The sequence below is a fragment of the Mesorhizobium sp. WSM3224 genome, assembly GCF_000427725.1.
Classification (GTDB): Bacteria; Pseudomonadota; Alphaproteobacteria; order Rhizobiales; family Rhizobiaceae; genus Mesorhizobium.
Window position 1 is genome coordinate 1 of record NZ_ATYO01000019.1, and the last position, 55532, is coordinate 55532.

The 55532-nt window shown below is 63.6% G+C and carries 55 protein-coding genes and 1 other RNA gene (1 of these 56 running past the window's edge); 35 read left to right on the top strand and 21 right to left on the bottom strand.

Annotated elements, in window-relative coordinates; translation table 11 throughout:
- Window positions 1-13 precede the first annotated feature (13 nt).
- Complete coding sequence (locus YU3_RS0124290) at window positions 14-940, bottom strand: IS110 family transposase (protein ID WP_027167584.1); 927 nt, start codon at window positions 938-940, stop codon at window positions 14-16.
- A gap of 293 nt (window positions 941-1233) precedes the next feature.
- On the bottom strand, window positions 1234-1863 hold the full coding sequence (locus YU3_RS0124295; RefSeq protein WP_027168660.1) for a TetR family transcriptional regulator C-terminal domain-containing protein: 630 nt from the start codon (window positions 1861-1863) through the stop codon (window positions 1234-1236).
- A 238-nt stretch (window positions 1864-2101) separates the two neighbouring features.
- Here YU3_RS0124295 and YU3_RS0124300 point away from each other — a divergent pair, with 238 nt between their 5' ends.
- On the top strand, window positions 2102-3430 hold the full coding sequence (locus YU3_RS0124300; protein WP_027168661.1) for an aspartate aminotransferase family protein: 1329 nt from the start codon (window positions 2102-2104) through the stop codon (window positions 3428-3430).
- A 100-nt stretch (window positions 3431-3530) separates the two neighbouring features.
- Here YU3_RS0124300 and YU3_RS0124305 read toward each other — a convergent pair whose 3' ends face one another.
- The gene (locus tag YU3_RS0124305; RefSeq protein WP_027168662.1) at window positions 3531-4169 is read right to left on the bottom strand and encodes a TetR/AcrR family transcriptional regulator; all 639 of its coding nucleotides are present in this window, start codon (window positions 4167-4169) and stop codon (window positions 3531-3533) included.
- Window positions 4170-4290: 121 nt separating this feature from the next.
- On the opposite strand from YU3_RS0124305, the gene YU3_RS0124310 reads away from it, so the two are divergent.
- The 3 genes from YU3_RS0124310 (at window position 4291) to YU3_RS0124320 (ending at window position 7436) form a co-directional block, all read left to right on the top strand.
- Window positions 4291-5541, top strand: a complete 1251-nt coding sequence (locus YU3_RS0124310; protein ID WP_027168663.1) for a Zn-dependent hydrolase — start codon at window positions 4291-4293, stop codon at window positions 5539-5541.
- Between the two features lie 63 nt (window positions 5542-5604).
- Window positions 5605-7056, top strand: a complete 1452-nt coding sequence (hydA, locus tag YU3_RS0124315; RefSeq protein WP_027168664.1) for a dihydropyrimidinase — start codon at window positions 5605-5607, stop codon at window positions 7054-7056.
- A 38-nt stretch (window positions 7057-7094) separates the two neighbouring features.
- On the top strand, window positions 7095-7436 hold the full coding sequence (locus YU3_RS0124320; protein ID WP_245273647.1) for a hypothetical protein: 342 nt from the start codon (window positions 7095-7097) through the stop codon (window positions 7434-7436).
- A 23-nt stretch (window positions 7437-7459) separates the two neighbouring features.
- On the opposite strand, the gene YU3_RS0124325 is transcribed toward YU3_RS0124320, so the two are convergent.
- Window positions 7460-7870 (bottom strand): cupin domain-containing protein, encoded by a 411-nt coding sequence (locus tag YU3_RS0124325; RefSeq protein WP_027168666.1) that lies wholly within the window; start codon window positions 7868-7870, stop codon window positions 7460-7462.
- Between the two features lie 110 nt (window positions 7871-7980).
- Here YU3_RS0124325 and YU3_RS0124330 point away from each other — a divergent pair, with 110 nt between their 5' ends.
- From YU3_RS0124330 to YU3_RS0124350, 5 genes are all read left to right on the top strand, one after another.
- Window positions 7981-8772, top strand: a complete 792-nt coding sequence (locus tag YU3_RS0124330) for an ABC transporter ATP-binding protein (protein WP_027168667.1) — start codon at window positions 7981-7983, stop codon at window positions 8770-8772.
- A gap of 327 nt (window positions 8773-9099) precedes the next feature.
- Window positions 9100-9978, top strand: a complete 879-nt coding sequence (locus tag YU3_RS0124335; RefSeq protein WP_027168668.1) for an ABC transporter permease — start codon at window positions 9100-9102, stop codon at window positions 9976-9978.
- Window positions 9975-11129 (top strand): ABC transporter permease, encoded by a 1155-nt coding sequence (locus tag YU3_RS0124340; RefSeq protein WP_027168669.1) that lies wholly within the window; start codon window positions 9975-9977, stop codon window positions 11127-11129. The genes YU3_RS0124335 and YU3_RS0124340 overlap by 4 nt, the downstream gene beginning before the upstream one ends.
- A 39-nt stretch (window positions 11130-11168) precedes the next feature.
- A complete protein-coding gene (locus tag YU3_RS0124345) occupies window positions 11169-12140 on the top strand; it encodes an ABC transporter substrate-binding protein (protein ID WP_027168670.1) in 972 nt (323 codons plus the stop codon).
- A 165-nt stretch (window positions 12141-12305) separates the two neighbouring features.
- The gene (locus tag YU3_RS0124350) at window positions 12306-12752 is read left to right on the top strand and encodes a CHRD domain-containing protein (RefSeq protein WP_027168671.1); all 447 of its coding nucleotides are present in this window, start codon (window positions 12306-12308) and stop codon (window positions 12750-12752) included.
- Between the two features lie 50 nt (window positions 12753-12802).
- Here the strand turns inward: YU3_RS0124350 and YU3_RS0124355 are convergent, their stop codons facing one another.
- The 3 genes from YU3_RS0124355 to YU3_RS0124365 form a co-directional block, all read right to left on the bottom strand.
- Window positions 12803-14452: a thiamine pyrophosphate-binding protein gene (locus YU3_RS0124355; protein ID WP_027168672.1), complete on the bottom strand. Its 1650-nt coding sequence runs from the start codon at window positions 14450-14452 to the stop codon at window positions 12803-12805.
- Complete coding sequence (locus tag YU3_RS0124360; protein ID WP_027168673.1) at window positions 14449-15624, bottom strand: CaiB/BaiF CoA-transferase family protein; 1176 nt, start codon at window positions 15622-15624, stop codon at window positions 14449-14451. The genes YU3_RS0124355 and YU3_RS0124360 overlap by 4 nt, the downstream gene beginning before the upstream one ends.
- A gap of 80 nt (window positions 15625-15704) precedes the next feature.
- The gene (locus YU3_RS0124365; protein WP_027168674.1) at window positions 15705-16637 is read right to left on the bottom strand and encodes an alpha/beta hydrolase; all 933 of its coding nucleotides are present in this window, start codon (window positions 16635-16637) and stop codon (window positions 15705-15707) included.
- A gap of 125 nt (window positions 16638-16762) precedes the next feature.
- Here YU3_RS0124365 and YU3_RS37420 point away from each other — a divergent pair, with 125 nt between their 5' ends.
- The 8 genes from YU3_RS37420 (at window position 16763) to YU3_RS0124405 (ending at window position 23524) form a co-directional block, all read left to right on the top strand.
- Entirely contained in the window at window positions 16763-17548 is a 786-nt protein-coding gene (locus YU3_RS37420) for an alpha/beta hydrolase (RefSeq protein WP_051334074.1), read from the top strand.
- Window positions 17545-17994 (top strand): MarR family transcriptional regulator, encoded by a 450-nt coding sequence (locus YU3_RS0124375; RefSeq protein ID WP_027168675.1) that lies wholly within the window; start codon window positions 17545-17547, stop codon window positions 17992-17994. Before YU3_RS37420 ends, YU3_RS0124375 begins: the two co-directional genes overlap by 4 nt.
- A 128-nt stretch (window positions 17995-18122) precedes the next feature.
- Complete coding sequence (locus YU3_RS0124380; protein ID WP_027168676.1) at window positions 18123-19133, top strand: ribonuclease; 1011 nt, start codon at window positions 18123-18125, stop codon at window positions 19131-19133.
- Between the two features lie 153 nt (window positions 19134-19286).
- On the top strand, window positions 19287-20936 hold the full coding sequence (gene ettA / locus YU3_RS0124385) for an energy-dependent translational throttle protein EttA (RefSeq protein ID WP_027168677.1): 1650 nt from the start codon (window positions 19287-19289) through the stop codon (window positions 20934-20936).
- Window positions 20937-20998: 62 nt separating this feature from the next.
- Window positions 20999-21247 (top strand): DUF6290 family protein, encoded by a 249-nt coding sequence (locus YU3_RS37425; RefSeq protein WP_036259449.1) that lies wholly within the window; start codon window positions 20999-21001, stop codon window positions 21245-21247.
- Window positions 21244-21510 (top strand): type II toxin-antitoxin system RelE/ParE family toxin, encoded by a 267-nt coding sequence (locus YU3_RS0124395; protein ID WP_027168678.1) that lies wholly within the window; start codon window positions 21244-21246, stop codon window positions 21508-21510. Before YU3_RS37425 ends, YU3_RS0124395 begins: the two co-directional genes overlap by 4 nt.
- 24 nt (window positions 21511-21534) lie before the next feature.
- Window positions 21535-22302, top strand: a complete 768-nt coding sequence (gene tam / locus YU3_RS0124400; RefSeq protein ID WP_027168679.1) for a trans-aconitate 2-methyltransferase — start codon at window positions 21535-21537, stop codon at window positions 22300-22302.
- Between the two features lie 100 nt (window positions 22303-22402).
- On the top strand, window positions 22403-23524 hold the full coding sequence (locus tag YU3_RS0124405) for a beta-ketoacyl-ACP synthase III (RefSeq protein WP_027168680.1): 1122 nt from the start codon (window positions 22403-22405) through the stop codon (window positions 23522-23524).
- 4 nt (window positions 23525-23528) lie between these two features.
- Here the strand turns inward: YU3_RS0124405 and YU3_RS0124410 are convergent, their stop codons facing one another.
- The 3 genes from YU3_RS0124410 to YU3_RS0124420 form a co-directional block, all read right to left on the bottom strand.
- Entirely contained in the window at window positions 23529-24095 is a 567-nt protein-coding gene (locus YU3_RS0124410; protein WP_027168681.1) for an isoprenylcysteine carboxylmethyltransferase family protein, read from the bottom strand.
- A gap of 105 nt (window positions 24096-24200) precedes the next feature.
- Complete coding sequence (locus tag YU3_RS0124415; RefSeq protein WP_027168682.1) at window positions 24201-24599, bottom strand: glyoxalase/bleomycin resistance/extradiol dioxygenase family protein; 399 nt, start codon at window positions 24597-24599, stop codon at window positions 24201-24203.
- 19 nt (window positions 24600-24618) lie between these two features.
- Entirely contained in the window at window positions 24619-25038 is a 420-nt protein-coding gene (locus tag YU3_RS0124420; protein ID WP_027168683.1) for a hypothetical protein, read from the bottom strand.
- A 124-nt stretch (window positions 25039-25162) separates the two neighbouring features.
- On the opposite strand from YU3_RS0124420, the gene YU3_RS0124425 reads away from it, so the two are divergent.
- Together YU3_RS0124425 and YU3_RS0124430 are read left to right on the top strand one after the other, a co-directional pair.
- The gene (locus tag YU3_RS0124425) at window positions 25163-25804 is read left to right on the top strand and encodes a TetR/AcrR family transcriptional regulator (protein WP_027168684.1); all 642 of its coding nucleotides are present in this window, start codon (window positions 25163-25165) and stop codon (window positions 25802-25804) included.
- Window positions 25805-25808: 4 nt separating this feature from the next.
- Window positions 25809-26426 carry an MOSC domain-containing protein gene (locus YU3_RS0124430; RefSeq protein ID WP_027168685.1) on the top strand — a complete coding sequence of 206 codons (618 nt, stop codon included), beginning with the start codon at window positions 25809-25811 and terminating at the stop codon, window positions 26424-26426.
- Between the two features lie 39 nt (window positions 26427-26465).
- On the opposite strand, the gene YU3_RS0124435 is transcribed toward YU3_RS0124430, so the two are convergent.
- The 4 genes from YU3_RS0124435 to tsaA all read right to left on the bottom strand — a co-directional run bounded on the left by YU3_RS0124435 (window position 26466) and on the right by tsaA (window position 29448).
- On the bottom strand, window positions 26466-27305 hold the full coding sequence (locus YU3_RS0124435; protein WP_027168686.1) for an SDR family oxidoreductase: 840 nt from the start codon (window positions 27303-27305) through the stop codon (window positions 26466-26468).
- 252 nt (window positions 27306-27557) lie between these two features.
- A complete protein-coding gene (locus YU3_RS0124440; RefSeq protein WP_027168687.1) occupies window positions 27558-28517 on the bottom strand; it encodes a D-amino acid aminotransferase in 960 nt (319 codons plus the stop codon).
- 113 nt (window positions 28518-28630) lie between these two features.
- Window positions 28631-28945 (bottom strand): DUF2293 domain-containing protein, encoded by a 315-nt coding sequence (locus YU3_RS0124445; protein WP_027168688.1) that lies wholly within the window; start codon window positions 28943-28945, stop codon window positions 28631-28633.
- Entirely contained in the window at window positions 28942-29448 is a 507-nt protein-coding gene (gene tsaA, locus YU3_RS0124450) for a tRNA (N6-threonylcarbamoyladenosine(37)-N6)-methyltransferase TrmO (RefSeq protein ID WP_027168689.1), read from the bottom strand. Before tsaA ends, YU3_RS0124445 begins: the two co-directional genes overlap by 4 nt.
- 140 nt (window positions 29449-29588) lie before the next feature.
- On the opposite strand from tsaA, the gene YU3_RS0124455 reads away from it, so the two are divergent.
- Window positions 29589-30611 carry a metalloregulator ArsR/SmtB family transcription factor gene (locus YU3_RS0124455; protein WP_027168690.1) on the top strand — a complete coding sequence of 341 codons (1023 nt, stop codon included), beginning with the start codon at window positions 29589-29591 and terminating at the stop codon, window positions 30609-30611.
- Complete coding sequence (gene metF / locus YU3_RS0124460) at window positions 30611-31528, top strand: methylenetetrahydrofolate reductase [NAD(P)H] (RefSeq protein ID WP_027168691.1); 918 nt, start codon at window positions 30611-30613, stop codon at window positions 31526-31528. The genes YU3_RS0124455 and metF overlap by 1 nt, the downstream gene beginning before the upstream one ends.
- A 387-nt stretch (window positions 31529-31915) precedes the next feature.
- Here metF and YU3_RS0124465 read toward each other — a convergent pair whose 3' ends face one another.
- Window positions 31916-32836: a DMT family transporter gene (locus YU3_RS0124465; protein WP_027168692.1), complete on the bottom strand. Its 921-nt coding sequence runs from the start codon at window positions 32834-32836 to the stop codon at window positions 31916-31918.
- 214 nt (window positions 32837-33050) lie between these two features.
- On the opposite strand from YU3_RS0124465, the gene YU3_RS0124470 reads away from it, so the two are divergent.
- Complete coding sequence (locus tag YU3_RS0124470; protein ID WP_027168693.1) at window positions 33051-34271, top strand: alanine racemase; 1221 nt, start codon at window positions 33051-33053, stop codon at window positions 34269-34271.
- A 162-nt stretch (window positions 34272-34433) separates the two neighbouring features.
- Here the strand turns inward: YU3_RS0124470 and YU3_RS0124475 are convergent, their stop codons facing one another.
- Entirely contained in the window at window positions 34434-35612 is a 1179-nt protein-coding gene (locus YU3_RS0124475; protein ID WP_027168694.1) for a lytic murein transglycosylase, read from the bottom strand.
- 183 nt (window positions 35613-35795) lie between these two features.
- A complete protein-coding gene (locus YU3_RS0124480) occupies window positions 35796-36581 on the bottom strand; it encodes a GH25 family lysozyme (RefSeq protein WP_027168695.1) in 786 nt (261 codons plus the stop codon).
- Between the two features lie 232 nt (window positions 36582-36813).
- Here YU3_RS0124480 and YU3_RS0124485 point away from each other — a divergent pair, with 232 nt between their 5' ends.
- Window positions 36814-38196, top strand: coding sequence for a serine hydrolase (locus tag YU3_RS0124485; protein WP_027168696.1), 1383 nt, complete (start codon window positions 36814-36816; stop codon window positions 38194-38196).
- Between the two features lie 9 nt (window positions 38197-38205).
- Here the strand turns inward: YU3_RS0124485 and YU3_RS0124490 are convergent, their stop codons facing one another.
- From YU3_RS0124490 to YU3_RS0124500, 3 genes are all read right to left on the bottom strand, one after another.
- A complete protein-coding gene (locus YU3_RS0124490; RefSeq protein WP_027168697.1) occupies window positions 38206-38871 on the bottom strand; it encodes a class I SAM-dependent methyltransferase in 666 nt (221 codons plus the stop codon).
- Window positions 38868-40115, bottom strand: a complete 1248-nt coding sequence (locus tag YU3_RS0124495) for a DUF3419 family protein (RefSeq protein ID WP_245273649.1) — start codon at window positions 40113-40115, stop codon at window positions 38868-38870. Before YU3_RS0124495 ends, YU3_RS0124490 begins: the two co-directional genes overlap by 4 nt.
- An 84-nt stretch (window positions 40116-40199) precedes the next feature.
- Window positions 40200-43832: a hydantoinase B/oxoprolinase family protein gene (locus YU3_RS0124500; RefSeq protein ID WP_027168699.1), complete on the bottom strand. Its 3633-nt coding sequence runs from the start codon at window positions 43830-43832 to the stop codon at window positions 40200-40202.
- 177 nt (window positions 43833-44009) lie between these two features.
- Here YU3_RS0124500 and YU3_RS0124505 point away from each other — a divergent pair, with 177 nt between their 5' ends.
- The 6 genes from YU3_RS0124505 to YU3_RS0124525 all read left to right on the top strand — a co-directional run bounded on the left by YU3_RS0124505 (window position 44010) and on the right by YU3_RS0124525 (window position 47743).
- A complete protein-coding gene (locus tag YU3_RS0124505) occupies window positions 44010-44222 on the top strand; it encodes a hypothetical protein (protein ID WP_027168700.1) in 213 nt (70 codons plus the stop codon).
- A 134-nt stretch (window positions 44223-44356) separates the two neighbouring features.
- Window positions 44357-45076, top strand: coding sequence for a DnaJ family molecular chaperone (locus YU3_RS0124510; RefSeq protein WP_027168701.1), 720 nt, complete (start codon window positions 44357-44359; stop codon window positions 45074-45076).
- Complete coding sequence (locus YU3_RS0124515; protein ID WP_027168702.1) at window positions 45073-45840, top strand: N-acetylmuramoyl-L-alanine amidase; 768 nt, start codon at window positions 45073-45075, stop codon at window positions 45838-45840. Before YU3_RS0124510 ends, YU3_RS0124515 begins: the two co-directional genes overlap by 4 nt.
- A gap of 186 nt (window positions 45841-46026) precedes the next feature.
- Entirely contained in the window at window positions 46027-46731 is a 705-nt protein-coding gene (locus tag YU3_RS0124520) for a lytic transglycosylase domain-containing protein (protein WP_027168703.1), read from the top strand.
- A 161-nt stretch (window positions 46732-46892) separates the two neighbouring features.
- An RNA gene (rnpB, locus tag YU3_RS38800) (RNase P RNA component class A) lies at window positions 46893-47289 on the top strand.
- A 160-nt stretch (window positions 47290-47449) separates the two neighbouring features.
- The gene (locus YU3_RS0124525; RefSeq protein ID WP_027168704.1) at window positions 47450-47743 is read left to right on the top strand and encodes a type II toxin-antitoxin system ParD family antitoxin; all 294 of its coding nucleotides are present in this window, start codon (window positions 47450-47452) and stop codon (window positions 47741-47743) included.
- Window positions 47744-47760: 17 nt separating this feature from the next.
- On the opposite strand, the gene YU3_RS0124530 is transcribed toward YU3_RS0124525, so the two are convergent.
- Window positions 47761-48873 carry a cystathionine gamma-lyase gene (locus YU3_RS0124530; RefSeq protein WP_027168705.1) on the bottom strand — a complete coding sequence of 371 codons (1113 nt, stop codon included), beginning with the start codon at window positions 48871-48873 and terminating at the stop codon, window positions 47761-47763.
- Between the two features lie 397 nt (window positions 48874-49270).
- On the opposite strand from YU3_RS0124530, the gene mraZ reads away from it, so the two are divergent.
- The 6 genes in view from mraZ to YU3_RS0124560 are tightly spaced (at most 54 nt apart) and all read left to right on the top strand, a layout consistent with a single transcriptional unit that may run on beyond the window.
- Entirely contained in the window at window positions 49271-49729 is a 459-nt protein-coding gene (mraZ, locus tag YU3_RS0124535) for a division/cell wall cluster transcriptional repressor MraZ (protein ID WP_027168706.1), read from the top strand.
- Entirely contained in the window at window positions 49726-50742 is a 1017-nt protein-coding gene (gene rsmH / locus YU3_RS0124540; RefSeq protein WP_027168707.1) for a 16S rRNA (cytosine(1402)-N(4))-methyltransferase RsmH, read from the top strand. The genes mraZ and rsmH overlap by 4 nt, the downstream gene beginning before the upstream one ends.
- A gap of 4 nt (window positions 50743-50746) precedes the next feature.
- Complete coding sequence (locus YU3_RS0124545; protein ID WP_027168708.1) at window positions 50747-51142, top strand: hypothetical protein; 396 nt, start codon at window positions 50747-50749, stop codon at window positions 51140-51142.
- Complete coding sequence (locus YU3_RS0124550) at window positions 51139-52866, top strand: penicillin-binding protein 2 (protein WP_027168709.1); 1728 nt, start codon at window positions 51139-51141, stop codon at window positions 52864-52866. Before YU3_RS0124545 ends, YU3_RS0124550 begins: the two co-directional genes overlap by 4 nt.
- 54 nt (window positions 52867-52920) lie before the next feature.
- Complete coding sequence (locus YU3_RS0124555) at window positions 52921-54375, top strand: UDP-N-acetylmuramoyl-L-alanyl-D-glutamate--2,6-diaminopimelate ligase (RefSeq protein WP_027168710.1); 1455 nt, start codon at window positions 52921-52923, stop codon at window positions 54373-54375.
- A protein-coding gene (locus YU3_RS0124560; RefSeq protein WP_027168711.1) for a UDP-N-acetylmuramoylalanyl-D-glutamyl-2,6-diaminopimelate--D-alanyl-D-alanine ligase crosses the window boundary here: on the top strand, window positions 54372-55532 show its 5' portion. The gene runs 273 nt beyond the window's last position; 1161 of the gene's 1434 nt are visible here — the first part of the coding sequence; it begins with the start codon at window positions 54372-54374; its stop codon lies beyond the right edge, outside the window. Before YU3_RS0124555 ends, YU3_RS0124560 begins: the two co-directional genes overlap by 4 nt.

Sequence of the window (55532 nt, forward strand, 5' to 3'; positions counted from 1 at the left end):
ATGGCAACTGTGTTCATGCGAATGCGATTTTATCCCGGATGACAGCGTTGAGGACGACGAGGAGCTTCCTTGCGACGGCGATGATAGCGAGTTTCTTGGACCCTGAGCGGGCGGCAAGTGCGCTGTAGAAGGACTTGAACCGGCCACAGGTTCTGATGGCCGTGAGGGCTGCCATGTAGAGGGCACGGCGCACGCGTGATCGCCCGCCCTGGATCTGGCTCCTGCGGTTGAGCTTGCCGCTCTTGTTGTCGAACGGGGCAAGGCCGGCGAGCGCGGCGATCGCCTTGGGCGAACGCTGGCCGAGCTCGGGCAGGAGCGCCAGCAGGCAGAGCGCGGTGGTCTTGGAGACACCGGGCACGGAGACCATCAGCGCGTGGTCGCGGGCGGTGTCCTGGTTTTGGCGAATGACTTCGGCAATCAGGCTCTCGAGCGCTTTGATGCGGCTGTCGAGGTAGGCGATCGTTTCTTCAAGGTCCGCAATGACGATCGCCTCGAAAGCCTCGGCGAGGTGCTTCTTCAGCGTTGCCCGCGTATCGACCAGGTGATCGCGGTGGCGGGCAAGCGATTGAAGCTGCTCGACTTCTTCGCTCGGCGCCGGCTCGGCTTCAGGCTGATAGCGACGGCCGTAGCCGCTCAGCATCCTGGCGTCGAGAGGATCGGTCTTGGCCCGCCGTCTCGTCGACTTCGCATAGTGGTGGGTATGGGCCGGGTTGTGGCGCGAGAACGGCACGCCGGCCTTGGCCAGCGCATGGCGCAGCAGCCGGTCATGCACCCCGGTCGCCTCCATGACGACAAAATCCCGACTGGGATCAAGGCCCGCCACATAGGCTGCTATCGCATCGGCCTGGTTGTCGATGCGCTGGCACCGACTGCTTGTCTCATCAAAAAAATCGAGCCACTGCTTGGAGATGTCGCAGCCGACATAGTTCTGTACTATCATGTCCACGCCTCTTCCTGTGGTGCGGGGTCTGCTTGGTACAGCCCCGTGCAACTGTTCAGGTTGATGGTTCACCGGTGGGAAGGGACCGGGCCATGCCACGGCCTGTCCGAAAGGACGACCAGGATCCACTCGGTCTCCTTCCCACTTCAACCATACACCGAAACCAACACACAGGATCCTATGGTCTGCGCCGCGTCGCTTCGCTCCTTGCTCCGCCCGTGGATGACGAAGCGATGAGTGCCTCGGCCAATCCTCATGGTCGGCAACAGCTAAATGGCTAGTAGGACCAGACGCTAACCTTTCGGCTTCAGCCCATCGAGAAACAGCTGCTCCAGGAACCTTGCCGCATCCTCGAAGCGGCCGTCGCCGCCGCGGTCGGCGCCGAGCACGGCGCGGACTTGGACGTCGAAATCGGCATAGTGCTGCGTCGTCGCCCAAATCGAGAAGATCAGGTGCCAGGGGTCGGTGCGGACGATCTTGCCGGCGCGCATCCAGCCCTTGATGACGGCGGCCTTCTCGTCGACCAGGGTCTTCAGCTCGCCTTCCAGCATCGGCTTGATGCGCGGCGCGCCCTGCAGGATCTCGTTTGCGAACAGCCGGCTTTCGCGCGGGAAGTCGCGCGCCATTTCGAGCTTTCTGCGGATGTAGCTTCTGAGCTCCGTCAGCGGATCGCCGATGTCGTCAAGCTCGCGCAATGGCGCCAGCCAGGTGTCGAGCAGCCGCTGCATCAACGTCTCGTGAATGTCTTCCTTGCGGCGGAAGTAATAGAGAAGGTTCGGCTTCGACATGCCGGCGGCTTCGGCGATCTGGTCGATGGTCGAGCCGCGAAAACCGTTGGTGGAGAAGACTTCGAGCGCGGCTTCGAGGATGAGCTCGCGCTTTTCCTGCTGGATGCGGGTGCGGCGGGGAGCTGAACCGTCCATCGCCGCCGTCATCCTTGCCGGCGGTCTTGGTTCGGACTCTCTGGACCAATTCTCTGGACCAGTTTTTCGTCAGGCTGTGGAGCGCGCTTTTTATGCCGCATTTCCGCTAGTAATCCTTTGACCGCCGACGGGCGGTGCTAACGTTTGTCCAACCGGTCAAAAATTTGCGTAGCACGAAAACGCAGCGAAGACCAAGCGTTGGCCGCATCGAAACAGGTTACAAGGGGAAGTCTTGGTTATGTCCAACCGGCTGAAAGTCACGCCGAACGATCTCAGCGCATTCTGGATGCCGTTCACGGCAAACCGGCAGTTCAAGCAGGCGCCGCGCATGTTCGTGTCCGCCAAGGACATGCACTACACGACCAGCGACGGCCGCAAGGTGCTCGACGGCACCGCAGGCCTGTGGTGCGTCAATGCCGGCCACTGCCGGCCGAAGATCACCGAGGCGATCCAGCACCAGGCCGCCGAACTCGATTACGCGCCGGCCTTTCAGATGGGCCACCCGATCGTGTTCGAATTGGCGAACCGCCTGGTCGACCTCGCGCCCAAGGGCATGGACCATGTCTTCTTCACCAATTCCGGTTCGGAATCGGTCGAGACCGCGCTGAAGATGGCGATCGCCTATCACCGTGTCAGGGGAGAGGGCTCGCGCACCCGGCTGATCGGGCGCGAGCGCGGCTATCACGGCGTCAATTTCGGCGGCATCTCGGTCGGCGGCATCGTCACCAACCGCAAGATGTTCGGCACGCTGCTCGGCGGCGTCGACCACCTGCCGCACACGCATCTGCCGGAGAAGAACGCCTTCTCGAAGGGCGTGCCGGAGCATGGCGCGGAACTCGCCAACGAGCTTGAGCGCCTCGTCACGCTGCATGACGCCTCGACGATCGCGGCCGTCATCGTCGAGCCGGTCGCCGGCTCCACCGGCGTCATCCTGCCGCCGAAAGGCTATCTGCAGAAGCTTCGGGAAATCTGCACCAAGCACGGCATATTGTTGATTTTCGATGAAGTGATCACCGGTTTCGGCCGCCTCGGCGCGCCGTTCGCGGCGGACTATTTCGGCGTCACGCCGGATATTATGACCACCGCCAAGGGCGTCTCCAACGGCGTCATCCCGATGGGCGCGGTGTTCGTGAAGAAGGAGATCCACGACGCCTTCATGACCGGCCCCGAGCACATGATCGAGTTCTTCCACGGCTATACCTATTCGGGCAATCCGATCGCCTGCGCCGCGGCGCTGGGCACGCTCGATACCTACAAGGAAGAGGGCCTGCTGACGCGCGGCGAGGAACTGGCGCCTTACTGGGAAGACGCGCTGCATTCGCTGAAGGGCGAGCCGCATGTGATCGACATCCGCAACATCGGCCTGATCGGCGCGATCGAGTTGGCGCCGATTGCCGGCAGCCCGACCAAGCGGGCGTTCTCGGCTTTCGTGAAGGCCTTCGAGCGCGGCGCGCTGATCCGCACCACCGGCGACATCATCGCGCTGTCGCCACCGCTGATCATCACTAAGGGCCAGATCAACGAGTTGATCGACCATGTCAGGGATGTTCTGAGGTCGATCGACTGACAAGCGGGTCGCGGATATCCCTCCTCGTCGGGGGGAGGGTGTCCGTGGCGCGGCTTGGGTGAGGTCGGCGTCGACGCGCCGACCTTAAGACCGGTCCGATTCAGGCAGGCAGCGCGCCGATGCCTGTCAGGATCACCCGCTTGATGTTTTCCTTGGCTTCCCGCCATTGGCGATCGGATAGCGCCTTGCCGCCGTTCAGCGTCTCGATCTGGTGGCCGAAATCGGCGTAATGCTGGGTCGTGGCCCAGAGCATGTAAAGCAGGTGACGCGGGTCCACCGGGTCCATCTTGCCTTCCTCGATCCAGCGCCTGATGATCTCGACACGGCCGTCGGTCCATTCGCGCAGCGTCGATTCCATATAGTCCTGAAGCACCGGCGCGCCGTGCATCACTTCGGAGGCCCAGACTTTCGAGCCGTCCGGGTGGCGGCGCGATATCTCCATCTTGGCGTCGATATAGGCGCTGATGCCGTCTATCGGCCCGCGTGCCGCGTCGAAGCAATTGGCCGCCTGCAGCCAGATCTCGAAGATGTTCTGGACGACGGACCGGTAGAGCTCTTCCTTGGTGGCGAAATAATAGTGGAGATTTGCCTTTGGCAGCCCCGCCAGGTCGGCGATCAACTGCATCGTGGCGCCGCCGAACCCCGCCTCCGCGAACACCTTTTCGGCGGCAAGCAGAATGGCTTTTTCATTCTCCCGCCTTATGTCCTGTCGTCGCATGGGACGGGTGGATTCGGCCATGTCTCCCCCAAGATTCTCGTTGACCGCTTGGTCAGGTTGTGTAGTCTGAAAGCTGACCATACGGTCAGGATGCAAACCACTCAAGGGGCGACAAGACCCCTGGTGAAAATGGGAACCGCAAATGGCCGCACCCGGCGAAAATCTGCGAATCAATTCAGGCCGCTTGTGGGATTCCATCATGGAGATGGCGAAGATCGGCCCCGGCATTGCCGGCGGCAACAATCGCCAGACCGTGACCGACGAGGACGGCGAGGGTCGCCATCTGTTCAAGCGCTGGTGCGAGGCGGCGGGGCTCGAAATGGGCCTCGACGAGATGGGCACGATGTTTGCCCGCCGTGAAGGCACCGATCCCAGCCTGCCGCCCGTCTATGTCGGCAGCCATCTCGACACGCAGCCGACCGGCGGCAAATATGACGGCGTGCTCGGCGTGCTCGGCGGGCTCGAAGTCGTGCGCTCGCTCAACGACCTCGGCATCAAGACCAGGCACCCGATCGTCGTCACCAACTGGACGAATGAGGAAGGCGCGCGCTTCGCGCCGGCCATGATGGCGTCGGGTGTGTTTGCTGGGGCGCTCGACCAGGCCGACGTCTACCAGCATGTCGACAAGGACGGCAAAAAATTCGGCGAGGAGCTCGAACGCATCGGCTGGAAAGGCACCGAGAAGGTTGGCGAGCGCAAGATCCACGCCTTCTTCGAATTGCATATCGAGCAGGGGCCGATCCTCGAGGACGAGGGCATCGATATCGGCGTCGTCACCCACGGCCAGGGCCTGAAATGGCTGCAGGTGACGCTGACCGGCAAGGAGGCGCATACCGGCTCGACGCCGATGCCAAAGCGCCGCAACGCCGGGCTCGGCATGGCGCGGGTGATCGAGCTGGTGCACGAGATCGCCATGGACTACCAGCCCGACGCCGTCGGCGCGGTCGGCCATATGCAGGCCTATCCAAACTCGCGCAACATCATCGCGGGCCGCACGGTCTTCACCATCGACATCCGCTCGCCCGAGAAGGAAGTGCTAGACGCCATGGATGGCCGCGTCCGCGAAGGCATCGACACGATCTGCGACGCGCTCGACATCAAGTACGAGATCGAGCAGGTCGGCCATTTCGACCCAGTCACCTTCGACAAGAATTGCGTCAAGGCTGTGCGGGATGCGGCTGATCGCTTGGGCTATTCACACCGCAATATCGTCTCCGGCGCCGGCCACGATGCCTGCTGGATCAACCGCGTCGCGCCGACCGCGATGGTGATGTGCCCCTGCGTCGACGGGCTCAGCCACAACGAGGCGGAGGAAATCACCAGGGAATGGGCTGCAGCGGGCGCCGACGTGCTGTTCCACGCCGTGGTGGAGACGGCGGGGATCGTCGAATGACCGACTAGACCAACCACCTCGCAACGCCGCTCATAAGAAGCGCGAAAGAACAGGGGAACAGATATGACCAAAGTCATCCGCAACGGCACTGTCGTCACCGCCGACCGCACCTGGAAGGCCGACGTGCTGATGCAGCACGGCAAGATCGTCGCCATCGGCTCGGACCTGCATGGCGATCACGAGTTCGACGCCACCGGCTGCTACGTCATGCCGGGCGGCATCGATCCGCATACACATCTCGAAATGCCTTTCATGGGCACTTATTCGGCCGACGATTTTGAGTCCGGCACGCGCGCGGCCCTTTCCGGCGGCACGACGATGGTGGTCGATTTCTGCCTGCCCGCGCCGCAGCAGTCGCTGCTGGAGGCGCTGCAGATGTGGGACAACAAGACCTCGAAGGCTGCCTGCGACTATTCTTTCCACATGGCGATCACATGGTGGGGCAAGCAGGTGTTCGACGAGATGGCTGATGTCGTCGACAGGGGCATCACCTCGTTCAAGCACTTCATGGCCTATAAGGGCGCGCTGATGGTCGACGACGACGAGATGTATTCGTCGTTCCAGCGTTGCGCCGATCTCGGCGCGCTGCCGCTGGTCCATGCCGAGAACGGCGATGTGGTTGCAGCACTTTCGCAAAAACTTCTGGCCGCCGGCAACAACGGCCCCGAAGGCCATGCCTATTCGCGGCCGCCGGAAGTGGAAGGCGAGGCGACCAACCGAGCCATCATGATCGCCGACATGGCCGGCGTGCCGCTCTATGTCGTGCATGTCTCCTGCGAGCAGAGCCATGAAGCGATCCGCCGCGCCCGCCAGAAGGGCATGCGGGTTTTCGGCGAGCCGCTGATCCAGCATCTGACGCTGGACGAGACCGAATATTTCAACAAGGACTGGGACCACGCGGCGCGCCGGGTGATGAGCCCGCCCTTCCGCAACAAGCTGCATCAGGATTCGCTGTGGGCCGGCCTGCAGGCCGGGTCGCTGCAGGTCGTGGCGACCGACCATTGCGCCTTCACCACCAAGCAGAAGCGCAATGGCGTCGGCGATTTCACCAAGATCCCGAACGGCACCGGCGGGCTCGAGGACCGCTTGCCGGTCTTGTGGACAAAGGGTGTCAACACCGGCCGGCTGACGATGAACGAGTTCGTCGCGGTGACTTCGACCAACATCGCCAAGATCCTCAACATGTACCCGAAGAAGGGCGCCATCGTCGAAGGCGCGGATGCCGATATCGTGGTGTGGGATCCGAAGCGCAAGAAGACGATCACGTCGAAGAAGCAGCAGTCGGTGATCGACTACAACGTCTTCGAAGGCGTCGAGGTGACCGGCCTGCCGCGCTTCGTCTTCTCGCGCGGCGAATTGTCGATCGAGGAAGCGGACGTCAAGGCCAAGGTCGGCCATGGCGAGTTCGTCGCGCGCGAGCCGAATGCCGCGGTCAACCGGGCGCTGTCGACCTGGAAGGAGATTTCCGCGCCGCGCAAGGTGGAACGCACCGGCATTCCGGCGACGGGGGTCTGAGCGTGCGGGCTCTCCATCTTGCGATCGCGGCAGCAGCGATGCTGGCCGCCGGCCAGGCCCACGCGGCGGGCATCGACCTCTCCAGGCCTTATGGCGACAAATATGGCTGCATCAACAGGAACGGCCAAGAGGTCGCTGCCGACAAGATGCTGCTTTTGACCGACAAGGAACTGATCACGGCGGCCAGCGCCTGCACCTTCAGCGAAAAGCAGGTGCAGGCGGACGGTTCGCTGGTGGTGAAAGCGCAGTGTCAGGCCGAAGGCGAGGAGGGTGAGTCACCAATCCAGTTCACCATCAAGCGCAGCGTGAAAAGCACCAAGAAGCTGGTAATCGTCGACGATGACGGCACGGTCTACGGGGAAGTTGCCCGGTGCCGATGACGCCGAGAGCTTTTCCCTCCACCTCAGGCGACCAGCGCATCCAGTTCCGGCAGCAGGACGACGCTTTCCTGTTCGTTGGGATCGGTGCGCGCGATGACCGCCGAAGACGGGGCGCCGCTCAGATTGGCCGGCAGATGCGGCACTCCGGCCGGAATGTAGAAGAGGTCGCCGGCCTTGACGACGATGTGATGCTCGAGCCGGTCGCCGTACCAGGTGTGGACTTCGCCCGAGAGCACGTAGATGGCCGTCTCATGGTTCTCATGCATGTGCGCCTTGGCGCGGGCGCCGGGCGGCATGGTGAGAAGATGCATGCAGATGCCGGAGGAGCCGACGGTCTCGGCGGCGATGCCGGCGAAATAGCTCAACCCCTGCTTGCCTTGATAGGTGCTTTCGGGGCGAACAAGATGACAAGTGGGTTTAGGCGACATCGGCAAAGCTCCGGGCGTCGATCGGATGGGACAGGACGAGTGGAAAGCAACGCTATCATAAAATCAACCGGATTGCGGACGTCGCGGCAGCGGCTGCGAAAGGCAGGCTGCAGCCAATGACCGAACAGCCGCCAGCCGTCGTCTCGGCAAGCAAGCTCGGCCTCACCTTCCAGACCAATGACGGTCCGGTGCAGGCACTGTCCAATGTCGACCTGACCATCGGCAAGGGTGAATTCGTTTCCTTCATCGGCCCGTCCGGCTGCGGCAAGACGACCTTGCTGCGCGTCATCGCCGACCTGGAGAAGGTGACCTCCGGGGCGATCTCCGTCAATGGCATGACGCCTGAGCAGGCGCGCGCGAAACGCGCCTATGGCTATGTCTTCCAGGCGGCGGCGCTGTTCCCGTGGCGCACGATCGAGCGCAACGTGGCGTTGCCGCTGGAGGTCATCGGCCTGAGCCAGGCCGAGCAGGCAGAGCGCATCAAGCGCACGATGGAACTCGTCAATCTCTCCGGGTTCGAGAAGAAATATCCCTGGCAACTCTCGGGCGGCATGCAGCAGCGCGCCTCGATCGCGCGTGCGCTCGCTTTCGACGCCGACCTGCTTTTGATGGATGAGCCGTTCGGCGCGCTGGACGAGATCGTGCGCGACCATCTGAACGAACAGCTGCTGGAATTGTGGGAGCGGACCAACAAGACGATCTGCTTCGTCACCCATTCGATCCCCGAGGCGGTGTATCTGTCGACGCGCATCGTCGTGATGTCGCCGCGGCCCGGCCGCGTCACCGACATCATCGAATCGACGCTGCCGAGAAAGCGGCCGCTCGACATCCGCGAGACGCCGGAATTCCTGGCGATCGCTGCGCGCGTGCGCGACGGCTTGAGGGCTGGGCACAGCTATGATGATTGAGGCCGGGAACCAGCGAGCGGCTTATTGTGACTTCGTCATCCTAGGGCGGAGCGGAGCGCAGACCCTAGGATCCTTGCCGTGACCTCGGCCGAAGGGTCAAAACGGTGCAGAATACCCTCTAAACGCCGCAAGGCGCAGGGAGTTATGTTCCGCACCGCAGTGGAGCGTCCAGGTAACGGCATGGATCCTAGGGTCTGCGCCGCGTCGCTTCGCTCCTTGCTCCGCCCTAGGATGACGAGAGAAACGAACGCCGCGGCTCAATCACCCGGCCTTCGCTTCGCTCCGGCCACCCTCTCCCCGTGGGGGAGAGGGGAAAGGGAGCGCTAGATGGACTCCTTGCGTTCCAAACTCGTCCCCGTCACTTCCATCCTCTTGGGCGTGGTGGTGCTCTGGTATGTCTTCGCCGTCATCCTCAACGCGCCATTCCAGCGCGACCTCGACCGCCGCGCCAACGAAACCCCCGGCGCGGTCGAGTTCGTCGGCAAGACGCTGTCGCAGCCGAAGCCGACGCTGCCGGCGCCGCACCAGGTGGCGGTGAATTTCTTCGAAAACACCTTCCTGCGGTCCGTCACCTCGAACCGCAGCCTCGTCTACAACGCCTGGGTGACGCTGTCCTCGACGCTGCTCGGCTTTGCCTTCGGCACCGCGCTCGGCATCGTCATCGCGGTGGGCATCGTGCATGTAGCGACGCTCGACCGCAGCCTGATGCCCTGGATCATCGCCTCGCAGACGATACCGATCCTGGCGGTGGCGCCGATGATCATCGTGGTGCTGGCGGCGATAGGCGTCACCGGCCTGATCCCCAAGGCGCTGATCTCGACTTACCTGTCGTTCTTCCCGGTCGCCGTCGGTATGGTGAAAGGCCTGCGCTCGCCCGAGCTCACGCATCTCGATCTGATGCACACCTATAACGCCAGCGCTTCGCAGACTTTCTGGAAGCTCAGGGTGCCAGCCTCGGTGCCGTTCCTGTTCACCTCGATGAAGGTGGCGGTGGCGGCGAGCCTGGTCGGCGCCATCGTCGGCGAGCTGCCGACAGGTGCGGTCGCCGGTATCGGCGCAAAGCTCCTGGCCGGCGCGTACTACAGCCAGACGATCGAGATCTGGTCGGCGCTGGTCGCGGGTTCGATCGTGGCGGCGCTGCTGGTGATGGTGGTGGGTATTGCCGGACGGGTGGTCGACCGCGCCATGGGCGGGAGGCCGGCATGAACTGGCTGAAACCGTCCTGGCAATCGGTGCTGGCGATTGCGCTTTGCCTCATCGCGTTAGCGCTCGGCGCAATGACGAAGCCGGAAGCAGCCGCGCTGGCGGAGCCGGCCGCAGCTTTGACCTATCCCTATATGGGCGCGAAGGGGCTGATGATCGGGCTGTTGCTCATTGCGGCACTGGTTTCGATCGTAAAGCTGACGCCGGCCGTGGAGGCCATCGTGCTTTTCGTCGGCGCTCATGCCGCCGCCTGGCTCTTGATCAAGGGCATCGCCGGCTTCGAGGGCACGGCGCTGGCGCCATATTTCCTGCTGCTTGCCGCGGCCTGGCTGCTTGCCTGGCGCTGCGTCGCCCTGCTGTCGTCGCTGCGCCCCACACAGAGCTGGGCGAAGACGGCGCTGCGCCTGATCATTCCGGCGATCTTCGGCGCCTGGATCCTGATCATCTGGGAAGCAGTGACGCGCGGCGCCGGCATTCCCTTCATCCTGCTGCCGCCGCCCAGCGCCATCGGCGCGCGCATCGCCAACTCGCTGCCGATCCTGGGATCGGATGTGCGGCAGACGATCTTCAAGGCGGTGCTGATCGGCTACATCGTCGGCAATCTCGCCGGCTTTGTCGTCGCCATCCTCGCCGACCGCGTGCCGTTCCTGCGACGCGGGCTGCTGCCGATCGGCAATATGGTTTCGGCGCTGCCGATCATCGGCGTCGCGCCGATCATGGTCATGTGGTTCGGCTTCGACTGGCCGTCCAAGGCCGCGGTCGTCATCATCATGACTTTCTTCCCGATGCTGGTGAACACAGTCGCCGGATTGGCCGCATCCGGGCATATGGAACGCGACCTGATGCGCACCTATGCGTCGGGCTATTGGCCGACACTTTTGAAACTCAGGCTGCCGGCGGCAATGCCGTTCATCTTCAACGCGCTGAAGATCAACTCGACGCTGGCGTTGATCGGCGCCATCGTCGCGGAGTTCTTCGGAACGCCGGTGGTCGGCATGGGATTCCGCATCTCGACGGAAGTCGGGCGGATGAACATCGACATGGTTTGGGCCGAAATCGCAGTTGCAGCACTTGCGGGTTCGGTCTTTTATGGCGTGGTCGCTCTCATCGAGAGAGCCGTCACGTTTTGGCATCCCTCTGTCCGAGGTGGATAGGGGCGGTGGGTTTGGGTACTAACTTCAGAGGGTAATAACATGAAAAGACTGCTGATTTCTGCTCTGGCCGGCGCCATGTCGCTGGCCGCCTTCCAGGCGATGGCCGCCGACAAGGTGACACTGCAATTGAAATGGGTCACGCAGGCCCAGTTCGCCGGCTACTATGTCGCCAAGGCCAAGGGCTTCTATGATGCCGAAGGCCTCGACGTCGACATCAAGCCGGGTGGCCCGGACATCGCGCCCGAGCAGGTGATCGCCGGCGGCGGAGCCGACGTCATCGTCGACTGGATGGGCGGGGCGCTCGCGGCCCGAGACAAGGGCGTGATGCTCGTCAACATCGCCCAGCCGTTCAAGAAGGCGGGCATGGAACTGGTCTGCCCCAAGGACGGCCCGATCAAGACGGAAGCCGACTTCAAGGGCCACACGCTCGGCGTCTGGTTCTTCGGCAACGAATATCCCTTCTACGCCTGGATGAACAAGATCGGCCTCAAGACCGATGGCGGCCCGGACGGCGTCACCGTGCTCAAGCAGAGCTTCGACGTGCAGCCGCTGATCCAGAAGCAGGCCGACTGCATCTCGGTGATGACCTACAACGAATACGGCCAGGTGCTGGACGCCGGCTACAAGCCGGAAGACCTCACCGTGTTCAACTACTCGGCGATGGGCAACGACCTGTTGGAGGACGGGCTCTACGCGCTCGAGGACAAGCTCAAGGATCCGGCCTTCGAGGACAAGATGGTTCGCTTCGTGCGCGCCTCGATGAAGGGTTGGAAATACGCCACCGAGAACACCGACGAGGCGGCCGGGATCGTCGTGGACGCCGGCGGCCAGGACGAGAACCACCAGAAGTTCATGATGAAGGAAGTCGCCAAGCTGATCGATAATGCCGACGGCAAGCTGATCCCGGCCGCTTACGAGCGCACCGCCAAGGCTCTGCTCGACCAGAAGATCATCAGCAAGGAGCCGAGCGGCGCCTACACGACCGCGATCACCGACAAGGCGATCAAATAAGGTCGAGCCTCGACGGCTGATATTAAAAGGGGCGGCCGACCGCCCCTTTTTCGTGCTTGCGGTAAAATATGCGTGTGCCGGGATACATCCTGCGGTTCAGCCGTTAATTAGCGCATCCGCGCGTCGGGGGGCCGTGGAGGATGCTGCAATCAACGGAGGTTCTTCATGCGCATCCTATCCGTGCCGATGCTTTCGGCTCTGGCCGTTTCGACCGCTTTCCTCATCGCATCGCCGGCCATGGCCGAGACGATGAAGTTCAAGGCGACGCTCGACGGCAGCCAGCAGAGCCCGCCCGTCACCACCAAGGGCAAGGGAACTGCCACGTTCACGTTCAACACCACCAGCAAGAAGCTCACCTGGAACGTAAAATATTCCGGCCTCAGCGGGCCGGCGGCAGCCGGTCACATCCATGGCCCGGCCGCGATGGGCGCGAACGCGGACCCGGTCATCCCATTCAAGAAGCTGAAGAGCCCAATCAAGGGATCGGCGACGTTGACCGATGCGCAGGCCACTGACCTCGAGGCCGGCAAATACTACGTCAACATCCACACCAAGGCGAACCCGGACGGCGAGATTCGCGGGCAGATCGAGAAGGCGGCGGCGACGATGTAGCCGGTCTTTCCTGCCGGCGGAACGAGGCGGGCAACCGCCTCTTTCCGCGATCACGACTTGTCGCGGATCTGGGTCAGCGTGCGGGTCGGCGTGATCGCTTCGGGATCGAGCCTGATCTCGACGATCGCCGGCTTGCCGCTCGCGCGCGCGCGCTCGAAGGCCGGCGCGAAGTCGGCGGTCTTTTCCACCGTTTCGCCATGGCCGCCATAGGCGCGCGCAAGGGCGGCGAAGTCGGGATTTTTCAGATCGGTGGCGACAACGCGGCTCGGATATTCCCGCTCCTGATGCATGCGGATGGTGCCGTAGATGCCGTTGTTGACGACGATCACGATGATCGGCAGATCATATTGGACGGCGGTCGCGAACTCCTGGCCGTTCATCAGGAAGCAGCCGTCGCCGGCGAAGGCAACTACAGTGCGATCCGGAAACAGCGCCTTGGCGGCGACCGCGGCCGGCGTGCCGTAGCCCATAGAGCCGGAGGTCGGTGCGCCTTGCGTGGCAAAGCGGCGGAAGCGGTGAAAGCGATGCACCCAGGTGGCGTAGTTGCCCGCGCCGTTGGTGAGGATGGCGTCCTCCGGCAGCGCCTTTTCCAGATAGTTCATGATCGGACCCATCTGGACGACGCCGGGGCCGGTCTCAGGCGGCGTCGACCATTCGAGATAGGCGGCGTGCAGTTTTGCCGTCTCCGCCGCCCAACCTGGTGCGGCTGGACCTTTCCGTCTGGCGAAGGCCCGCACGAAGGCGGCTGGCGAGGCGTTGATCGCCAGTGCCGGCCGGTAGACGCGGCCGAGCTCACCGGCATCGGCGTGTACATGCACCAGTGCCTGGTCGGGGTAGGGGCTTTTCAACAGCGTGTAGTCGGAGGACGGCATCTCGCCCATTCGCCCGCCGATCAGCAACACGAGATCTGCCTGTTTGATCGCGGCAGCCAGCTTCGGATTGATGCCGATTCCAACATCGCCGGCATAGTTTGGATGCAAATGGTCGAACAGCATCTGGCGGCGGAAGGAGCAGCCGACCGGCAGTGACCACGCCTCGGCGATACGGGTAACTTCTTGAACCGCCTGGAAATCCCAGCGCGTGCCGCCCAGGATCGCAATTGGCCGTTTGGCGGCGTTGAGCAGGGCTTCAAGCCGGTCGAGATCGGCTTCACCTGGGCTTGTCTCAACCAGCGTGTGAGCCAGCGCCGTTGGCGCCTCGACCTCACTGGTCAGCATGTCTTCCGGCAGCGAGATGACGACCGGGCCGGGACGGCCCGACGTCGCGACCGCGAAGGCGCGGGTGACGAATTCCGGGATGCGCGAGGCATCGTCGATCTCGACCACCCATTTGGCGATGTCGCCGAAGAAGCGCTTGTAGTCGACCTCCTGGAAGGCCTCGCGCTCCTTGGCGTGGCTGGCGACCTGGCCGATGAACAGGATCAGCGGCACCGAATCCTGCATGGCGATGTGTATGCCGGCCGATGCGTTGGTGGCGCCGGGACCGCGGGTGACGAAGCAGATGCCGGGCTTGCCGGTCAGCCGACCCTGGCAGTCGGCCATCATCGCGGCCCCGCCTTCCTGGCGGCAGACGATGGTGCGGATCGATGAATCATGCAGCGCGTCGAGCACCGCGAGATAGGATTCGCCCGGAACGCAGAAGATGCGGTCGGTGCCGTTTGCTTCGAGCGCTTCGACGATCAGTTGTCCGCCGGTCTTCATTTTGCTGCTCTCTCCAGTTCGGCAAGGATTTCCTCGGTGTGCTCGCCAAGACGCGGCGAGGGACGCTCATAGACAAGCGGCGTGCCCGACATCACCATCGGCGCGCGCACGGAAGGCAGGCGATTGCCGTGGCCGTCGTCGAGGTCGAGCCGCATGCCGCGGGCGATCGTCTGCGGATCGGCGAACATCTGGCCGATCGTGTTGATGGGGCTCGCCGGCACTCCGGCGGCCTCGAGCTTGGCCAGCAGCGGGTCGCGGTCGAGCGTGGCGAGGGTCTCGACGATCCGTTCGCGCAGCTTCACTCGGTTGGCGACACGGGCCGGATTGGTGGCGAAATCCGGATCGGCGGGCAGATCGGTCAGGCCGACCGCGGCGCAGAATTTGCCGAACTGGCCGTCATTGCCGACGGCAAGGATGATATGGCCGTCCCTGACCGGCAGGACCTCGTAAGGGGCGATGTTCATATGCGCGTTGCCCATCTGCACAGGCGACTTGCCGGAGACCAGATAGTTGAGGTTCTGGTTGCCGAGCGCCGAGATCTGGCTGTCGTAGAGCGCCATGTCGATGTGCTGGCCCTCGCCGGTTTTTTCGGCATGGCGAAGTGCCGCCTGGATGGCGACCACCGAATAGAGGCCGGTGAACAGGTCCGAGATGGCGACGCCGGCCTTCTGCGGCTCGCGGCCCGGCTCGCCCGTGATCGACATCATGCCGGCCATGGCCTGGATGATGAAATCGTAGCCGGCGCGCGGCGCATACGGTCCGTCCTGGCCGAAGCCGGTGATCGAGCAATAGACGAGCCGCGGATTGATCGCGCTCAGGCTGTCATAGTCGAGGCCGTATTTCTTCAGGCCGCCGAGCTTGAAGTTCTCGATCAGCACATCGGCGGTGGCGACCAGCTTGCGGAGCGTGTCGGCGCCCTCGGGCCTGGAGAAGTCGACGGCGATCGAGCGCTTGCCGCGGTTGCAGGAATGGTAGTAGGCGGCCGAGAGGTTCTCGCCGTCATGGCTCATGACGAAGGGCGGACCCCATTTGCGGGTGTCGTCGCCGCCATCCGGGCTTTCGACCTTGATGACATCGGCGCCGAGATCGGCCAGCAACTGCCCCGCCCAGGGGCCGGCCAGGATGCGGGCCAGCTCGATAACGCGGATGCCTTTCAGCGGGGGTTCGGCCATGGATCACCGTGTTCTAACGAAACGCAGCCTCTAGCAACACGCATCAGCCGTGTCACGACCCATGCGATAGGCCACGCCGATCAGGATTTCAGCGTGCTATCCGCCCAGGCCGTGAAATCGTTCATCACGGCATCGCGGTTGATCTCGTTCAGGCTTTCGTGGCGGGTCTCGGCGTAAACCTTTGAAACCAGATTCGAAAAGCCCATTGCCCGCATGCGCTTTGCCAGATGATGGACGGCCTTGCCGTAGTCCGACGCGGGGTCCTTCTCGCCGCCGACAAGGTTGACGAAGAGATCGCGCCGGACGCCGGCAAAGCTCTGGTCCTTGCCGCCGTGAAGCGCCATGTCGACCACATCGCGCCACATCGAGACAGAGGCATCCCAGCCGCAGAGCGGATCGGCGACATATTTGTCGACCTCGACAGGATCACGTGACAGCCAGTCGAATAAGGTCCGGTGGTTGGGCGCCGCCTTGCCCCATGCCTGGAAGGTGAGTTTGGGCAGAAGGCGCGACGGCACGTCGGAGCCCAGCCGCATCCGCTCCCAGCCGAGGATGAGCAGTGCGAGCTGGCCGAGCAGGCCTTGCGAGAAATTGCCGTTCCAGATGGCGGCGGCATGAACGCGCCCGGAATGGCGCAGGACAAAGTTCAGCGCGATCGAGGCGCCCAGCGAATGTCCGAAAGCGATCACCGGCAAGCCAGGATGCTCGACCGCGATCAGGTCGTGAACGGCGTCGACATCGGCGATCACCTTGGCGATGCCGTCGCTGTCGGCGAATTTGCCGAGCGGCGCGTCGGCTGCCGTCGTCGCGCCATGGCCGCGATGGTCATGGGCATAGACGTGGAAACCGCGTCCGCTCAGGAAATCGGCAAAGCGGGCGTAGCGCGCCGCATGCTCGGCCAGGCCGTGGTTGATCTGGACCACGGCGCGCGGATTTCCGGCGGCTTGTTTCACATAGAGGTTGAGCTCGGCCCCGGTCGGTGAAGCCAGGCTGGTCTTTCTGTCGAATGGCATGTCTCGCTCCCTACGCGACTGATGGGCGAGGGTTTCGGCCGCGTCAAGAGAGCGCAGAATTGACAGCATGCTGTCAATCGGCTATATGACAGTATGCTGTCAATTTGGAACCTTGGGAGAAAGCTATGAAGACATCGTCCATCGATGGTCCGCAGGGCCGGCTTGCGATCTACAGGCTGTGCGGAGGCGACGCCTTGCCGATCCTATTCCTGCACGGCGATTGCAGCCGTGCATCGGCATGGCAGCAGGTGATGCAAGCCACGGCCGATGGCCGGCAGGCAGTTGCTTTCGACTCTCGCGGTCACGGCGCCTCGGCGCCAGCCCGGGATGGAGACTATGGATATGACGGGCGTGCCGCCGACGTCGAAGCGGTCACCGATGCGCTCAGCGTAGAAAGGTTTCTCATTGTTGCCCATAGCGGCGCGGCGGGGATGGCGCTCGCCTACGCCGCCAGCCATGCGGGCCGTGTCGCCGGCATCCTGCTGGTTGATCCGGCGACCGATCCGCGCGCTTTGCCGAAGGATGTCCGCGAAGGGTTCATCCGTGATCTGGCCGGCCCCAAAGCATCAGATGTGTTGAAGGCGTACTACACGTCGATTGCCGGCTCCAATCCTGCAGTCCGCGAGCGCGTCCTCGCTGATGCGTCGGTCGTCGATCCGGCGGCGGTGGCGGGTGTCGGCAAGGCATTGGCCGAATGGAACCCGGAGCCCGCGCTCGATGCCTATCACGGGCCGATGCTGGTGCTGGCGACCGAGTCCAACAACAATCCGTCCGCGCTTTATCACCTGCGTGCCGGCATTCCGCATCAAGTCGTGGCGGGAACTGGCCATTGGGTCATGCTTGACAAGCCCGAGGTGGTGGCGGAAGCCGTCAACACATTCATCGCGACGATCGAGACGGGCCACGAATGACGACGAGGACCGAAGCCGCGGACACGCTTACCGAGCTCGTGCTTGCGGTGTTCAGGCTGAATGGCCGCTTCCTCGAAGCTGCCGATCGGCTGGCCGCTCCGGCGGGACTGACCGCGGCGCGCTGGCAGGTGCTGGGGGCCGTTCTTGGAGAACCGAAATCCGTCGCGGAGATCGGACGCGACATGGGTCTTGCTCGCCAGAGCGTGCAGCGCCTCGCCGACATACTGGCCGAGGAGGGGCTTGCCGCCTATGCCGACAATCCGGCGCATCGCCGCGCCAAGCTTTTGTCGGCAACCGAAGCCGGCTGGACGGCAATCCGCCACATCGCCACCCGCCAACACGCATGGGCGAACTCCGTATCCGAAGGCCTCGACCCTCAGGAGTTCAAGGCTGCGCTGGCGCTGTTGCGGGTGCTGGCGCTGCGGGTGGAGCAGGCTGAGAGCTGACAAACGTCCAGGTCAAAAGCCTTCATCTGGGGATTATTTTCGCATCACGAAAAAGATCGCAATTCTGACACGCCGGCTGTTCTAGTGTGACGAAACCAATACGGTTCAATGATCGCCGGGAGAGCGGGATGCGGGTTTGGGCATTGTGGGGTTCGATGTTGCTGGCTCTGGCCAGCGCCGGCGCGGCTCATGCCGACGTGAAGATGAGCGGCACTTTCGTTGCCGACGGCGCCTGTCCCGCGACCCAAGCCATCAAGAGCGGCAAGAACCCCGGCAACATCTCGACCGAAGCCGGGCAAAGCTATCAGCTTCTCGCCGGCAACAAGGATGAGCCCACCCATTATCTCATCCAGGTGCCGGGCGCCGATCCCGAACGGCGCTGGGTGAAGATCGGCTGCGGCCATGTCACGGGCGGCAGCGCGGCGACGACCCCGGCGCCTGCCGGCGAGACCAAGCCGTCGTCGTCGGCCTCTGGAAAACCCGAATATGTCTTTGCGCTGAGCTGGCAGCCCGCTTTCTGCGAGACCAAGGCAAGCAAGCCCGAATGCAAGGCACAGAACCCGAGCGAGTTCGATGCTTCGCACTTTACGCTGCACGGGCTGTGGCCGCAGCCGAACGGCAATTTCTATTGCCAGGTGCCGGCGGGCGACAAGGCCAATGACGATCCGGCGCATTGGGGAGATCTGCCGCCGGTCGATCTCGACGCCAAGACGCGCGCCGAGCTCGACCAGGTGATGCCGGGGACCGCCTCCAAGCTGGAACGCCACGAATGGATCAAGCACGGCACCTGCTACGGCAAGAGCCAGCAGGAGTATTTCTCCGACGCGCTCAATTTGATGCGCGCGGTGAACGCCTCCGCGGTGCGCGATCTCTTCAACAAGAACATCGGCAAGCAACTGACCTCGGACGAGATCCGCGGCGCCTTCAACGCGGCCTTCGGTGCTGGCGCCGGGGACCGCGTGCGCGTCTCCTGCCTGGTCGACCCGTCGAGCGGCAGGCGCCTGATCGGTGAGATCACGCTTGGCCTGTCAGGTCCGATCGACCCGGACAGCAAGCTCGCCGATCTCCTGATGGCGTCGGCGCCGACCGGCAAGGCCGGTTGCCCGAAGGGCACGGTCGACGCGATCGGATTCCAGTAGGGCGCCACCTCAGGCTTGGCCGCCGAACCGGAGTGGACTCCCGGTTTGGTGAAAGATCGCGATGTGCCGAAAGCGATTGCCGTTCGGCGCTTCATCGCCTACATAGCGCGCAACCCCATCCAACCTGACACCTCAGTTCCAGGGAAAGCACGCGTGGCTCGCCAGTTCATCTATCACATGTCCGGCCTGTCGAAGGCCTATGGCACCAAGAAGGTGCTCGATAACGTTCACCTGTCCTTCTATCCGGACGCCAAGATAGGCATTCTGGGCCCCAACGGCTCGGGCAAGTCGACGATCCTGCGCATCATGGCCGGGCTCGACAAGGAGTTCCAGGGCGAGGCCTGGCTGGCCGAGGGCGCGACCGTCGGCTACCTGGCGCAGGAGCCTCAGCTCGACAACTCGAAGACCGTGCGTGAGAACGTCATGGACGGCGTCGCCAGGAAGACCGCCATCATCGAGCGCTACAACGAGCTGATGATGAATTATTCCGACGAGACGGCGGACGAGTCGGCCAAGCTCCAGGACGAGATGGATCGGCTCAACCTTTGGGACCTCGAGCAGCAGGTCGAGATGGCGATGGACGCGCTGCAATGCCCGCCGCCGGACTCCGAAGTGACCAACCTGTCGGGCGGTGAGCGGCGCCGCGTGGCGCTGTGCCGGCTGCTGCTCGAACAGCCCGATCTTCTTTTGCTCGACGAGCCGACCAACCATCTCGACGCCGAGACCACTCAATGGCTGGAAAAGCACCTGCGCGACTATCCGGGCTCGGTGCTGATCATCACCCACGACCGCTACTTCCTCGACAACGTCACCGGCTGGATCCTCGAGCTCGACCGCGGCCGTGGCATTCCCTACGAGGGCAACTACACCAGATATCTTGACGCCAAGGCCAAGCGCCTGATCCAGGAAGGCCGCGAGGACGACGCCCGCCAGAAATCGATCTGGCGCGAGCGCGAATGGATACAGTCCTCGCCCAAGGCGCGCCAGACCAAGTCCAAGGCGCGTATCAAGGCCTATGAGGAACTGGTCGAGGCGTCGCAGAACCGCAAGCCGACCGACACGCAGATCGTCATCCCGTCGAGCGAGCGTCTCGGCAATGTCGTCATCGAGGTCGAGAACCTCAACAAGGGTTTTGGCGACGAGCTTCTGATCGAGAACCTGTCGTTCAGGCTGCCGCCGGGCGGCATCGTCGGCGTCATCGGCCCGAATGGCGCCGGCAAGACGACGCTGTTCAAGACGTTCACCGGTCAGGAAAAGCCGGATTCGGGCACGGTCCGCATCGGTGAGACGGTCAAGCTCGGCTATGTCGACCAGAGCCGCGATGCTCTGGATGGGAGCAAGACCGTGTGGGAAGAAATCTCCGGCGGCGCCGAAATCATCAAGCTCGGCAAGCACGAGATCAACAGCCGCGCCTACTGCTCGTCCTTCAACTTCCGCGGCGGCGACCAGCAGCAGAAGGTCGGCAACCTCTCGGGCGGCCAGCGCAACCGCGTGCATCTGGCCAAGATGCTGAAGGGCGGCGGCAATGTTCTGCTGCTCGACGAACCGACCAACGACCTCGACACCGAAACGCTGGGCGCGCTGGAAGACGCGCTTGAAGCCTATGCCGGCTGCGCCGTCATCATCAGCCACGACCGCATGTTCCTCGACCGCATGGCGACCCACATGCTCGCCTTCGAGGGCGACGCGCATGTCGAATGGTTCGAAGGCAATTTCGAGGAATACGAGAAGGACAAGCTGCGCCGCCTCGGCGCGGAAGCGGCGGCCCCGCACCGCATGACACACAAGCGGCTGACGCGGTAAGCTGCTGGATCCGTTGCGGGTACCCGGTGTTTGGCCTAAATTGATTGGATGGAGCGTTCCGTATGATCACCGTGAAGCTGCCTGGGAAAGCCGAGAAGCTGCTGGCCGTCATGGCCAAGGCCAGCGGCCGCACGACCGATCAGGTCGTGACTGAAGCCGTCCTCGAAGCGATTGAGGATTGGCAGGACGCAAAGATAGCGAACGAACGCCTGAAAGAGGACGATGGCGTTCGTATCCCACTGGAAGAGGTGATGCGGAAGCTTGAGCTTCGTGAGGCGGAGGAACGTCACACGAAGCCCGCCGCCGAATGAACTGGCGCGTCGAGTTCACGCCACGCGCATTGAAAGACATCGAACGGCTGTCGACAAAAGACCAACGACGCATCCTCGAGTTCCTGCATCAAAGAGTTTCGTCGCATCCCAATCCGAAAACCCTTGCCAAGCGGCTCGTCGCGACAAAGGAAGACGCTTGGCGCTTTCGCGTTGGCGATTACAGGATCATCGTTCAATTCCAGGACAGTCGGCTTATCGTTCTGGTCGTGGAAGTCGGCAATCGTCGCGAGGTCTACCGATGAACACAAACGCTGCTGCGGCACCGAATGGCTGACTGGTCCGCAGCCCAATATCTGAAGTTCGAAGATGAGCGCACGCGGCCGGCGCGCGATCTGGTCCAGCAGGTGCCGGTCGATTTTCCGCGCCGCGTCGTCGATATCGGTTGCGGCCCGGGCAACTCGACCGAACTTCTGGTCGAGCGCTGGCCGGATGCCCAGGTCATTGGCTTCGACACCTCGCCCGACATGATCGAGAAGGCGAGGGCGCGGCTGCCGGATGTCAATTTCGAGCTGGCGGACGCTTCCAAATGGCAGCCCGAGCATCCCGTCGACGTCATTTTCGCCAACGCCGTCTTCCAGTGGCTGCCGGAACATCCAGCTGTGTTCCAGCGCCTGATGGGACTTCTGGCGCCAGGTGGCGCCTTGGCCGTCCAGATGCCGGACAATCTCGGCGAAGCCTCGCACCAGCTGATGCGGGAGACCGCGGCCGAAGTGCCGTTTGCAGCCAAGCTCAAGGGTGCCGCGCGTGGGCCGCTACCGCCGGTGTCGTTCTACTATGATCTCCTGTCGCCGCTCGCCGACCGGCTCGACATCTGGCACACCATCTACAACCATCCGCTGGCCGATGCCGAGGCGATCGTCGAATGGGTCAAGGCGACGGGCCTGAAGCCGTTCCTCGATCCGCTCGATGCGGATGAGAAGAAGCTGTTCCTCGACACCTACACGGCAAAGATCGCGAAGGCCTATCCGAAGACAGCGAACGGCAAGGTGCTGCTGCGCTTCCCGCGGATTTTCATCGTGGCCAAGCGGGCCTGACGCGGCGGTTTAAGCTGGCATAAACCGGCTGGATGCGACAAGGGTAGCGCCGGGCCGCTCCGGTGCCCACATCAAGGCCCCCGCCTCGGACGGATTGGACATGCATCGCGTCATCATCAGCGGCATCGGCGCCGAAATCCCTGAATCCGTCATCACCAACGAAGAACTGGTCGCCAGCTTCAACAGCTGGGTCGACACCGAGAATGCGCGCCGCGCCTTGACCGGCGAGACGCTGCTGCAGAAATCGGACAGCGACTTCATCGTGCATGCATCGGGCGTGAGGAGCCGCCACGTCATCGAGCGCGAAGGCATCCTCGACCCAACCCGCATGACGCCGCGCATTCCGGCGCGGCCGGACGATGCGCTGTCGTTGGAAGCCGAGTTCGGCATCGCCTCGGCCAGGAAGGCGCTTGCCCATGCCAGGGTCGATGGGTCGGATATCGATCTGGTGATCTGTTCGGCCTCGCATCATCAGCGGCCCTATCCGGCTATAGCCATCGAGATGCAGGAGGCGCTGGGCGCCAAGGGCGCCGGCTTCGACATGGGATTGGGCTGTTCTTCGGCGGCGGCTGCTCTTCACATGGCCGTCAACCTGGTGCGCTCGGGCGCGCATAAGCGCATTCTGGTGTCGACGCCGGAGATCATCACCGGCCATCTCAATTTCCGCGACCGGCAGACGCATTTCATCTTCGGCGACGCCTCGGTGTCTATGGTGGTGGAGGGGCTTGCCCAGGGCGACAAACGGCCCGGACGTTTCGAGGTGCTGGACACCCGCATCTGGACGCAGATGTCGAACAACATCCGCACCAATCTGGGCTATCACACGCGCACCGCCCAGGACGATCCCTACATGATCAATTTGGAAGGCAACCTGATCAAGCAGGTCGGCAACAAGGTGTTCAAGGAAGTCACGGTCGCTGGTCAGAAATTCATCGTTGAATTCCTGGCCGAGCATGGGCTGACGCCGCAGGCGATCCGCCGCTTCTGGCTGCATCAGGCCAATGCGCGCATGAATGCGATGATCCTGAAACTGTCCTTCGGCCACGACGTCGACCATGACCGCGCTCCGATGGTGCTGGAGCGGCTCGGCAACACAGCGGGCGCCGGCGCGATCGTGGCGCTGTCGGAAAACCATGCCGACATGAGGGCCGGCGATTTCGGCCTGATCTGCGCCTTCGGCGCGGGGTATTCGATCGGCGGCGCGCTGCTCAGGATGCTGTGAGGCGTCAGGCCGGCGCGAACGGCACCAGCATCGGCACTCGCCCGGCGTAATCGTCATAGGCGGTTCCGAGTTCGGTGCGCAGGAAACGCTCCTCGAGCTTTGCCTTCATGACGATGCCGATAGTCAAAAGAATGGCGCCGCCGACACCCCAGACGGTGCCTTTCGCCGCCATGGTGGCCAGGATTCCCAGGAGCAGCCCGGTGTAGATCGGGTGGCGAACGAGGCCGTAAGGCCCGGTGTCGATGACGCGGTGTTCGGCCTTGGCGGTGACCGTTCCAGACCACAGCCGGCCAAGATGCAGCCGCGCCCACCATGAGAAGGCGAGGCCGATGGCAATTAGCGCGACGCAGGTCCAGGCCACGGCAAGGTTGGGAAACCACAGGCGAAAACGGCCGACATAGTCATGCGCCGGAATGAATAAGAAGATTGTGCCGGGTATCAGCACCGCCCGGTACGGTGCCTCCGCCTGAAAGCCGGCGCGCTTCCTTGCGGGGGCGGCCCAGAACGCCGCGGCGGCCCAGGACACCGCCCAGATCAACCAGAGCAGCGCGATTGCCGTCCCGGGGCGCATCACGTACCTCCGTCAATTTGTCTGGACGCTATCATGAAGCCGGCTCGGCGCGGCAGCAATGCGGTGCTGGTTCCATTACCAGTAAGAAGATCGTGATCCTCGCCCTCATTCGCCCGAACAGCTGAACATCCACTGCACGCCAAAGGCATCGACCAGCATGCCGAAAAAGGTTCCCCAATATTGCCTTGCCAGGGGCACGGTGATCCGTCCGCCCACGGCCATGCGGGCGAACAGCTCCCGCATGGCGGCCAGGTCGTCGAACTCCAGCATCATGGCGGAGCCCTTCATCGGCTCCGCATCGTCATTGTCTGAGGCATGGAACAGCACTCCTGGACCTTCAAACCGCGCATGCAGGATTTTTCCGCGCATCGCCTCGGTTCGCACCGGCATGTCGCTGTCGCCCCAGCGCAGCAGGATCGTCCCCCGGCCAAGACCGCACTGTTCGTAGAAGGCCAATGCCGGTTCGCAGCCGATGGTGAAGAACAGCGAAGGGGAGAGCCGCATGCTACCGCTCCTGGCCAGATCAGTGCGCAGCGGCGGCTGCTGCGATGAGCGCCTCGCCGGTATATTGCCTGTCACCGATGCCCCAGCCGCCGTCGGGTGCGTTGACGATGTTGATCCAGGTGTTTTCGGGCCTATGTGCCGGCACGCAGAGTTCGGCCACAATCGCGGCGGCTGTGGTGATGAAGGCCTTGCGGGATTCGACCGAGCCAAGGCCGATATTGGGCAATTTCAACTCGACCATGACGACCGGCCGGTTGGTGCCGCCGGCATAGATATGGCGCGGCGGCAGGACATGGACCGTGCCGCCGACAATCCCGGTGAAGAACGAGTTGCCGGTGGCGCCGGAGGCTTCGATCAGGGCGGCGCTGAGGCGCGGCAGGATATCGCGCTCTCCCGTCTGGGTCAGTACGCCTTCCGGCGCGGTCACGGTAAAGGGCATTTGGGTTCTCCTTGGTCCTCGGGTCGCACGGCCTTGTTCGAAGATTTTCTCCGGCTTGCCATGTTTCGTATCAATTGTTACGTTACGCCCAACGAGGAAGTCAACAGGTTTCGTATCAATCACTATGGAAGATTTGAAGAAGCCGCGCGGCGGCCGGCCGCGTGCATTCGATCCCGACCGGGCACTGGACGCGGCCATGCATCTGTTCTGGGAGCATGGCTATGAGGCGACGTCGCTCGCCATGCTGCGCGAGGCGATGGGGCTGACGCCGCCGCAAATCTACAATGCCTTCACCGACAAGGAGACTTTGTTCCGCAAGGCGCTGGCGCGCTATCATGAGACGGAGATCGGCTTTGCGCTGGAAGCGCTGAGCGCGCCGGTGTCGACGCGGGAGGCGGTCCGGCGGTTGCTGCTCGGGGCGGCGGAGGCCTATTCCAGGCTCGGCAAGCCGGGCGGATGTCTTTTCGTCAACGGTGCCCTGGCAGCCTCGCCGCAAGCGCAAGCCATTGCCGATGAACTCAAGGCCTATCGCAAGGCGAGCGAGGCGGCGATCGCGGAGCGGCTGGCCAAGGGGAGAGCGGAGGGCGATCTGCCGGAGAGCCCCTCCGTCGAAGGCCTGGCCAAATATATTGCAGGCGTCATGAACGGCATGTCGATACAGGCGCGGGATGGCGCATCGGTCGAAGAGTTGCGCATTTTGGCCCAAACCGCTCTTGCAGCCTTGCCGGCCGAAGGGCAAAACCAGGGCGCGTCATCCAAGGACTGAAGCCATGCTGGATCTCTTTCCCGAGGCCGAGAAGCCGGTAGACATCATCCCGGCGAAGAAGCTTTCCGCCCGCGCGGCAGCGCTTTATGTCGCGCCGGCGGATCATTTCCAGACGCGTCCGGTGGACGAGTTGCGGCTCGGCTTCGACGGCATTTCGGGCGATTTCCATGCCGGATCGACGCGCCGCTCGGGCGGGCGCGAGCCCTGGTATCCACGCGGTACCGAGATGCGCAACGAACGGCAATTGTCGCTCGTCGCCGCGGATGAGCTCGCCATCATTGCCCAACATATGGGCCTCGAGGAGATAAGGCCGGAGTGGATCGGCGCCAATCTTCTGGTCGAAGGCGTGCCGCATCTTTCGATGCTGCCGGCCGGCTCGCTCTTGTTCTTCAAGGGCGGCGTGACGATCAAGATCGATGCCCAGAACAAGCCCTGCCGCATCGCCGGACAGTCGATCGCCGAGCATGTCCGCGCGGCGGATCAGGACGCCACCGCCCTGCTCTTTCCGAAGGTGGCGAAGCGGTTGCGCGGCCTTGTCGCCTGGGTCGAGAAGCCGGGTATCATTCGGGCCGGCGAAGAGATTTCCGTGCGGGTGTCGGAGCAGTGGACCTACCAAGCCTGACGGCCATGCCGCACGAGGCGGCATGACCGGCGTCCTGGACTAAGCTTTCCGGTTCTTGTTGGCGCCCTGCGCCATCACCGAAACATGGTCCCACTTTTCCCAGGTGGCGATGCGGTTGGCATATTCCTGCCTGATCATCGGCAGGCCGCCGTCGCCGAAGAAGACACGAAGCGGCGGCTCGGCGGCGTCGACGATGGCCAGCATCGCCGGGCCGGTTGCTTCCGGATCGCCGGCCACGGAGCGGCTGCGGCGTTCGGCCATCGCCGCGCGGATGGGTTCATAGACATCCAACGGCTTGGAGACCCTGGCGGAAGGGCCGGCCCAGTCGGTCGAGAAGCCGCCCGGCTCGACGAGGGTGACATGGATGCCGAAACCGGCGACTTCCAGGCTGAGCGACTGGCTGAACGCTTCCAGCGCCCATTTCGAGGCGTGGTAAAGGCCGAGCGAAGTGAAGGCGTTGACGCCGCCGATCGACGATATCTGGATGATATGGCCGGATCGCTGGGCTCGCATGATCGGCAATGCGGCCTGCGTCACCCAAAGCGCGCCGAAGACGTTGGTTTCGATCTGGTCGCGCGCCTCCTGCTCGGTGACTTCCTCGATGGCGCCGAAATGGCCGTAGCCTGCGTTGTTGATGACGACGTCGAGCCGGCCGAAGCGTTTGTGCGCCTCGGCGATCGCGGCGTCGACCGCCTTCTTATCGGTGACGTCGAGCTTCATGGGCGCGACCTTGTCGCCATATTTTTCGACGAGATCGGCGAGCGTGCCGGCATCGCGCGCGGTGGCTGCGACGCGGTCGCCACGGGCGAGCGCGGCCTCGGTCCAGACGCGGCCAAAGCCCTTCGACGATCCGGTGATGAACCAAACCTTATCAGTCATGATCTGCTATCCTTGCTCTTGAAGCGCTTCAGCGTTTCACGGAATCGCCGAACCGCTCTAAGTTTTTGTTTTGCGCAATTCCAGACGGAGGCTACGGCGAAGTCGCCGTACCTGACCGCGACGCATCTTTCCTGGAATTGCTCTGGGGGCGACAAATTCCGGGGGATGAAACGGAGGATGCTCCGTTTGTCGCATGTACGTCGCTTTTGGCGTTTTTCCAGAGGGGCCGCCGGAATTATTTGACGGGCAGGGTCAGGGATAGCTCACAATGCTCGACCAGGCCGGATCGTCATGCCTTTTCCAATAAAGCGCCATCAGCCGTTCGGTGATTGCGCCGACCTTGCCGTCGGCGACAGGCGTCCCGTCGATCGTCGTGACCGGCATGATTCCGCCTGCGGTTGAGGTGATGAAGACCTCGTCCGCCGTCTTCAGCGCGACGACGCTGACATCCGTCGCCACAGCCGAGAGGCCCTCTTCGGCACAAAGGTCAAGCACGGTGCGGCGCGTGATGCCGGGCAGCACGCCGACGGCGGGCGTCGACAGCTCGCGGTCCTTCACGCAGAAGACGTTGAAGCCCGGACCTTCGGCGACATTGCCGTTGAAGTCGAGGATAAGCGCAGTGTCGGCGCCACGGTCATAGGCATCGTAGAGTCCGCGTACCAGGTCCAGCCAATGATAGTTCTTGATCGAGGGATCGATCGAGGCAGGCGGAATACGCACCTTGTCGCTGATCGCCAACTTGAGGCCGGTTCGTAACTGCTCGGCATTGGCGACCGAGCCGAAGGGGACGGCGAAAGCCATGAACCGGTTGATCGCCTGACGCGGGTCGCGGCTGAAGGTCGGCGAGGCGCCGCGTGTGCACAGCATCTCGACATAGGCCGCGCGGTGGCCGGACAGCGCGACGCAATTGTGGAGGATCTCGGCAACGCCGTCGCGATCGAACGGGATCGTCATGCGCAGTTTTTCCAGCCCGCCGAAGAAGCGGTGGAGATGCAGGTCGAGGCGGAAGAAGCGGCCGTCCCAGACGTGGACGGTGTCGTAGGTGGCGTCGGAATGCAGGAAGCCCCAATCCAGCACCGAGACCTTGGCCTGCGACATCGGCAGATATTGCCCGTCCAGGAAAGCAACGCCGTCGGGATAGGCATGCGGGTCGAGATGACGATCTGACAGAGTGGGGAGCGGTCCGGCCGGCGCGGCAACAGCTTGGCTCATTTTCATTCCTCCCCTGGTGTTCCGGCGAGGCAGGCTAACGCCTGGCTCCCGATGAAGTAGAGCCAGGCTACCGGCGCTGCTTGGCCTGCGAAGCAGCTATTCGGTCCTCGACCTCATTCGTCCTCGTCGTCTTCCTCGAGCAGCCGTGTCGCCCGCCAGCGGGTGAGCACCTCGTTGGTCCGCCCGATGACGAAGAAGCGCGCCGAGTCCCGGTCATAGCCCTCGGCGAGCAGCTTTTCGTAATCGGTGTGGACGTGGCGGACATGGGCGATGGTCGCCAGCCACACCGCGATCGTCGGCGGCAAGCTCTTCATGTGGACCGAACCGGCATCGGTGCGGATCTTTTCCATGTCGGCGTAAGGAGCGAGCGGCAACAGCGCTGTCAGCGCCTTGCCAATCGCGCGCCGGCGGCCGGTGGGGGCGCTCATTTCTCGTCGCGCCCGGCGATGGTCGCTTCGGGGAAGGCATCGATCGAAGCGTAATAGGGCTTGACGTCGATGACCGGCGTGCCGTCGAGCACATCGATGGCGTCGATCTCGATGCGGCCGGCCTCGATGTCGAGAGCGACGAGCTTCGCCACATGCAGGCCGACAGGGTTCGGCCGGGCAGGGGAGCGCAGCGCGAAAACGCCTTTCGGTTCAGCCGCATGGCGTGGTTTCTGCACAATCAGATTCCGCGGGGCGTGATGGAGCCAGGACAGGATGACGATGTGGCTGGCGCGTTCCAGGTTTTGCAGTCCCGGGCGATAGGCCTCATTGATCATGACGGTTGCAGCGCGCCCGGATTCCCGCGCAGCGCGCATATTCTTGGGGCAATCCTCGCGACTCGCCCAAGGCGAGACAATGCGACCTATAAAGACAAGGTGGCCGTCCGGCCGCAGTTCCGCCGGATCGACTTCAAGAAGCCTCTCACCTTCGCGCGTCTCAAACATCCTATTCATCCCATGGAAGAACCGCATGTCCGGTGCGGATCACGGCTGCGCCATTTTCTTGTCCGGAAGCGACATAGCGCTTGCCATGGTTTCAAAATCGACATAAACATATCTTTATATCTTTCAATGAGAACCGGCGCATGCATATCTCGCTCGACACAATGGTAGATACATTGAAGGCGGCGGCCGAATCCAGCCGGCTGCGCATCCTGGTGCTCCTGTCGCGCGGCGACCTGACCGTCTCGGACCTCACCGAAATCCTCGGCCAGTCGCAGCCGCGCGTCTCGCGGCACCTGAAGCTGCTGCTCGATGCCGGGCTGATCGGCCGCTACCAGGAAGGATCCTGGGCCTTCTTCAGGCTGACGGATACGGATAATTCGCGCGATTTCGTGCAGCGCCTGGTTTCGGGCATCAGCGAGGCCGATCCGCAGGTGGTGCGCGATCTCGAGCGGCTTGCGGCGGTCAAGCGCAAGCGGCAGGACCGGGCCGCCGAATATTTCTCCGAGAACGCCGCGAGCTGGGACCACATTCGCTCGCTGCATGTGCCGGACCGCGCGGTGGAAGCGGCACTCATCAAGCTTGTCGGCAAGCGGCCGTTCCAGTCGATGCTCGACCTTGGCACCGGCACGGGCAGGCTGCTCGAAATCTTTGCGCCGCTCTACCGGCGCGGCGTCGGCATCGACATGTCGCGCGAGATGCTGAGCGTGGCGCGCGCCAATCTCGACAGGGCAGGCGTCGCCAATGCGCAGGTGCGCCAGGGCGACATCTTCTCGCCGCCGGTCGAGCGCAACGCCTTCGACCTCGTCACCATCCACCAGGTGCTGCATTATCTCGACGATCCGGCCCGTGCGATCGCCGAGGCGGCGAGGCTGCTGCGCCCATCGGGCAGGCTGATCGTCGTCGACTTCGCGCCGCACAATCTCGAATTCCTGCGCGACCAGCATGCCCATATGCGGCTCGGCTTCTCCGACCGGCAGATTTCGGAGTGGTTCGCGGAAGCAGGACTCGACCTCGAGGACAGCCAGGAATTCGAGCCGCGCGGCGGCAACGAGGCAAGGCTCACCGTCAAGCTCTGGCTCGGCCGTGACCGCCGCCTGCTGATCGCCGATCCGTCCAATGACCCGCTGCCAGCCAAAACATATCCGATGGGGGAAACAGCCTGATGAACCAGTTCCGCTTTTCCCGCCGCCCCGACATTGGCGACAAGGTCAGGGTCTCGTTCGAATTCTTTCCGCCGAAGACCGACGAGATGGAGATAAGGCTCTGGGACACGGTCACCCGGCTGGAGCCGCTCAAGCCGAAATTCGTCTCGGTGACCTATGGCGCCGGCGGCTCGACCCGCGAGCGCACGGCGCGCACGGTGAAGCGCATCCTCAGCGAGACGTCGCTGACGCCGGCGGCGCATATGACCTGTGTCGATGCCGCCCGCGATGACGTCGACACGGTCATCCGCGAATTCGCCGACATGGGCGTCAAGCGCTTCGTCGCGTTGCGCGGCGATCCGGCGGCCGGCGTGGGCACTAGCTACCGTCCGCATCCCGACGGCTATGCCAATGGCGCCGAGCTTGTCGGGGCGCTGAAGAGCGCCGGCGATTTCGATATCTCCGTCTCGGCCTATCCGGAAAAACATCCGGAAAGCCCGGATTTCGCAACCGATATCGATATGCTGAAGCGCAAGGCCGACAATGGCGCGACGCGAGCGATCACTCAATTCTTCTTCGACAACGATCTCTACGAGCGCTATGTCGAGCGGGCGCGCCGCGCCGGCATCTATATCCCGATCGTGCCCGGCATCCTGCCGGTGCATAATTTCACGCAAGTCGCCAATTTCTCGTCGCGCTGCGGGGCGCTGGTGCCGGCCTGGCTGGCCGAGCGTTTCGAAGGACTGGAGAACGATCCGCAGACGCATGCTCTCGTAGCTTCGGCGGTGGCGGCCGAGCAGGTGCTCGACCTTGTCGAGCGCGGCGTCGGCGATTTCCATTTCTACACGATGAACCGCGCCGATCTCGTCTTTGCCGTCTGCCACATGATCGGCATCCGCTCGCATGAGACGGAGGCGAGGGGATCGGCAGCGGCGTGAACCAAGCGCAACGAAAGTCTGGGTTTGCAATGGAAAAGGCCGGGTAGAACCCGGCCTTTTCGAACTGTTGGACTATTCTCGGTGTTTAGTCTTCCCGGCTTTGGCGGTCAGGGAAGAACGCCTATGATAAGGGCACCGATGAATGCGAATGCGGCACAAATCATCAAAGCGTTGATTGGCCTCGTCAGTCCCATGCCATAGCCTCCTCTTCAGAGCTATGGCAGGAGTCTAGGGTCATTTGTGCCACAGGCAAGCGGAAAACGTGCTGCAATGCGACATGATTGTGGAATTTGCGACCCGGGTTTTGCCGTTAGCCGTTGAAACTCTTTGGCAAAACCCGGCTCCGGGGTTGTGAATAAATTGTGGCGGCGATGTGGCATGACACCGCTACCATCGGCCGAATAGACGCCCGTCGATGGTGACCAGGCCGAGTCCGATCAGTGTCATGCCGCCGACCTCGAACAGCGCCAGCCGCTCGCCGAGGAAGAGGAAGCCGAGCAGCACCGCGCTGACTGGGACGACCAGCGTCACCAATGAGGCATTGGTGGCGCCTGCCGAGGCAACGAGGTTGAAATAGAGGATGTAGGCGAAGGCGGTGGAGAGCAGCGCCAGCGCCAGCACGGCTGCCCAGACCGGCGGCGAGGCGGCAAGAAGGCCTGCCGGGCCGTAAGCGACCAGCACGATGGGGATCATGATGACGGTCGATGCGGTCAGTTGCCCGGTGGCGATGACCGGCGAAGGCACGCCCTTGAAGCGGCGAGCGATCATCAGCGCGACGGCGTAGGAAAGCGAAGCACCGATCAGCGCGAACTTGGCCCAGACCGGCCCACCGAGGCCGGCAAGCAGGCCAGGTCCGATCATGACCGCGGTGCCGGCAACACCGAGCGCAATGCCCGCCAGCTTGTTCCAGGACAGCTTCTCGTCGGTCGTGAGCGCGTTGGCGAGGATCAGCGTCCAGAATGGCGTGGTCGCATTGAGCACCGAGGCCACGCCGGCGCCGAGCTCGGTCTGGCCGGCGAAGATCAACGAGAAGGGGACCACGTTGTTGGTGAGCGCCAGCAGCAAGAACAGCCCAGCGCGGGGAAAGGCGAGCCGAAAAGACGGACCGCGCATTGCCAGATAGAGCTGAAGGGCGATCGCGGCGATGGCGACGCGGAACAGCACCAAAGCCAGCGGATGGATTTCGGATACGGCAATGCGGGCAAAGAAGAACGAACCGCCCCAGATCGCGCCGAGCAAGAGAAGCTGCGCCCAATCCTTGAGCGTCATCGGTCCGCGCATCGGCGCGGCGCCGGCCGTAATGGACATGTTTTTCCTCCCAGGGGGCCGATCGCAATCTCAGCCCGTCAAACAACTCACCAACCGATATCGGCTTCGCCGGCAAGAGCCACCCGAAACCTGACCGGTGGTTTAGCGTTGGCAAAAATGTGCGGCCGGCCGCGCGGGATGGCGAGACACAGAACTGTTTTCTTTGGCGGTTAGCTAGGATTAATTGTGCGCGCTCCAGATCGAGGATTCGTCCATGCAGCGATTCGAAAATGCCCGCGAGGCGGCACTGGCGCTTCGTCCCGACGACCCGGTCTATTGTTTTCGCCCGCAAGTGCTGAGGGCCGATGCGCTGCAGTTCATGGGCATGTTTCCCGGCAAGACCGCCTACGCGGTCAAGACCAATGGCGAGCAGATTGTTCTCAAGACGCTGGTCGAGGCCGGCGTCAGCGCCTTCGACGTGGCCTCGCCCGGCGAGTTCGCCGCCGTGCGCGCCGTTTCGCCGGATGCCGAGATGCTCTACATGCATCCGGTCAAGGCGCAGTCGGATATCAAGCTGGCGCTGGAGAAATACGGCATCCGGGTGATCTCGCTCGACCATGAAGACGAGATCACCAAGCTGACGCGGGTGGTGCGGGCGCTCGACATCGATCCCGGCGCTCTCACCGTCTTCGTGCGCATCCAGACCAAGGGCCACGCGGCTTACGAACTGTCGAAGAAATTCGGCGCCGGGCCGGCCAATGCCGTCGAGCTCGCCGAGCGGCTGAACCGCACCGGCTACAGGGTCGGCCTCTGCTTCCACGTCGGCAGCCAGATCGAGGATCCGGACACCTATGAGCGCGCGCTGGCCTCGGCCGACTGGGTGCGCAACCGCCTGACCTTCGACATTGCCGGGCTCGATGTCGGCGGCGGTTTTCCGGCCGAGTATGGCCACGATCCCAACCGCAGGCACATCGAGATGCCGTCGCTGGGACAGCTCATGTCGCGGCTGGCGGGCGACCTCAAGGAATACCAGTTCGACGAGATGCCGCTGGTCGCGGAACCGGGCCGCGTGATCGTGGCGCGCTGCCTTTCCTTGATTGTTCGCGTCTTGCTACGCAAGGGCAAGCGGCTCTACATCAACGACGGCATCTGGGCCTCGCTCTCGGACTCCTGGACCGGCAAGATAACGCTGCCGGCGCGCTTCATCCCCGACCCCGCGATCCGCACGCGCAACGGCGACGAGAAAAACATCGTACCGTTCAAGGTGTGCGGCGCGACCTGCGATTCCGTCGACATCCTGTCCAGGCCGTTCTGGCTGCCGGAAACGGTCGACACCGGCGACTGGATCGAAATCGGCCATATCGGCGCCTATTCGCTGTCGCTGCGAACACGCTTCAACGGCTTTTATCCCGACACTTTCGTCGAGGTGACGACGCCGTTCGACGAAGGGGACGCGCCGCAGGGGTTTGCGAGTTTGGAGACGATGGGGAGTTAAGCTCCCCCTTCTCCCCTTGTGGGAGAAGGTGGATCGGCGCGTAGCGCCGAGACGGATGAGGGGTGTTCCAGCGGAGTGAGACGTTGGTATTCCCTGGAGCACCCCTCATCCGACCGAGCTTCGCTCGGCCACCTTCTCCCACTAGGGGAGAAGGGAAGGGCGCTACAGCTTCGCCAGCAAGTCCGGCGTCGGCCAGCCATCCACGGGAAGGCCGAGCCGCATCTGTTCCTTGCGGATTGCTTCGCGCGTGTTGGTGCCGAGGATACCGTCGACCGTGCCGACGTCGTAGCCCTTGGCTTCGAGCTTGGTCTGCAGCGCCTTCATCTGGTCGCCATCGAGGCCTTGCTCGGGCGTGCGCGGATCGAATTGCGGCGCGCCGGCGAACCGTGTCGCAAGCACCGCCGCAGTCAGCGCGTAGGTGAAGGACTGGTTCCACTCGAGGTAGACATCGAAATTGTCGTAGGTCAGGAAGGCGGGGCCCTTGCGGCCCATGGGCAGCGCCAGGCCGGCCTTGAGGCCGTTGTCGATGAGCGGGTTGCCATCGGGTTCGGTAACGCCCCACTGAGCCCACTGCGACAGCGGCAGCTTGTTGGTGCGGCCTGTCTGGTCCCATGGCATCTCATCGGGGACGCGCACTTCCTGGACCCAGGGCTGGTCGCGCTTCCAGCCGCGCGACATGATCTTGTCGGCCGTGGTCATGATGACATCCGGCACGCTGTTCCTGAGATCGACCTTGCCGTCGCCATCGCCGTCGACGCCACGCCCCAGATAGTCGGTCGGCAGGATCTGCGTCTGGCCGATCTCGCCCGCCCAGGCGCCCTTGACGTCGGCCGGGAGCACGCCGCGGTCGATCAGGGTCAGCAGCGGCACCAGTTGCGGCCGGAACAGTTGCGGGCGGCGGCAATCATGCGAAAGCGTCACCAGCGCGTTGAGGGTATGGAAGTCGCCCTGCACAGCGCCGAAGTCGGTTTCCAGTCCCCAGAAGGCGGCGATGATCGCCGGCTGGACGCCGAACTGCTTGTCGGCGCGGTCGAAGACATCGGCATATTTCTTCAGATTGGCCGCGCCCTGCTTCAGGCGATAGCCCGAAATCATGCGGTTGGCGAATTCGGTGAAAGTCTGGGTAAAGACGCCCTGGGCGCGGTCGCGCGCCAACGCGCGCTCGTCAAGGGTGGCGTCTTCCAGCGCGTCGAGGCCGACGGCACCGACGCCGCCCGCCCTGGCTTCCGCTGCCACACCCTGCTTCCAGGCCTCGAAATCGCCGCCGCATTCCTGTGCCGCTGCGGGCAGTGCAAACGCGCAGACAAACAGCGCCGCCAGGATTTCAACGCGCAATCGCATCGCTTTCCTTTCGAGACCAGCGCATGACCCCATCGCAACCCGGAGCGGGCTTTGACAGGCGCATGCGAGGATTTCAAAGTTCAGGAGCCGCGTTAGGCATCCGCACGAGTGCGCCGCTCCAGATTACCAGCGGTTGCATGTTTCGCCGCCCGCCATGTCGAAAAGCAGGCGGGACGGCCGATGTCAACGGGTGTTCTGCCGCAGCCACTTCTTCCAGGCGGCTTCCGAGCCGTTGAAAACATTGATGTCCGACTTGCCGGTCATGCCGGGCACGATGCCGGTGCCGGTGTACTGCCAGAAGGTGAATGGGTGACCGCCGTATTTCTCGCGCGGATGGCCGGCGACCGAGCGCAGCCAATAAGGATAGCCGCGGAATGTCGCCAACTGGTTGTCGTCGAAGAAGTCGAGCGAGGTGTAGATGATCGGCTTCTTGCCGTAGTGACGCTCGACCATTTCGAGGAAGACGGTCATTTCGCTGCGCACGGTGGCCGGATCGGGGCGCAGGCGGCAAGTCGGCGACTTCGGGTTCCATTCCATGTCGAGCACCGGCGGCATCGCAGACGGGTCTCTCGGAACATTGGCAATGAACCAGCGCGCCTGGGTCTCGGCCGGCGTGCAGAAATAGAAGAAATGATAGGCGGCGCGCGGCATGCCGGCGGCCTTGGTGCGCGCCCAGTGCTCGTTGAAATACTCATCGAAACGGTCGCCGCCTTCCGTCGCCTTGATGAAGGCGAAGGAGATGCCGCTGGCCCTGGCCGTCGGCCAGTCGACCGAGGTCTGGTATTTGGAAACATCGGTGCCGTGGATGGCGTAATTCCACGGCGTGCCGCTGTCCCATTCATGCGGCTTGGAATCGTCGAACTTGGGCGCGCGCACAGTCTGCGAGGACGGCGACAGCGGAGCAAGGTCGTCGACGGTCGAGCAGGCGCCCAGCAGCGTCAGCATCAGTATGGCCGCGAGACGGCGCATGGTATTTCCCAGGCCGGGTTCAGCCGGCTGCTGATGGGTCTTTGCAGATGGCCGTTGCTCGCGCAGGCCCCCTCGGACGGTCTCCCCACAGGACCGCCCTAGTTGCTCAGTTGATCGCCGAACATGGTTGATAATCCATTGACGGCGCTCGACAACACCGACGATTTTGCGGAAGCAATGGCGGCAAATCGATGACATAAATCGAGCCGTAGAATCCAAAGGGCGGGAAAAGATGCGGGCTGTCGTGAAGTTCGTCAAATGGCTGCTGGGTCTTGTTGTGCTGGCGGTGGCTGCACTTTTCGCATGGCTCTATTTCGCGCCGCCCGAACTGATCCGAGTCGGGTCCGGCTATTCGGCCAAGATCGTATGCTCGAATGTGTTCATCGCCGGCCGCGACGCCAACGAGGTTCTGGCTGTCGACGTGCAGGCGCCCGGCCATCCGCTGCTCAAGCTGATGAAAGTCTCCGTCGACAAGGAGCGGGGGCTGGTTTCGGCGGGGCTGCTCTGGGTTCTCGGCAAGAGCGTTGCTGTCGAGCGTGACGGCGTCGGCTGCGCGTCGGTTCCCGACGGCGATACCGGCAAGGCGCGGCAGATGTCGCTGCGCGCGGCGCCACCGTCGGCGACGCAGCCCGACGCACTCTGGCCCGACGGCGAGCGGGTGGACGCCTCGCAGAATCCCGACGTCGCGAAAATCGTCGATGACGCCGCGATGGCCGGCACCGGCATGCGCGCCATCGTGGTGGTGAAGAACGGCCGCGTCATCGCGGAGCGCTATAGCGCGGGCTTTTCGGCCAAGACGCCGCTGCTCGGCTGGTCGATGACCAAGACGGTGAACGCCGCGATCATCGGCACGCTGGTCAAGGACGGCAAGATGGCGCTCGACAACAAGGGCCTGTTCGCGCCGTGGAAGGCGGATGGGCGCGCCGCCATCAGCCTTGCCGATATGATGGCGATGTCGAGCGGGCTCGAATTCAACGAGGACTATGGCGACGTCGCCGACGTGACAAGGATGCTCTATCTCCAGCCGGACATGGCGGGCTTCGCCGCGGCCAAGCCACTGACCGGCGGGGTCGGCAAGGCGTTTTCCTATTCGAGTGGCACTGCGGTGATGCTGTCGCGGCTGTGGCAGGATGCGATCGGCGACAAGGCGAAGGCGCTGGCCTGGCCGCGCACGGCATTGTTCGAGCCGCTCGGCATGCATAGCGCCGTGCTCGAAACCGACGAGCAGGGTACCTTCGTCGGCTCGTCCTATCTCTACGCCACGGCGCATGACTGGGCGCGCTTCGGCCAGTTTCTGCTGCAGGGCGGCGTGTGGAATGGAAACCAGGTGCTTCCCGCCGGCTTCGTCGACTGGATGCGCGAGCCTGCGCCGGCCTCGAAGGTCTACGGCAAGGGCCAGGTCTGGATCGAAGGGCCAGGCGATGAGGAAAAGCCCGGCGCCGGCGCTGCCGCCGGCCTGCCCAAGGATACCTACTGGATGGAAGGCCATGACGGCCAGACGGTGGCAATCGTTCCGTCGGAGCAACTGGTTGTGGTACGTTTGGGGCTGACGCCCTCCAAGTTCGGCTACCGGCCGCAGACGATGGTGGGAGTGCTGGTCAAGGCGCTGCATTAGTAGCGCTTGCTATTTGCCAGATCCGATCACGCCGAGATACGCATAACCGCGATAAAGCGTTCTGAACCGGAAGGTTGCGCCGGTCCGCTCGGATTCCGATTCAAGCACGTCGCGCAACGAGGCGCGCGGCTCGACATGGAATTTGCGCAGCCAGCCGCGCAGCAGGGTGCGGAACCAGCGCGACAGGCCTTCCTGCTGGCCGAAGTCGACGATGTGCAGCGACCCGCCGGGGGCGAGCGCAGCAAGGGCGGCTGAAACCGTCTTTTCCCAGCCGGGGATCATCGACAGCGAATAGGATACGAAGACGCGGTCGAAATGTTCGATGCCGAAAAGCGCCTTGGCGTCGAAATCGGTGGCGTCGCCGCGCGCCAGGCTCACCTTGCCGGACAAACCCTCGCGGGCGATGGCCGCGTTCGCCGTTTCCAGCATCTCGGCCGAGATGTCGAGGCCGAAGAAACGGGCGTTGGGATAGCGGCGGGCGGCAAGCGCGATGTTGCGGCCGGTGCCGCAGCCGAGCTCAAGCACGGTGCCGCCTTGCGGCACGTCCAGCCCGGCAACCAGCCGGTCGCGGCCGAGCAGGTAGTATTTGCGGGTCAGATCGTAGATATGGCGCTGCCAGCGGTAGACGCCGTCCATCAGTTCGGCATGGCTGGCCGGCAGCTCCGTCGTGCTCATGGCGCGCGCTTCACGTAAAGGTGGAAGCCGCCATAGATCGCCGAGCGGTCCCTGGCCGAGAATTCGCGCGAAGCCTCGCTCTCATAAGTCCACTGGTCGAGCAGCGAGCTGGAAACGCGGCCGGGCAGCAGGCTGGGTTCGGCCGCGGTGCGGAAGATGACGCGGGCACCGACCGAAGCCGTGCGGGTGATCTCGGTCCACAGCGCGTTGAGCAGATCGTCGGTCATCCAGTCCTGGGCGTCGAGCAGGACGAAGCGGTCGACGGTGCCGGCATCCTTGGCGGCCAGGAACTTGATCAGGTTGGCGTGATGGATGGCGACGCGGTCGATGTTGCCGCGGATCGTCTTGTAATTGCGCTGTTCCAGATAAGCGGGCAGCGCGGCCTCGCCGGGTTGCGGATAGCGGCGGGCAAAGGCCTGCCAGGCGAAGTAATTGTCCTTGAGCGGGAAATCGCAGGCGAGCTTTTCCAGCCGCGCCTTGAGCACGCTCGCCATCGAACCGTCGCCGGAGGTGATCAGCGAGTCATACTGCGCCGGCGGGATACCGAGGCCGAACAGCGAAGCCTTGCGCGACGTCGCCCACCGCAGCAGCTTCTTGTCGAAGATCGGCGCCAGCTCCTCGTCGAAGAAGCGGCGCTGCTCGCCGATGCTCTCGGCCTTCATGATGCCGGCGGGATCGACACCGAACAGCTTGCCGACGCGATGGCCCATGGCGATGAAGAGGCCGAGCAGGCCGGTCTGGTAGAAGTTGCGGTCGAAGACCGAGATCCGCCGGCGGCCGCGCCAGTTGCGGCGTTCCCAGTAGTGGCGGCTGACCGGATCGAGATGCGGCGCGATGAAGCGATCATAGGCATCGGAATTGTGGCTGGTGTCGGCGGCGCCGAAGAAGCGGAACAGGTCGCCCTGCGACGGCAGGTGGCGCACGGCCTCCAGCTTCATCCGGTTCAGCGCGACATGCGCGGCGTTGAGATCGACGGCGTCGATTCTGGCCGGCGAGCGCGTCAGATAGGCCAGAATGTTGCAGCCGCCCGATGCGATTGTGACGATCCGGTGGCCGGCGCCGAGCTGCATGGCCTCCATGTCGACATCCGGGTCTTCCCATATCTGCGGGTAGACGAGGCCGGAGAACAGGAAAGCGAACAGCCGCTCGGAAATGCCGTCCTTCGACAATACCCGGTTCTGGTAGACGGCCTTTCCGACTTCCTTGCCTCGGCGATAAACGAGTTCTGCGGAAACATCCGACATGGCAAGGTGATTCCCCGTTTGCGTTGGCGCAAGCGGGTAGCGCAGCGTGATGACAGGCGGGTGACAGCCTGTTGACGGGGAACTTTACGCTTTGCCGAACGCTCCCGGTGTCGGCGTGGTGACGATGACGGCCTCGCCGGCGTCGAGCGTGGTCTGGTCGCAGGCTTTCAAGACGTCGACCGAGCCGTCATTACGCCTGACCCAGGTCGAGCCCGCCTCGCCATCGCCGCCGCCGTCGAGGCCCTGAGGTGGGCGATTTCGATGCGAGGACAGGATCGCGCATTCCATCTTTTCGAGGAAGCGGATGGTGCGCTTGGTGCCGTCGCCGGCGTTCCACTTGCCCTTGCCGCCGGAGCCTTCGCGGATGTGGAAGTCTTCCAGCACGACGGGGAAGCGCAGTTCCAGCACCTCCGGATCGGTGAGGCGCGAATTGGTCATGTGGGTGTGGACGCCGGAAGTGCCGGAAAAGCCGCGGCCCGAATTCACCCGTCCGGCCGGCGAGCCTGAGCAGATCGTTTCGTAATACTGGTATTTCTTGTTGCCGAAGGTGAGGTTGTTCATCGTGCCTTGCGCGTTGGCCATGGCGCCCATCGCGCCGAAAAGCGCATTGGTGACATGCTGCGAGGTCTCGACATTGCCGGCGACGACGGCTGCTGGGTAGGCGGGCTTTAGCATCGATCCGTCGGGGATGACGATGTTGATCGGCCTCAGGCACCCGGCGTTCATCGGGATCATGTCCTCGACCATGACGCGGAAGGCGTAGAGCACGGCGGCGCGGGCGACCGGCTCAGGCGCGTTGAAATTGTTCTTCATCACCGGCGAGGTGCCGGTGAAGTCGACGGTCGCCTCGCGCTTTTGCCGGTCGACGGTGATCTTGACCTTGATAACCTGGCCAGTGTCGGTGGGGTATTCGTAAGCGGCGCTGTCGGGAAGGCGCTCGATCACGCGGCGCACGCTCTCGGCGGCATTGTCCTGGACATGGCCCATATAGGCTTCGACGACATCGAGGCCGAAATGCACGACCATTTTGCGCAATTCCGCCACGCCCTTTTCGTTGGCGGCGATCTGCGCCTTGAGGTCGGCGATATTCTGGGCGGGATTGCGCGCGGGGTAGGGGTGGTCGGTGAGCAGGGTTTCCAGTTCCTTCTCGCGGAAGCGGCCGCGATCGACAATGCGGAAATTGTCGAACAGCACGCCTTCCTCGTCGACGGTGGTGGCCAAAGGCGTCATCGAGCCGGGCGCGGTGCCGCCGACATCGGCGTGATGGCCGCGCGAGGCCGCCCAGAACAGGATTTCCCTGCGCGCATCGTCGAAGACGGGCGTCACCACGGTGATGTCGGGCAGATGCGTGCCGCCATTATACGGCGCATTGAGCGCGAAGACGTCGCCAGGGTGGATGTCGCCGGAATTCAGGCGGATGATGGTTTCGACGGAACGGTCCATGGAACCGAGATGCACCGGCATGTGCGGCGCGTTGGCGACCAGCGCGCCATGGCGGTCGAACACGGCGCAGGAAAAATCGAGCCGTTCCTTGATGTTGACCGAATAAGCGGTGTTCTGCAGCGTCACGCCCATTTGTTCGGCGATCGACATGAAGAGGTTGTTGAAGACCTCCAGCATCACCGGATCGGCCTCGGTGCCGAGCGCTGCGGCGCGCGCTTTTCTTTCCGCGCGGCGTATCAAGACATGGTCGAGATTGGTGATTTCGGCGCGCCAGCCCGGCTCGACGACGATGGTCTGGTTCGGCTCGATGATCAGCGCGGGCCCGGCGACCGTGTGGGACGGCCGCAGGTTCTCGCGGCGGTAGACGCCGGCCTCGTGCCAGCGGCCTTCGGTATAGAAGCGCCGGCTTTCCAAAGGCTTGGCCTCGATCCTTGCCGGCCCGGCGGGCGCGTAGGCTTCAGCCTTGTCCTGTCGAGCGGCTTCCGTGCCTTCGACGGCGACGGTCTCGATGACGATGGGCTTGTCGTCATAGACGAATCCGAACTGCGCCTTGTGCGCGGCCTCGAAATCGCTTCTGGCGCGGAAGATCGAGCCATGCTCGAAATTCACCGGCAGCGCCGTATCGGTGCCGTCATAGCGGATGTGCAGGACAGGCTTCGTTGAAAGCGCATCGTCGGCAATGCCCTGTTCGCCAAGCTCGGCGACGACGTTGCTTCGCAAGGCTGCGATGAGCGCCTCGATCGCCGAGCGGGATTCCTCGGCAAGCGGTTGCAGCAAAGCCTGCTGGCGCGAGGCGAAGACCGACGAGAGGCCGATGCCGTAAGCTGAAAGCAGGCCGGAGAAGGGGTGGATGAGCACCGCTTCCATGCCAAGCGCGTCGGCGACCAGGCAGGCGTGCTGACCGCCGGCGCCGCCGAAGCAGTTGAGGAGATACTCGGTGACATCGTAGCCGCGCTGCACCGAGATTTTCTTGATGGCGTTGGCCATGTTCTCGACGGCGATGGTGACGAAACCCTCGGCAACCGCCTCGGGTGTTCGGCCGTCGCCGATTTCGGCGGCAAGCGCCCTGAATTTTTTGCCGACCGTGCCGACGTCGAGCGGCTGGTCCTGGCCCGCGCCGAAAATCGCCGGGAAGAAATCGGGCTGCAATTTGCCGAGCATGACGTTGGCGTCGGTCACGGCAAGCGGGCCGCCGCGCCGGTAAGCGGCGGGGCCGGGATTGGCGCCGGCGGAATCCGGGCCGACGCGGAAGCGGCCGGCTTCATAGTGCAGGATCGAACCTCCGCCGGCTGCAACCGTGTGGATGCGCATCATCGGCGCGCGAATGCGCACGCCGGCGACCTCGGTGTCGAAGGCGCGCTCATATTCGCCGTCATAATGGGCGACGTCGGTCGAGGTGCCGCCCATATCGAAGCCGATGACCTTTTCGAAGCCGGCGAGCTTTGCCGTCTCGACCATGCCGACGACCCCGCCCGCCGGTCCCGAAAGCAGCGCGTCCTTGCCCTGGAACATGTCGGCGGCGGTGAGGCCGCCCGATGACATCATGAACATCAGGCGCGGGCCGGCGCCCAGTTCGCCGGCCACACGTTGCACATAGCGCGACAGGATCGGCGACAGATAGGCATCGACCACGGTGGTGTCGCCGCGGCCGACCAGCTTGATCAGCGGCGAGACCTCGTGGCTGACCGAGATCTGGCTGAAGCCGATCTTGCGGCAGACCTTGGCCACGGCCTTTTCGTGGTCCGGGTATTTCCAGGCATGCATGAAGACGATGGCGACCGCGTCGATGCCGTCGGCCTTGGCCTGTTCGATCGCCGGACGGCAGGCCGCGATGTCAAGCAGGCGCTCGACGCAGCCGTCGGCGCGCACGCGCTCGTTGATCTCGATGACGCGCTCGTAGAGCTGCTCCGGCAGGATGATCTCCTTGGCGAAGATGTCCGGCCTCGCCTGGTAGGCGATGCGCAATGCGTCGCGAAAACCCTTGCTGATGAGCAGGAGCACGCGGTCGCCCTTGCGCTCGAGCAGCGCGTTGGTGGCAACGGTCGTGCCCATTTTGACGTCGCCGATGGTGTCAGCGGAAATGGCGGCGGCGCCTTTCAAACCCAGCAGGTCGCGAATGCCTTGGATGGCAGCGTCCGCATAGGCCTCGGGATTTTCGGACAGGAGTTTTCGAGGGTGCAGGCGGCCTTGCGGATCACGGCCGATGACGTCGGTGAACGTGCCGCCGCGGTCGATCCAGAAGTCCCATTTCCCTGTCCCCTCGGCTGCCGGCATTCTGCTAATCCATTTATGTCTTCGAGCGTATGTTCTGTTAGTTCGGGATTTCGGCGCCAGCAATCGCAAGTTGATGTTACAGGTAGAAATGCAACGTTACGAAACCGGCAGCCCTCCCAATGCATTTCCTTTGTGACCGCTCACCGAAATGTGAGCGTCTGTTGAAGGAGAGATACCATGAAGAAGCTCATCCTGGCGTCTGTTTCGGCGCTCGCCCTGCTGGGGGTCGCGGCTTGTAGCGACAGTGGCACCGGTACCGACAATACCACCACCCAGAGCACCAATCCGCCGGCCAACGAGCAACCGATGAAGCCGGCTTCGCCCGACGCTTCGAAGCCCGCTGAACCGGCTCCGGCAACAAATCCGGCTCCTGCCGCGCCTGCGCAGTAAGAGTCGACCCGATAATTGCGAGGAGGCCGGCAATGCCGGCCTCCTTTTTTTGCGCCGTCGTGCCCGTAGATCGCCGATCACCTGCGGCATCGTCCAGGCTTGATAGAACCGCCCGGTTCGCACTATGAAGCGGCATGTCGATTTGGGACCGCCTTGGCGACTTCATCGCTCGTGTTTCGTCGTCGGCGTCCTCGGGCGTCGCGGATGTCGTCGAAGCCGTGCGCACCGTGTTTTCCGGCGATCCGGATCTGCGCCGGCGCGTCGCCTTCTCGGTGGCCATGATTGCGCTCTCGGCCAAGATGGCCAAGGCCGATGGCATCGTCACGCAAGACGAAGTGCGCGCCTTCCAGGAAATCTTCGAGGTGCCGCCAAGCGAGACACGCAATGTGGCGCGGCTTTACGACATCGCCCAGCAGGACATTGCCGGATTTGAGATCTATGCCCAGCGCATGGCGCAGCTCTGCGGTTCGGGCCATGCAAACTGCATGATGCTGGAAGACATCCTCGACGGCTTGTTCCACATAGCCAAGGCGGACGGCCTCATCCATGAGCGGGAAGGACAGTTCCTGCATCGGATCGCGGAGATTTTTCGAATCGACGAGGCGCATTACGAGACGATCCTGTCGCGGCACGTCAATCTTGGCGCGGCCGATCCCTATGTCGTTCTGGGCATCGAGCGCGGCAAGCCGTTCGAGGAAATCAGGAAACGCTATCGCAAGCTGATCTCCGACAATCATCCCGACAGGTTGATCGCGCGCGGCCTGCCGCAGGAATTCATCAAGATCGCCACGACCAGGGTGGCGGCGATCAATGCCGCCTATGAGATGATCGAGCGGGGCCTCAGGCACGTATGAGCGGCTTTCTGCCCGACCAGCCAGGTGCCGAGGTCCGGGTGTCGCCGAATTTCGGTCCGCGCCGCGAGACGCTCCGGCCCGACATGATCGTGTTGCACTATACCGGCATGGCAAGCGGCGCCGGCGCCGAGGCGTGGCTATGCGATCCTGCAAGCGAGGTGTCCTCGCATTATCTTGTTCATGAGGACGGCCGCATCATCCAGATGGTGCGCGAGAGCGATCGCGCCTGGCATGCCGGCACGAGTTCCTGGCTCGGACGCACCGATATCAATTCCTGTTCGGTCGGCATCGAGATCGTCAATCCCGGGCATTCACTGGGTTATAAAGCCTTCCCCCGGCGGCAGGTCGGTGCAGTGATCGAGTTGTGCGCCGGCATCGTGGGCCGTTATTCCATTCCCGCGGCAAGAGTGCTCGCGCACTCGGACGTGGCTCCTGGCCGCAAGGTCGATCCCGGCGAGAAATTCCCCTGGAAGGCGCTGTTTGGAGCCGGTGTCGGTCACCTCGTGCCGGCGGCGCCGATAAAGCCGGGCGCCGCGCTGAAGGCCGGCGACACCGGCTCCGATGTCGAGGCGCTGCAGTCGATGCTGGCGCTCTATGGCTATGGTGTCGAGATATCGGGTGTTTACGACCAGCAGACGGAAATCGTGGTGGCGGCGTTCCAGCGGCATTTCCGGCGGCGGCTGGTCGATGGCGTGGCGGACAATTCGACGATCCGTACCCTGCAGAGGCTCCTGGCTTCCGTAAAGTCAGCCTCCGTCAAATAACTCACGCCAGGTTCCTTAAATTACAATCTGTCACTTAAAGTGAATTGCGCCGCCTTTATTGCCGCCAATTCCACCTCCAAATGCCTCTCCCGCAAGTCATTGGACGTCTATCCCCCCGGATGATCCGATGTTGAATTTGAACAACTGCGTGAATTTCTTCGCGCGGTTCTAACAGAACAGGACTACATGCAAAAATTGACCGTTGTAGCGGCAGCTGTTGCTGTCGGAGTGATAAGTTTTGCCTTCAATCCGGCAAGCGCCGCCCCTTTGAGCCTTCGGGCAGGTGGCCTTGTTGTCGCCCCCACGACGACCAAGGCTGCCCCAGGCAGCAAGGCGCCAAAAATCAAGAGAGCTCCGGCAAAGGTGCAGAAGGTTGCCGCGACCAGGGCAACCAAATCGACGGCCAAGCGTGCCAAGCGCGGCAGAAAGAGGATTGATCTCACCACGACGGCCTCGATCAATAATACCGGCAAGGTTGCCCTGGCGACGCCCGCCGCGGCGGGCAGCGGCCAGTATTCGACGATCATTGCCCGCTATGCCGCGAGCTATGGCGTGCCGGTGTCGCTGGCCAATGCCGTCATCAAGATCGAAAGCAACTACCGGCCGAACTTGGTCGGCGGCGCGGGTGAGATCGGCCTGATGCAGATCAAGCCGGCGACAGCGCGGATGATGGGCTATACCGGTTCGGCCAAGGGATTGTTCGATCCCGACACCAACATCAAATACGGCATGAAGTATCTCGCCATGGCGCGGGACCTCGGCGGCGGGACCACCTGTGGCACGATCCTCAAATACAATGCGGGTCACGGCGCGACGCGGATGAATCCGATTTCGGCCGCCTATTGCAGCAAGGTGAAGGTGCAGTTGGTGGCGCTGGGCTCGCCGGCCTAAAGCTCGTCCGCCAAGGCGGATTTGGGCAAGGTGTAGCCCTCGTGCATGTCCTTGTCCAAAATCGCCGGGCACCTTCAGACTGAGCCCGAGAACTTTTTGGGCCACACGGATCGGCTTTTTTCGTTTGCCTTTTCAGGTGGGAAACCCTTTATACGCGCTTGCCAGCTGGCCGGGCGGCCGCACCCGCGAGAGCCGAAAGGCTGCGGGTGAGGAAAGTCCGGGCTCCATGGAAACACGGTGCCGGCTAACGGCCGGCGGGGGCGACCCCAGGGAAAGTGCCACAGAAAGCAAACCGCCGCGGCTTCTGCCGCGGCAAGGGTGAAAGGGTGGGGTAAGAGCCCACCGCGCGACTGGCAACAGGAGCGGCAGGGCAAACCCCACCGGGAGCAAAACCGAATAGGGGCGGTGCGAAGGGAAACCTTCGAGGGCTGTTTCCGGCCCACCGTCCGGGTAGGTTGCGTGAGGCGCATGGCAACATGCGCCCAAGATGAATGGCCGCCACGTTCTCGCTCCAGGGCGAGGGCCATACAAAACCCGGCTTACAGGCCAGCTGGCAGTTTTCCGAACTTGCGATAGCTCTCCGAAATCAGAAGGTTACGCCGAAAGGCGTGCCTTTTGATTCAGCGCCTTGGGCAGGTGGGGCTTTGAGCGTCATCATCGGTTCCTTGAAGCCGGTGCGATTAAATCGTACCTTGCTGGGAAAGAGCAGGAGCGCGTCATGGGCCGGGTCGATAAACGCAGCATCACGCTTTCGCCGGAGCTGGCGGCGGCGGTGGACGATGTCGTCGCAGCAGGCGAATACGCCTCGGCCAGCGAAGTGATCCGCGATGCGCTCAGACAATGGAAGGAGCGGCGCGACCTGCTCGGCTACACAGTCGAAGAACTGCGGGAGCTGGTGCAGGAGGGCATCGACAGCGGGCCGGCTCTGGAAGGGCCGCCTGTGATTCAGCGCGCCCGGGCCAGATATCTCGAAATGATGAAAACCAAAGGGGCGGCGAAAATCGAGGTGTGACTGGGCGCCGTATTTGCTCAGGCGATCTTGTCCAGCGACGCTTCGATCGCCCGCCAGAGTTCTTCCACCGGCTCGCAGCCGATCGCCAGGCGGACGAAGCCCGGCGGCACGGCATCGCCGCGTTTCGAACGCCGCTCGGCGGATGTGTGCACGCCGCCGAAGGACGTCGCCGATTCGATCAGCGCGCAATTATCGATAAATTGCTCGGCCTGTTCTTCGGAGGCCAGTTCGAAGGAAATCAAAAAGCCGAAGCGCTCCATCTGGGCGCGCGCCAGATTGTGCGAGGCATCGCCCTCGAGCCCGGGAAAGCGTAGGCCGCTTACGGCGCGGTGGTGTTTCAGCCGCCGCGCGATCGTTTCGGCCGACGAGCACATGCGGTCGAAGCGCACTTCCAGCGTTTCGAGGCCGCGATGCACCAGCCAGGCCTCGAACGGACCGGGGATGCCGCCGGCAGTCTCGCGCCAATCCTTCACCCTGGCGACAATGTCGGGATCGCGGCTGGCGACATGGCCGAAGAGCACATCCGAGTGGCCGTTGATCGCCTTGGTGTCGGCCGAGACCACGATGTCGGCGCCAAGATCGAGCGGGCGCTGGCCGAAGGGCGTCATCGTCGTGTTGTCGACGATCAAGATCCCTCCTTGCGCATGGACGGCCTTGGCGACGGCGGTGATGTCACAGATGTCCAGCCGGGGGTTCGACGGACTTTCGACAAAAACCGCCCGGTAGCCGGCGAAACCGCCATCGAGAATGGTTGCCGTCGGCCTCACGTCATAGGCGACGCCGAGCGATTTCAGGAAGCGCTCGGCCAGCGCCCGCGTCGTGTGATAGCCGTCCGACGGCAAAAGGATGCGGTCGCCCGATTTGAGAAGCGAGAAAAAAGCCGCTGAAATCGCGCCCATTCCCGACGGAAAGGCAACGCATTGCGCATCTTCCAGATGGCCGAGCGCATGCTCGACCGCATGCCAGGTCGGGTTGCTGAAGCGGCCATATTGATCGAAGCCCGTCGCGTCGCCCGGCGCGTGGAAGATCGAGGCCATGGTCAGCGGCAACGGGATCGGATCCCCCTTGGCGAAATCGGCGCTGCGCAGATGGGCAAGTGTCGCGGCGCGTGATTTCGCATTGTCAGGCATCAGCTCGATCCTTGTTTTGGGCAGAAAGGCGTCAACCGACGCTATGCGCGAGGACTGTTCGCAGCAAGCAGCGTCTTTTTGGGCCAGAGGGCTCTAAACGCTTCGTTAGGCTTAATAGACGATAAAGACGAGACGTGCCTTCAGCCTGCGCTTTCTGGTTGTGGCGCGCGTGTTTGTGATGCCTGTTCCCGTTGACGCCCATAGTGCCCCATGATATCCCATTTAAATCAAGCTTTCGTTCCGCGTCAGGGTGAAGCGTACGCCGATCGGGCAGTCGCGGCGGCTGCGCGTTTGCCGGTTTTCGCCCCGGTGAATGAAGCGATTTGCCGCGGGTGCGGCAGGGGCGCGGAGAACGACATGGGAAGGGGTGCGGCGGCGGAAGCGGCTGTAGCGTTCATTGGACCGATTTCTGTCAAATGCGGTGAACAGGATAGACGCGAAGGGACGGGTCTCCGTTCCGGCGCATTTTCGCGCTGTGGTGCAGAAGCGCGGTTACTCGGAACTCTACGCGCTGCGCTGCCTGGACCTTCCGGCCATGGATGTCGGCGGGCTCGACCTGCTCGACCGTTACGAGCAGCGGATCGCGCTGGAAGACCCGTTCCTGCAGACGGCGGACGATATGTCATTCTTCTGCCATGGCGACGGGACGTTTCTGAAGCTCGACCAGGACGGCCGCATCACCATGACCGATTTCATCCGCGAGCATACGGGCATCTCGAACGAGGTGGTCTTTGTCGGCCGCGGCAATTTCTTTCAGGTCTGGGAGCCGGGACGGCTTGCCGCCTATGGGGCGCAGGCGCGGGCCAGGCTTTTGCAGCTTCGGCAGGGGACGAAGCCCGAGGAGCGATCGGAATGATGGCTGGCCACGGCGATGACCCTCACGCCGTTGGCGGACCGGCCCGTCACATTCCGGTCCTCCTTGCCGAAGTGCTTGAAGCTCTCGAGCCAAAGCCAGGCGAGACGATCGTCGATGGGACATTCGGCGCCGGCGGCTATACAAGCGCCATTCTCGATCGCGGCGCCTCCGTCGTCGCCATCGATCGCGACCCGGACGCAATCGCGGCGGGCAGGGCGCTCGAACAGCAGGCCGGCGGCAGGCTGACGCTTGTCCAGGCGCCATTCTCCACGTTGGACGAGCATGTTGAAAGCGCCGACGGTGTCGTGCTCGACATCGGCGTTTCGTCCATGCAGCTCGACCAGGCGGAGCGCGGCTTTTCCTTTCGCGCCGACGGACCGCTCGACATGCGCATGGCGCAAGCGGGCTTAAGCGCCTCCGATGTCGTCAACACCTTCAAGGCCGGCGACCTTGCCCGGATCTTCGGCTTTCTCGGCGAGGAGCGTCATGCCGGCCGCATCGCGCGCATGATCGAGAGCCGGCGTGAGAAGAAGCCTTTCGAGCGCACGCTCGATCTCGCCGACGCGATCGAAACGCATATCGGACGAGGGCCGAAGGACAAGATCCATCCGGCCACGCGCGTCTTCCAGGCGCTGCGCATCTTCGTCAATGACGAGCTTGGCGAGCTTGCAAGGGCGCTGCTGGCCGCCGAGCGCGTGCTGAAACCTGGCGGGCGGCTTGCCGTGGTGACGTTCCATTCGCTGGAAGACCGCATCGTCAAGCGCTTCATCGCCGACCGTTCCGAAGCCGCCAGCGGCTCACGCCACATGCCCGATGCACCTGTTCGTGTCGCGACTTTCCGCAAGGCCGGCGGCGGGGTGACGGCGGGAGAGGCCGAGATAGCGGCCAATCCGCGGGCGCGCTCGGCCAGGCTGCGTGCGGCAATGCGCACCGAAGCGCCGGCGCGCTCAGGCGATTTTTCGATTTTCGGCCTTCCAAAGCTTCCCGCCGTCGAACGGCCGGGAGAGAGGTGAGCACGTGTTTCGTACCAGCGACATAGTCCTGATCGCCGTCATGGTCTCGGCTGCGGCCCTGACCTACAAGACCAAGCGCGAGGCAGAGGAGCAAATGGCGGCCGTGCAGAAGATACAGGCGCAAATCCGCTACGAGGAAGACACGATCGATCTCCTCAAGGCGGACTGGAGCCTGCTTACCCAGCCGTCGCGGCTGCAGAAACTTGCCAATATCTACAAGACCCAGCTCGGGCTCGAACCGGTTGGCGCCCACCAGATCGGCGGCCTTGACGACATTCCCGTGAAGCCCGTGACCATCGAGGACCTCTCCTCGCAGCGGCTTGGCGGCATGGCCGACAATTCCGGCAATGGAGCTGCGGGCGACAAGGATCCGGTGGTCACCGGGAGCACGGTGCAATGATTAGCAGGCTTCCAAGTATCGGTGACCTGCTGAAGCGCCGGAAGAAGACCGCCGAGGACGGCTCGATCGTCGTCGACGCGGCGCGCAAGGCGACGGGCGGCAAGGCCAGGACCCGCATCGTCATGACGATGGCGGTGTTCTTCACCATCTATTCGACGATTGCCGGCCGGCTTGTCTATCTCGGCCTGCAGAACCCGGACCTGTCGGATGGCCCGCAGAGCAGGGTCACCGCGTCGCGTCCCGATATCGTCGATCGCAATGGCGAAGTGCTGGCGACCGATATCAAGACGGCGTCGCTGTTTGCCGAGCCGCGCCGCATCGTCGACGCCGACGAGGCGATCGAGAAATTGTCGACGGTGCTGCCTGAGATCGATTACGAGCAGACCTATCGCAAGCTCAAGAGCGGCGCCGGCTTCGTCTGGCTGCAGCGACAGCTGACGCCAAAGCAGCAGGCCGACATCATGTCGCTCGGCGTTCCAGGCCTCGGCTTTCGCACGGAGAAGCGCCGTTTCTATCCGAGCGGCGAAACCTCGTCCTACGTCGTCGGCCTGACCAACATCGACAACCAGGGCATCTCCGGCATGGAGAAATATATCGATGAGCAAGGTCTGAGCGACCTGCAGGCGTCGGGCCTGGCGGTGGCCAAGGACCTGAAGCCGGTGAAGCTCTCGATCGATCTGCGCGTCCAGCATGTGGTGCGCGACGAGATCGCCGCCGGCCTGGAGCGCTATCGCGCCATGGGCGCCGGCGCCGTTGTGCTGAACGTCAAGACCGGCGAAGTGATAGCCATGGCCTCGGTGCCGGATTTCGATCCGAACAATCCTTACAACGCACAGGACAAGGACCGGCTGAACCGTATGTCGGCGGGCCTTTACGAGATGGGCTCGACCTTCAAGAGCTTCACCTCGGCCATGGCGCTCGATTCCGGCAAGGCGACGATGGCGAGCCGCTTCGACGCTTCGCATCCAATCCGGGTCGGCCACCAGGCCATTCACGACTTTCACGGCAAGAACCGGGTGCTGTCGTTGCCGGAGGTGTTCCTCTATTCGTCCAACATCGGGTCGGCCAGGGAGGCCGAGCTTGTCGGTATCGAAGGGCACCGCGAATTCCTGCATCGCCTTGGAATTCTGGACAAGATGCAGACCGAACTGCCGGAGGTCGCCCGCCCGACTGAGCCGAAGGTCTGGAAACAGGTCAATTCTTTCACCATCGCCTTCGGCCATGGTGTGTCGACGACGCCGCTGCAAGCGGCTGTCGGCTGCGCGGCGCTGATGAATGGCGGCTATCTGATCCAGCCGACATTCCTGGTCCGCAGCGAGCAGGATGCAATGGCGGTGGCCAAGAAAGTGGTCAGCGAAAAGACGGTCGAAGGCATGCGCTACCTCTATACGCTCAACGCTGAGAAGGGCTCCGCCAGAAACGCCAGGGTCCCCGGCTACCGGGTTGGCGGCAAGACCGGAACTGCCGAGAAGGTCATCAACGGCCGCTACTCGAAGGAGTTGAACTTCAACACCTTCGTCGCCGCCTTCCCGATGGACGATCCGCAATATCTCGTCTTTACGATTGCCGACGCCCCGCATCCGGAAAAGCCCGGGATGACGGACGTCGCCGCCGCCAATGCGGGGGTCATCGCCGGCAACATCATTAGGCGCTCAGCAGCCATGCTTGGCGTGAAGCCAGATTTCAGCCATGAAAATGGTGCAACGCTGGTTTCCTATCAGTGATTCTTGGGGCGCGCCGGCAACTGCGCGCTATTTTGTTGCGATGAACGGGACTCAATGCATCTAAAAGATCTAGCCGGTGTCCTGCCTGTCGAGGGAACAGCTTCCCGCGATCTGGAGGTTACCGGACTTTCCTCCGATTCCCGCACGGTAAGACCGGGTGTGGTCTTCTTCGCGCTCGCCGGCAGCAAGGCCGATGGCTTGGCCTACGCCGCCGATGCCGCCAGCAAGGGTGCCGCGGCGATCGTCGCAGGCAAGGGCACGGCCGTTTCCGGCCTGCCGATCCCGGTCCTTGCCGTCGATGATCCGCGCCATGCGCTGGCACTCAGCGCCGCACGCTTCTTCGGACGCCAACCGCAGACCATGGTCGCCGTCACCGGCACCGCCGGCAAGACATCCGTCGCCGCTTTCACCCGCCAGATCTGGGAGCAGGCGGGTTTTGCCGCCGCCTCGATAGGCACGACCGGCGTGGTGGCGCCCGGCCGCAACGAATACGGCTCGTTGACCACGCCCGACCCGGTGGCGCTGCACCGGTTGCTCAAGGAACTGGCGGACGCCGGCGTCACGCACGCCTCGATGGAAGCCTCGAGCCACGGCCTCGACCAGCGCCGCCTCGACGGCGTGAAACTCGCGGCCGGCGGCTTCACCAATCTCGGCCGCGACCACATGGATTACCATCCGACCGTCGAGGATTATCACCGCGCCAAGCTGCGCCTGTTCGACATGCTGCTGCCGAAAGGCGCGCCCGCGATCGTCTTTGCCGACGATCCGTGGTCGGGGCCGACGGTTCAAGCTGCAAAGGCGGCGGGCCTGAAGGTGCTTACCGTCGGCCGCCATGGCGATTTCCTGACGTTGAAGCGGGTCGAGCACGAGCGCCACCGGCAGCGCGCCGAGGTCGAGGCCGCCGGCGTGCTGTACGAGGTCGACCTGCCTTTGGCCGGCGACTTCCAGATCGCCAACGCGCTGGTCTCGGCCGGGCTTGCCATATCGACTGGAACGCCGGTCGATAAGGCTTTGGCCGCGCTGGAAAAGCTGAAAGGCGCGCCGGGCCGGCTCGACCTCGTCGGCACAACCGCCGCCGGCGCTCCCGTTTATGTCGACTACGCGCATAAGCCCGATGCGCTGGAAAACGTGCTGACCTCGGTCCGGCCTTTCACCACGGGCCGTGTCGTCGTGGTGTTCGGCTGCGGCGGCGACCGCGATCGGGGAAAGAGGCCGATCATGGGTGAGATCGCGACGCGGCTCGCCGATGTCGTCATCGTCACCGACGACAATCCGCGCACGGAAGTGCCCGAAACCATCCGCGCGGCCATTCTCGCAGCGGCGCCCGGCGCCATCGAAATCGGCGACCGCCGCAAGGCCATCCATGAGGCGGTGGCGATGCTTCGCGCTGGCGATACGCTCATCGTCGCCGGCAAGGGGCATGAGGAAGGCCAGACCATCGGCAGCGAAACCTTCCACTTCTCCGACCATGAGGAAGTGCGCGAGGCGCTTACGGAGCGCGCCGCATGAGTTTGCTCTGGACGTCGGAAGCGCTGGTCGAAGCGATGGGTGGCAGGCCGATCGGCTCGCTGCCGGAAGGCATCACCGGCATTTCGATCGACAGCCGCAGCCTGGAACCGGGAAACGCCTTCTTCGCCATCAAGGGAGAGGCGATGGACGGCCACGATTTCGCGACCGCGGCGGTGAAGGCCGGGGCGGCCGTGCTGGTCGTCGCCGAGAGCAAGCTGCCGTCGCTCGGACGGCTGACGGCGCCGATGATCGTCGTGCAGGACGTGCTTGCGGGCCTTGAGAAACTCGGCGTGGCGGCCCGTGCGCGCTCGAAGGCCAAGATCGTCGCTGTCACCGGCTCGGCCGGCAAGACGACCACCAAGGAAGCGCTGCGCCATGTGCTGACGGCGGTCGGCAAGGTGCACGCCTCGGCGCAGTCTTTCAACAATCATTGGGGCGTGCCGCTGACGCTCGCCCGCATGCCGCAGGACTGCGACTACGCGGTCTTCGAGATCGGCATGAACCATCCGGGCGAGATCAGGCCGCTGGTCAAAATGGTCAGGCCGCATGTCGCCATCGTGACGATGATTGCCGCCGCCCATCTCGGCTTCTTCAAGAATCTCGACGAGATCGCCAAGGCGAAGGCGGAGATCTTCGAAGGGGTTGAGCCCGGTGGCGCCGTGGTGCTCAACCGCGACGATCAGCGCTGGAAGCTGCTCGAGAAGATGGCGAAGGAGGCCGGCGTCGCGCACGTCTTCGGCTTCGGCGAGAATGTCCGTTCGACTTTTCGGCTCACCGGCTGTGAGCTTTACGCCGACCATTCCGACATCGCCGTCAAAATCGGCAAGCAGGATGTTGCGGCGCGTGTCGGTGCGCCCGGCCGCCACATGGTGCAGAACGTGTTGGCGGTGCTGGGCGCCGCCAAGCTTGTCGGCGCCGACCTCGACAAGGTCGCGGCGGCGCTTGCCGATCTTTCGGCCGAGCGCGGGCGCGGCCGGCGCCATGTCCTGCGCCATCCAAACGGGCCTATCATGCTGATCGACGAGAGCTACAATGCTAACCCGGCGTCGATGGCGGCCGCGATGGCGCTGCTCAACGCCACGCCGGTCTCGGGCGACGGCCGGCGCATCGCGGTGCTCGGCGACATGCTGGAGCTCGGCAGCCATTCGGCGAAGCTC

Bases quoted from the DNA above. Each gene is read 5' to 3' on its own strand.
- rsmH (WP_027168707.1), top strand. From the start codon at position 49,726: ATGATGGCTGGCCACGGCGATGACCCTCACGCCGTTGGCGGACCGGCC.
- YU3_RS0124500 (WP_027168699.1), bottom strand. From the start codon at position 43,832: ATGCCGGCAGCCGAGGGGACAGGGAAATGGGACTTCTGGATCGACCGC.
- YU3_RS0124410 (WP_027168681.1), bottom strand. From the start codon at position 24,095: ATGCGCCCCGGGACGGCAATCGCGCTGCTCTGGTTGATCTGGGCGGTG.
- YU3_RS0124425 (WP_027168684.1), top strand. From the start codon at position 25,163: ATGGAAGATTTGAAGAAGCCGCGCGGCGGCCGGCCGCGTGCATTCGAT.
- YU3_RS0124375 (WP_027168675.1), top strand. From the start codon at position 17,545: ATGACGACGAGGACCGAAGCCGCGGACACGCTTACCGAGCTCGTGCTT.
- YU3_RS0124480 (WP_027168695.1), bottom strand. From the start codon at position 36,581: ATGCGCCGTCTCGCGGCCATACTGATGCTGACGCTGCTGGGCGCCTGC.
- YU3_RS0124490 (WP_027168697.1), bottom strand. From the start codon at position 38,871: ATGAGCACGACGGAGCTGCCGGCCAGCCATGCCGAACTGATGGACGGC.
- YU3_RS0124435 (WP_027168686.1), bottom strand. From the start codon at position 27,305: ATGACTGATAAGGTTTGGTTCATCACCGGATCGTCGAAGGGCTTTGGC.
- YU3_RS0124485 (WP_027168696.1), top strand. From the start codon at position 36,814: ATGCGGGCTGTCGTGAAGTTCGTCAAATGGCTGCTGGGTCTTGTTGTG.
- YU3_RS0124345 (WP_027168670.1), top strand. From the start codon at position 11,169: ATGAAAAGACTGCTGATTTCTGCTCTGGCCGGCGCCATGTCGCTGGCC.
- YU3_RS0124350 (WP_027168671.1), top strand. From the start codon at position 12,306: ATGCGCATCCTATCCGTGCCGATGCTTTCGGCTCTGGCCGTTTCGACC.
- tsaA (WP_027168689.1), bottom strand. From the start codon at position 29,448: ATGTTTGAGACGCGCGAAGGTGAGAGGCTTCTTGAAGTCGATCCGGCG.
- YU3_RS0124525 (WP_027168704.1), top strand. From the start codon at position 47,450: ATGGGCCGGGTCGATAAACGCAGCATCACGCTTTCGCCGGAGCTGGCG.
- YU3_RS0124335 (WP_027168668.1), top strand. From the start codon at position 9,100: ATGGACTCCTTGCGTTCCAAACTCGTCCCCGTCACTTCCATCCTCTTG.
- YU3_RS0124360 (WP_027168673.1), bottom strand. From the start codon at position 15,624: ATGGCCGAACCCCCGCTGAAAGGCATCCGCGTTATCGAGCTGGCCCGC.
- YU3_RS0124405 (WP_027168680.1), top strand. From the start codon at position 22,403: ATGCATCGCGTCATCATCAGCGGCATCGGCGCCGAAATCCCTGAATCC.
- YU3_RS37420 (WP_051334074.1), top strand. From the start codon at position 16,763: ATGAAGACATCGTCCATCGATGGTCCGCAGGGCCGGCTTGCGATCTAC.
- YU3_RS0124330 (WP_027168667.1), top strand. From the start codon at position 7,981: ATGACCGAACAGCCGCCAGCCGTCGTCTCGGCAAGCAAGCTCGGCCTC.
- YU3_RS0124310 (WP_027168663.1), top strand. From the start codon at position 4,291: ATGGCCGCACCCGGCGAAAATCTGCGAATCAATTCAGGCCGCTTGTGG.
- YU3_RS0124475 (WP_027168694.1), bottom strand. From the start codon at position 35,612: ATGCGATTGCGCGTTGAAATCCTGGCGGCGCTGTTTGTCTGCGCGTTT.
- YU3_RS0124340 (WP_027168669.1), top strand. From the start codon at position 9,975: ATGAACTGGCTGAAACCGTCCTGGCAATCGGTGCTGGCGATTGCGCTT.
- YU3_RS0124440 (WP_027168687.1), bottom strand. From the start codon at position 28,517: ATGAGCCAAGCTGTTGCCGCGCCGGCCGGACCGCTCCCCACTCTGTCA.
- YU3_RS0124290 (WP_027167584.1), bottom strand. From the start codon at position 940: ATGATAGTACAGAACTATGTCGGCTGCGACATCTCCAAGCAGTGGCTC.
- YU3_RS0124495 (WP_245273649.1), bottom strand. From the start codon at position 40,115: ATGTCGGATGTTTCCGCAGAACTCGTTTATCGCCGAGGCAAGGAAGTC.
- metF (WP_027168691.1), top strand. From the start codon at position 30,611: ATGAACCAGTTCCGCTTTTCCCGCCGCCCCGACATTGGCGACAAGGTC.
- YU3_RS0124510 (WP_027168701.1), top strand. From the start codon at position 44,357: ATGTCGATTTGGGACCGCCTTGGCGACTTCATCGCTCGTGTTTCGTCG.
- YU3_RS0124430 (WP_027168685.1), top strand. From the start codon at position 25,809: ATGCTGGATCTCTTTCCCGAGGCCGAGAAGCCGGTAGACATCATCCCG.
- YU3_RS0124305 (WP_027168662.1), bottom strand. From the start codon at position 4,169: ATGGCCGAATCCACCCGTCCCATGCGACGACAGGACATAAGGCGGGAG.
- YU3_RS0124395 (WP_027168678.1), top strand. From the start codon at position 21,244: ATGAACTGGCGCGTCGAGTTCACGCCACGCGCATTGAAAGACATCGAA.
- YU3_RS0124505 (WP_027168700.1), top strand. From the start codon at position 44,010: ATGAAGAAGCTCATCCTGGCGTCTGTTTCGGCGCTCGCCCTGCTGGGG.
- YU3_RS0124465 (WP_027168692.1), bottom strand. From the start codon at position 32,836: ATGTCCATTACGGCCGGCGCCGCGCCGATGCGCGGACCGATGACGCTC.
- YU3_RS0124420 (WP_027168683.1), bottom strand. From the start codon at position 25,038: ATGCCCTTTACCGTGACCGCGCCGGAAGGCGTACTGACCCAGACGGGA.
- YU3_RS0124530 (WP_027168705.1), bottom strand. From the start codon at position 48,873: ATGCCTGACAATGCGAAATCACGCGCCGCGACACTTGCCCATCTGCGC.
- YU3_RS0124320 (WP_245273647.1), top strand. From the start codon at position 7,095: ATGCTGGCCGCCGGCCAGGCCCACGCGGCGGGCATCGACCTCTCCAGG.
- YU3_RS0124550 (WP_027168709.1), top strand. From the start codon at position 51,139: ATGATTAGCAGGCTTCCAAGTATCGGTGACCTGCTGAAGCGCCGGAAG.
- YU3_RS0124295 (WP_027168660.1), bottom strand. From the start codon at position 1,863: ATGGACGGTTCAGCTCCCCGCCGCACCCGCATCCAGCAGGAAAAGCGC.
- YU3_RS37425 (WP_036259449.1), top strand. From the start codon at position 20,999: ATGATCACCGTGAAGCTGCCTGGGAAAGCCGAGAAGCTGCTGGCCGTC.
- YU3_RS0124300 (WP_027168661.1), top strand. From the start codon at position 2,102: ATGTCCAACCGGCTGAAAGTCACGCCGAACGATCTCAGCGCATTCTGG.
- YU3_RS0124415 (WP_027168682.1), bottom strand. From the start codon at position 24,599: ATGCGGCTCTCCCCTTCGCTGTTCTTCACCATCGGCTGCGAACCGGCA.
- YU3_RS0124365 (WP_027168674.1), bottom strand. From the start codon at position 16,637: ATGCCATTCGACAGAAAGACCAGCCTGGCTTCACCGACCGGGGCCGAG.
- YU3_RS0124515 (WP_027168702.1), top strand. From the start codon at position 45,073: ATGAGCGGCTTTCTGCCCGACCAGCCAGGTGCCGAGGTCCGGGTGTCG.
- hydA (WP_027168664.1), top strand. From the start codon at position 5,605: ATGACCAAAGTCATCCGCAACGGCACTGTCGTCACCGCCGACCGCACC.
- tam (WP_027168679.1), top strand. From the start codon at position 21,535: ATGGCTGACTGGTCCGCAGCCCAATATCTGAAGTTCGAAGATGAGCGC.
- YU3_RS0124455 (WP_027168690.1), top strand. From the start codon at position 29,589: ATGCATATCTCGCTCGACACAATGGTAGATACATTGAAGGCGGCGGCC.
- YU3_RS0124355 (WP_027168672.1), bottom strand. From the start codon at position 14,452: ATGAAGACCGGCGGACAACTGATCGTCGAAGCGCTCGAAGCAAACGGC.
- YU3_RS0124555 (WP_027168710.1), top strand. From the start codon at position 52,921: ATGCATCTAAAAGATCTAGCCGGTGTCCTGCCTGTCGAGGGAACAGCT.
- YU3_RS0124520 (WP_027168703.1), top strand. From the start codon at position 46,027: ATGCAAAAATTGACCGTTGTAGCGGCAGCTGTTGCTGTCGGAGTGATA.
- YU3_RS0124380 (WP_027168676.1), top strand. From the start codon at position 18,123: ATGCGGGTTTGGGCATTGTGGGGTTCGATGTTGCTGGCTCTGGCCAGC.
- YU3_RS0124470 (WP_027168693.1), top strand. From the start codon at position 33,051: ATGCAGCGATTCGAAAATGCCCGCGAGGCGGCACTGGCGCTTCGTCCC.
- YU3_RS0124445 (WP_027168688.1), bottom strand. From the start codon at position 28,945: ATGAGCGCCCCCACCGGCCGCCGGCGCGCGATTGGCAAGGCGCTGACA.